This is a genomic window from Microvirga ossetica (genome assembly GCF_002741015.1).
Classification (GTDB): domain Bacteria; phylum Pseudomonadota; class Alphaproteobacteria; order Rhizobiales; family Beijerinckiaceae; genus Microvirga; species Microvirga ossetica.
Genome location: NZ_CP016620.1, coordinates 169,573 through 225,163, shown reverse-complemented (window position 1 = coordinate 225,163; position 55,591 = coordinate 169,573). Strand labels below are relative to the sequence as shown.

53 protein-coding genes and 8 pseudogenes (1 of these 61 cut by a window edge) are annotated in these 55,591 nt (G+C 62.1%); 30 read left to right on the top strand and 31 right to left on the bottom strand.

The window, feature by feature from the left end; all coding sequences use genetic code 11:
- Nucleotides 1–697, bottom strand: partial view of a helix-turn-helix domain-containing protein gene (locus tag BB934_RS44060; RefSeq protein WP_099515860.1) — the 5' portion only. It extends 191 nt beyond the left edge of the window; 697 of the gene's 888 nt are visible here — the first part of the coding sequence; it begins with the start codon at nt 695–697; the stop codon falls past the left edge of the window.
- Between the two features lie 145 nt (nt 698–842).
- Between BB934_RS44060 and melA the strand changes: the two genes are divergently transcribed.
- The 3 genes and pseudogenes from melA (at nt 843) to BB934_RS44045 (ending at nt 3,862) form a co-directional block, all read left to right on the top strand.
- Entirely contained in the window at nt 843–2,336 is a 1,494-nt protein-coding gene (gene melA, locus BB934_RS44055) for an alpha-glucosidase/alpha-galactosidase (RefSeq protein WP_099515859.1), read from the top strand.
- 166 nt (nt 2,337–2,502) lie between these two features.
- Nucleotides 2,503–3,107, top strand: a pseudogene (locus tag BB934_RS44050) (IS6 family transposase); the annotation flags it as partial.
- 55 nt (nt 3,108–3,162) lie between these two features.
- Nucleotides 3,163–3,862 (top strand): annotated as a pseudogene (locus BB934_RS44045) (IS6 family transposase).
- A gap of 1,657 nt (nt 3,863–5,519) precedes the next feature.
- On the opposite strand, the gene BB934_RS44030 reads toward BB934_RS44045, so the two are convergent.
- From BB934_RS44030 to BB934_RS44020, 3 genes are all read right to left on the bottom strand, one after another.
- The gene (locus BB934_RS44030) at nt 5,520–5,765 is read right to left on the bottom strand and encodes a DUF6894 family protein (protein ID WP_099515856.1); all 246 of its coding nucleotides are present in this window, start codon (nt 5,763–5,765) and stop codon (nt 5,520–5,522) included.
- Nucleotides 5,766–6,123: 358 nt separating this feature from the next.
- On the bottom strand, nt 6,124–6,342 hold the full coding sequence (locus BB934_RS44025; protein ID WP_157934705.1) for a hypothetical protein: 219 nt from the start codon (nt 6,340–6,342) through the stop codon (nt 6,124–6,126).
- A 70-nt stretch (nt 6,343–6,412) separates the two neighbouring features.
- Nucleotides 6,413–6,670: a hypothetical protein gene (locus BB934_RS44020; protein ID WP_099515854.1), complete on the bottom strand. Its 258-nt coding sequence runs from the start codon at nt 6,668–6,670 to the stop codon at nt 6,413–6,415.
- Between the two features lie 148 nt (nt 6,671–6,818).
- Between BB934_RS44020 and BB934_RS44015 the strand changes: the two genes are divergently transcribed.
- A complete protein-coding gene (locus tag BB934_RS44015) occupies nt 6,819–7,001 on the top strand; it encodes a hypothetical protein (protein WP_099515853.1) in 183 nt (60 codons plus the stop codon).
- 600 nt (nt 7,002–7,601) lie between these two features.
- Here the strand turns inward: BB934_RS44015 and BB934_RS44010 are convergent.
- The 3 genes and pseudogenes from BB934_RS44010 to BB934_RS44000 all read right to left on the bottom strand — a co-directional run bounded on the left by BB934_RS44010 (nt 7,602) and on the right by BB934_RS44000 (nt 11,151).
- Nucleotides 7,602–8,773: pseudogene (locus BB934_RS44010) on the bottom strand (YihY/virulence factor BrkB family protein).
- Between the two features lie 392 nt (nt 8,774–9,165).
- A complete protein-coding gene (locus BB934_RS44005; protein WP_099515852.1) occupies nt 9,166–10,848 on the bottom strand; it encodes a sensor histidine kinase in 1,683 nt (560 codons plus the stop codon).
- Nucleotides 10,849–10,971: 123 nt separating this feature from the next.
- Nucleotides 10,972–11,151, bottom strand: a complete 180-nt coding sequence (locus BB934_RS44000) for a hypothetical protein (protein ID WP_099515851.1) — start codon at nt 11,149–11,151, stop codon at nt 10,972–10,974.
- A gap of 315 nt (nt 11,152–11,466) precedes the next feature.
- Here BB934_RS44000 and BB934_RS43995 point away from each other — a divergent pair, with 315 nt between their 5' ends.
- The 4 genes from BB934_RS43995 to BB934_RS50025 all read left to right on the top strand — a co-directional run bounded on the left by BB934_RS43995 (nt 11,467) and on the right by BB934_RS50025 (nt 14,435).
- Nucleotides 11,467–11,694, top strand: coding sequence for a hypothetical protein (locus tag BB934_RS43995; protein WP_173909493.1), 228 nt, complete (start codon nt 11,467–11,469; stop codon nt 11,692–11,694).
- Between the two features lie 22 nt (nt 11,695–11,716).
- A complete protein-coding gene (locus BB934_RS43990) occupies nt 11,717–12,709 on the top strand; it encodes a magnesium transporter CorA family protein (protein ID WP_099515850.1) in 993 nt (330 codons plus the stop codon).
- A gap of 36 nt (nt 12,710–12,745) precedes the next feature.
- Nucleotides 12,746–13,540, top strand: a complete 795-nt coding sequence (locus tag BB934_RS43985) for a DUF1194 domain-containing protein (RefSeq protein ID WP_173909580.1) — start codon at nt 12,746–12,748, stop codon at nt 13,538–13,540.
- A 241-nt stretch (nt 13,541–13,781) separates the two neighbouring features.
- Nucleotides 13,782–14,435 (top strand): 6-carboxytetrahydropterin synthase, encoded by a 654-nt coding sequence (locus BB934_RS50025; RefSeq protein ID WP_237050896.1) that lies wholly within the window; start codon nt 13,782–13,784, stop codon nt 14,433–14,435.
- Between the two features lie 58 nt (nt 14,436–14,493).
- On the opposite strand, the gene BB934_RS43975 is transcribed toward BB934_RS50025, so the two are convergent.
- The 3 genes from BB934_RS43975 to BB934_RS43965 are packed head-to-tail and all read right to left on the bottom strand — an operon-like array spanning nt 14,494 to nt 15,886.
- Nucleotides 14,494–14,943, bottom strand: a complete 450-nt coding sequence (locus BB934_RS43975; RefSeq protein ID WP_099516135.1) for a PACE efflux transporter — start codon at nt 14,941–14,943, stop codon at nt 14,494–14,496.
- Between the two features lie 54 nt (nt 14,944–14,997).
- The gene (gene folE / locus BB934_RS43970) at nt 14,998–15,672 is read right to left on the bottom strand and encodes a GTP cyclohydrolase I (protein ID WP_099515849.1); all 675 of its coding nucleotides are present in this window, start codon (nt 15,670–15,672) and stop codon (nt 14,998–15,000) included.
- A gap of 28 nt (nt 15,673–15,700) precedes the next feature.
- Nucleotides 15,701–15,886, bottom strand: a complete 186-nt coding sequence (locus tag BB934_RS43965; protein ID WP_099515848.1) for a hypothetical protein — start codon at nt 15,884–15,886, stop codon at nt 15,701–15,703.
- A 456-nt stretch (nt 15,887–16,342) separates the two neighbouring features.
- On the opposite strand from BB934_RS43965, the gene BB934_RS43960 reads away from it, so the two are divergent.
- Complete coding sequence (locus BB934_RS43960) at nt 16,343–16,816, top strand: DUF6894 family protein (protein WP_157934704.1); 474 nt, start codon at nt 16,343–16,345, stop codon at nt 16,814–16,816.
- A gap of 507 nt (nt 16,817–17,323) precedes the next feature.
- Here the strand turns inward: BB934_RS43960 and BB934_RS43950 are convergent.
- Entirely contained in the window at nt 17,324–17,575 is a 252-nt protein-coding gene (locus tag BB934_RS43950) for a hypothetical protein (RefSeq protein WP_099515845.1), read from the bottom strand.
- Nucleotides 17,576–17,641: 66 nt separating this feature from the next.
- On the opposite strand from BB934_RS43950, the gene BB934_RS48190 reads away from it, so the two are divergent.
- The 3 genes and pseudogenes from BB934_RS48190 to BB934_RS43935 all read left to right on the top strand — a co-directional run bounded on the left by BB934_RS48190 (nt 17,642) and on the right by BB934_RS43935 (nt 20,655).
- Nucleotides 17,642–17,818, top strand: a complete 177-nt coding sequence (locus BB934_RS48190) for a hypothetical protein (RefSeq protein ID WP_157934703.1) — start codon at nt 17,642–17,644, stop codon at nt 17,816–17,818.
- Nucleotides 17,819–17,934: 116 nt separating this feature from the next.
- On the top strand, nt 17,935–18,990 hold the full coding sequence (locus tag BB934_RS43945; RefSeq protein WP_237050895.1) for an AraC family transcriptional regulator: 1,056 nt from the start codon (nt 17,935–17,937) through the stop codon (nt 18,988–18,990).
- A gap of 1,170 nt (nt 18,991–20,160) precedes the next feature.
- A pseudogene (locus BB934_RS43935) lies at nt 20,161–20,655 on the top strand (YciE/YciF ferroxidase family protein).
- Nucleotides 20,656–20,720: 65 nt separating this feature from the next.
- On the opposite strand, the gene BB934_RS43930 reads toward BB934_RS43935, so the two are convergent.
- From BB934_RS43930 to BB934_RS43910, 4 genes are all read right to left on the bottom strand, one after another.
- Nucleotides 20,721–20,996 (bottom strand): response regulator, encoded by a 276-nt coding sequence (locus BB934_RS43930; RefSeq protein ID WP_099515843.1) that lies wholly within the window; start codon nt 20,994–20,996, stop codon nt 20,721–20,723.
- Between the two features lie 107 nt (nt 20,997–21,103).
- On the bottom strand, nt 21,104–22,069 hold the full coding sequence (locus BB934_RS43925; RefSeq protein ID WP_099515842.1) for a YsnF/AvaK domain-containing protein: 966 nt from the start codon (nt 22,067–22,069) through the stop codon (nt 21,104–21,106).
- Nucleotides 22,066–22,560 (bottom strand): DUF2382 domain-containing protein, encoded by a 495-nt coding sequence (locus tag BB934_RS43920; protein WP_099515841.1) that lies wholly within the window; start codon nt 22,558–22,560, stop codon nt 22,066–22,068. The genes BB934_RS43925 and BB934_RS43920 overlap by 4 nt, the downstream gene beginning before the upstream one ends.
- A 747-nt stretch (nt 22,561–23,307) precedes the next feature.
- Nucleotides 23,308–24,009: an IS6 family transposase gene (locus tag BB934_RS43910; RefSeq protein WP_099515839.1), complete on the bottom strand. Its 702-nt coding sequence runs from the start codon at nt 24,007–24,009 to the stop codon at nt 23,308–23,310.
- A gap of 13 nt (nt 24,010–24,022) precedes the next feature.
- On the opposite strand from BB934_RS43910, the pseudogene BB934_RS43905 reads away from it, so the two are divergent.
- A pseudogene (locus BB934_RS43905) lies at nt 24,023–24,649 on the top strand (transposase); the annotation flags it as partial.
- Nucleotides 24,650–24,755: 106 nt separating this feature from the next.
- Here the strand turns inward: BB934_RS43905 and BB934_RS51390 are convergent.
- Nucleotides 24,756–24,956, bottom strand: a complete 201-nt coding sequence (locus BB934_RS51390) for a DUF2188 domain-containing protein (RefSeq protein ID WP_418294850.1) — start codon at nt 24,954–24,956, stop codon at nt 24,756–24,758.
- Nucleotides 24,957–26,127: 1,171 nt separating this feature from the next.
- Between BB934_RS51390 and BB934_RS48185 the strand changes: the two genes are divergently transcribed.
- From BB934_RS48185 to BB934_RS43885, 3 genes are all read left to right on the top strand, one after another.
- On the top strand, nt 26,128–26,373 hold the full coding sequence (locus tag BB934_RS48185) for a hypothetical protein (protein ID WP_157934702.1): 246 nt from the start codon (nt 26,128–26,130) through the stop codon (nt 26,371–26,373).
- A 718-nt stretch (nt 26,374–27,091) separates the two neighbouring features.
- Complete coding sequence (locus BB934_RS43890; protein WP_157934701.1) at nt 27,092–27,244, top strand: hypothetical protein; 153 nt, start codon at nt 27,092–27,094, stop codon at nt 27,242–27,244.
- Between the two features lie 292 nt (nt 27,245–27,536).
- Nucleotides 27,537–27,788, top strand: a complete 252-nt coding sequence (locus BB934_RS43885) for a DUF6894 family protein (protein ID WP_099515836.1) — start codon at nt 27,537–27,539, stop codon at nt 27,786–27,788.
- Nucleotides 27,789–28,399: 611 nt separating this feature from the next.
- On the opposite strand, the gene BB934_RS43875 is transcribed toward BB934_RS43885, so the two are convergent.
- Nucleotides 28,400–29,035, bottom strand: coding sequence for an SGNH/GDSL hydrolase family protein (locus BB934_RS43875; RefSeq protein WP_099515835.1), 636 nt, complete (start codon nt 29,033–29,035; stop codon nt 28,400–28,402).
- 703 nt (nt 29,036–29,738) lie between these two features.
- Between BB934_RS43875 and BB934_RS43870 the strand changes: the two genes are divergently transcribed.
- The 4 genes from BB934_RS43870 to BB934_RS43855 all read left to right on the top strand — a co-directional run bounded on the left by BB934_RS43870 (nt 29,739) and on the right by BB934_RS43855 (nt 33,284).
- The gene (locus BB934_RS43870; protein ID WP_099515834.1) at nt 29,739–29,930 is read left to right on the top strand and encodes a type II toxin-antitoxin system ParD family antitoxin; all 192 of its coding nucleotides are present in this window, start codon (nt 29,739–29,741) and stop codon (nt 29,928–29,930) included.
- Nucleotides 29,931–29,985: 55 nt separating this feature from the next.
- Nucleotides 29,986–32,277, top strand: coding sequence for a PAS domain S-box protein (locus tag BB934_RS43865; RefSeq protein WP_162299286.1), 2,292 nt, complete (start codon nt 29,986–29,988; stop codon nt 32,275–32,277).
- Nucleotides 32,278–32,528: 251 nt separating this feature from the next.
- Nucleotides 32,529–32,753: a hypothetical protein gene (locus BB934_RS43860; protein ID WP_099515832.1), complete on the top strand. Its 225-nt coding sequence runs from the start codon at nt 32,529–32,531 to the stop codon at nt 32,751–32,753.
- 249 nt (nt 32,754–33,002) lie between these two features.
- Nucleotides 33,003–33,284, top strand: coding sequence for a hypothetical protein (locus tag BB934_RS43855; protein WP_099515831.1), 282 nt, complete (start codon nt 33,003–33,005; stop codon nt 33,282–33,284).
- Nucleotides 33,285–33,356: 72 nt separating this feature from the next.
- Here the strand turns inward: BB934_RS43855 and BB934_RS50015 are convergent, their stop codons facing one another.
- The 3 genes from BB934_RS50015 to BB934_RS43845 all read right to left on the bottom strand — a co-directional run bounded on the left by BB934_RS50015 (nt 33,357) and on the right by BB934_RS43845 (nt 35,069).
- Nucleotides 33,357–33,641 (bottom strand): glutamine amidotransferase-related protein, encoded by a 285-nt coding sequence (locus BB934_RS50015; RefSeq protein ID WP_237050893.1) that lies wholly within the window; start codon nt 33,639–33,641, stop codon nt 33,357–33,359.
- A 26-nt stretch (nt 33,642–33,667) separates the two neighbouring features.
- Nucleotides 33,668–34,075, bottom strand: coding sequence for a type 1 glutamine amidotransferase family protein (locus tag BB934_RS50010; protein ID WP_237050891.1), 408 nt, complete (start codon nt 34,073–34,075; stop codon nt 33,668–33,670).
- 145 nt (nt 34,076–34,220) lie between these two features.
- Nucleotides 34,221–35,069, bottom strand: coding sequence for an SDR family oxidoreductase (locus tag BB934_RS43845; protein ID WP_237050889.1), 849 nt, complete (start codon nt 35,067–35,069; stop codon nt 34,221–34,223).
- Nucleotides 35,070–35,375: 306 nt separating this feature from the next.
- Between BB934_RS43845 and BB934_RS48180 the strand changes: the two genes are divergently transcribed.
- On the top strand, nt 35,376–35,531 hold the full coding sequence (locus tag BB934_RS48180) for a hypothetical protein (RefSeq protein ID WP_157934700.1): 156 nt from the start codon (nt 35,376–35,378) through the stop codon (nt 35,529–35,531).
- 650 nt (nt 35,532–36,181) lie between these two features.
- Here BB934_RS48180 and BB934_RS51385 read toward each other — a convergent pair.
- The 3 genes from BB934_RS51385 to BB934_RS43835 all read right to left on the bottom strand — a co-directional run bounded on the left by BB934_RS51385 (nt 36,182) and on the right by BB934_RS43835 (nt 37,520).
- Nucleotides 36,182–36,406, bottom strand: a complete 225-nt coding sequence (locus tag BB934_RS51385) for a NepR family anti-sigma factor (protein WP_157934699.1) — start codon at nt 36,404–36,406, stop codon at nt 36,182–36,184.
- 43 nt (nt 36,407–36,449) lie between these two features.
- Nucleotides 36,450–36,962 (bottom strand): L,D-transpeptidase, encoded by a 513-nt coding sequence (locus tag BB934_RS43840; protein WP_335645692.1) that lies wholly within the window; start codon nt 36,960–36,962, stop codon nt 36,450–36,452.
- 234 nt (nt 36,963–37,196) lie between these two features.
- Nucleotides 37,197–37,520 (bottom strand): hypothetical protein, encoded by a 324-nt coding sequence (locus BB934_RS43835; RefSeq protein ID WP_099515829.1) that lies wholly within the window; start codon nt 37,518–37,520, stop codon nt 37,197–37,199.
- Nucleotides 37,521–38,229: 709 nt separating this feature from the next.
- Between BB934_RS43835 and BB934_RS43830 the strand changes: the two genes are divergently transcribed.
- A complete protein-coding gene (locus tag BB934_RS43830) occupies nt 38,230–38,676 on the top strand; it encodes a DUF6789 family protein (protein ID WP_099515828.1) in 447 nt (148 codons plus the stop codon).
- Between the two features lie 371 nt (nt 38,677–39,047).
- Here BB934_RS43830 and BB934_RS43825 read toward each other — a convergent pair whose 3' ends face one another.
- Nucleotides 39,048–39,500, bottom strand: a complete 453-nt coding sequence (locus tag BB934_RS43825; protein WP_099515827.1) for a DUF2382 domain-containing protein — start codon at nt 39,498–39,500, stop codon at nt 39,048–39,050.
- A gap of 123 nt (nt 39,501–39,623) precedes the next feature.
- Here BB934_RS43825 and BB934_RS43820 point away from each other — a divergent pair, with 123 nt between their 5' ends.
- The 6 genes from BB934_RS43820 (at nt 39,624) to BB934_RS43790 (ending at nt 45,088) form a co-directional block, all read left to right on the top strand.
- Nucleotides 39,624–40,229, top strand: a complete 606-nt coding sequence (locus BB934_RS43820; protein ID WP_099515826.1) for a YidB family protein — start codon at nt 39,624–39,626, stop codon at nt 40,227–40,229.
- Nucleotides 40,230–40,282: 53 nt separating this feature from the next.
- A complete protein-coding gene (locus BB934_RS43815; protein WP_099516131.1) occupies nt 40,283–41,851 on the top strand; it encodes a helix-turn-helix transcriptional regulator in 1,569 nt (522 codons plus the stop codon).
- A 90-nt stretch (nt 41,852–41,941) separates the two neighbouring features.
- The gene (locus BB934_RS43810) at nt 41,942–42,127 is read left to right on the top strand and encodes a CsbD family protein (RefSeq protein WP_099515825.1); all 186 of its coding nucleotides are present in this window, start codon (nt 41,942–41,944) and stop codon (nt 42,125–42,127) included.
- 83 nt (nt 42,128–42,210) lie between these two features.
- Nucleotides 42,211–43,251 (top strand): PhnA-like protein, encoded by a 1,041-nt coding sequence (locus BB934_RS43805; RefSeq protein ID WP_418294846.1) that lies wholly within the window; start codon nt 42,211–42,213, stop codon nt 43,249–43,251.
- A 25-nt stretch (nt 43,252–43,276) separates the two neighbouring features.
- A complete protein-coding gene (locus BB934_RS43800) occupies nt 43,277–44,170 on the top strand; it encodes a YsnF/AvaK domain-containing protein (RefSeq protein ID WP_099515824.1) in 894 nt (297 codons plus the stop codon).
- Between the two features lie 510 nt (nt 44,171–44,680).
- Nucleotides 44,681–45,088, top strand: coding sequence for a response regulator (locus BB934_RS43790; protein ID WP_099515823.1), 408 nt, complete (start codon nt 44,681–44,683; stop codon nt 45,086–45,088).
- Between the two features lie 218 nt (nt 45,089–45,306).
- Here BB934_RS43790 and BB934_RS43785 read toward each other — a convergent pair whose 3' ends face one another.
- Complete coding sequence (locus BB934_RS43785) at nt 45,307–45,675, bottom strand: response regulator (protein ID WP_099515822.1); 369 nt, start codon at nt 45,673–45,675, stop codon at nt 45,307–45,309.
- 958 nt (nt 45,676–46,633) lie between these two features.
- Nucleotides 46,634–47,014 (bottom strand): annotated as a pseudogene (locus BB934_RS43780) (IS110 family transposase); the annotation flags it as partial.
- Nucleotides 47,015–47,200: 186 nt separating this feature from the next.
- Between BB934_RS43780 and BB934_RS51535 the strand changes: the two are divergent.
- Together BB934_RS51535 and BB934_RS43775 are read left to right on the top strand one after the other, a co-directional pair.
- Nucleotides 47,201–47,332 (top strand): glycine zipper domain-containing protein, encoded by a 132-nt coding sequence (locus tag BB934_RS51535; protein WP_472436453.1) that lies wholly within the window; start codon nt 47,201–47,203, stop codon nt 47,330–47,332.
- 422 nt (nt 47,333–47,754) lie between these two features.
- Nucleotides 47,755–47,976, top strand: a pseudogene (locus BB934_RS43775) (SDR family oxidoreductase); the annotation flags it as partial.
- Between the two features lie 155 nt (nt 47,977–48,131).
- Here BB934_RS43775 and BB934_RS43770 read toward each other — a convergent pair.
- From BB934_RS43770 to glgX, 5 genes and pseudogenes are all read right to left on the bottom strand, one after another.
- Nucleotides 48,132–49,076 carry a YsnF/AvaK domain-containing protein gene (locus BB934_RS43770; RefSeq protein ID WP_099515821.1) on the bottom strand — a complete coding sequence of 315 codons (945 nt, stop codon included), beginning with the start codon at nt 49,074–49,076 and terminating at the stop codon, nt 48,132–48,134.
- Between the two features lie 298 nt (nt 49,077–49,374).
- Entirely contained in the window at nt 49,375–49,701 is a 327-nt protein-coding gene (locus tag BB934_RS43765; protein ID WP_099515131.1) for a hypothetical protein, read from the bottom strand.
- A gap of 120 nt (nt 49,702–49,821) precedes the next feature.
- Nucleotides 49,822–51,590 (bottom strand): annotated as a pseudogene (locus tag BB934_RS43760) (SLC13 family permease).
- A 147-nt stretch (nt 51,591–51,737) separates the two neighbouring features.
- Nucleotides 51,738–53,432 (bottom strand): alpha-glucan family phosphorylase, encoded by a 1,695-nt coding sequence (gene glgP / locus BB934_RS43755; RefSeq protein WP_099516130.1) that lies wholly within the window; start codon nt 53,430–53,432, stop codon nt 51,738–51,740.
- A gap of 50 nt (nt 53,433–53,482) precedes the next feature.
- The gene (gene glgX, locus BB934_RS43750; protein WP_157934697.1) at nt 53,483–55,537 is read right to left on the bottom strand and encodes a glycogen debranching protein GlgX; all 2,055 of its coding nucleotides are present in this window, start codon (nt 55,535–55,537) and stop codon (nt 53,483–53,485) included.
- Nucleotides 55,538–55,591: the final 54 nt, after the last annotated feature.

Sequence of the window (55,591 nt, the reverse complement as noted above, 5' to 3'; positions counted from 1 at the left end):
CCGGCGTGCTTCCGAAAAGAGTGGCGAAGACCCGGGTGAAATGCGCTCGGCTCAAGCCAGTCATCCGGGCCAGGACCGGAACGCTCAAATCTTTGTCCAGGTGGTCGCGGATAAAGGCGGCAGCGGCTGCGATGGCGGAACGCCCCGGGTCATCGGCCGGTTCGAGCCGCGTTCCGAGGATATCGTCATAAAGCACCATCATCGCTGTATAGGCGACGGCCGACGCGCGCCCTGCCGTCTCACCGTCACCCTGGATCAGCGCCAGGCAACACTGGGCCAATTGTGTGACCGCTTTCTCCGTCAAGTGCAGAACGGGTCCGGCGACGGATATGATGGACTGGTTGATGCGGACTGCCTCTTGTCCATACATGACAATCCAGAAGAACTCCCACCGATCACCCGGCTCCAGCCAATAGCGATGGCTGTGGGGAATGGTCACGAGCATCGTCGTTCCGGGATCGAGACAATAGTGGCGCCCGTCATGGATCAGGTTCCCACACCCACTTAATGTGTGCTGAACGACCGTGAAGGGCGTGTCGCCACGCTGTCGGCCATCCCAATTGTAGGAGGGAGATTCGACGAGATCGTAGCCGGCGCTCGCCGGCATCGTGTGCAGCGGGTGCCGTCCGCGTGGGAGCGATACGTTCCGCATCCGCGGCCCCCCGGCTCGGAGCGGCGATAGCACAAAATCACCCATCTCAGCACAAAAACTCTCTAGTCCTCTCCTCATCTCTGGGCATACTAGCCTGAAATCCGCCTGTCGGACGAGCGGAATATACCGTTGCCGGCCCAACGCGCGGCGGAATCAATAAAGCGCGGAGCGGGGATTGAGTGAGGAAACTGTGTCACAGAAATTAAAGATTGCGATCATTGGCGCCGGCAGCGTTGGCTTCACTAAGAAGCTCTGCATGGACATCCTGTGCGTGCCGGAATTGCAGGATATTGAGATCGCGCTCACCGACGTCAACCAGCACAATCTCGACATGGTGTGCCAGATCATCGACCGTCTCGTTGAGGTGAACAAACTGCCGACGCGGATCACCTCCACGATTGATCGTCGGAAGGCTTTCGAGGGCGCGCGCTACATCTTGAATTGCGTCCGCGTCGGAGGGCTCGAGGCGTTCTCGACCGACATTCAGATTCCGCTCAAATACGGCGTCGACCAATGTGTCGGAGACACGATCTGCGCTGGCGGCATCATGTATGGTCAGCGCACGATTCCGGCGCTTCTGGATTTCTGCCAGGACATTCGCGAGGTCAGCGAACCCGGCGCCAAGATGCTGAACTATGCCAATCCTATGGCGATGAACACGTGGGCCACTATCGATCATGGCAAGGTCGACACGATCGGTCTGTGTCACGGCGTGCAGAACGGGTGGCGTCAGATTGCCAATGCACTCGGGGCAAGCCATCCGACCGAGGTGGATTTCATCTGCACGGGCATCAATCACCAGACTTGGTATATCGACATCCGCTTCCGCGGGCGTAGGATCAGCTGCGATGAACTGGTAGCGGCCTTCGAGCGGCATGCCGAGTATTCGCAGCAGGAAAAAGTCCGCATCGACGTCCTGAAGCGCTTCGGCTTCTACTCGACTGAGTCGAACGGCCACCTCTCCGAATACCTTCCCTGGTATCGCAAGCGCCCTGAAGAAATCCGTCGCTGGATCGACATGTCCGATTGGATCCATGGCGAGACGGGAGGATATCTGCGCTATTCCACCGAAAGCCGGAACTGGTTCGAGACCGACTTTCCGCAATTCCTCGCGGAAGCCGGCAAACTCATCGACGTGTCGAAGCGGACCGACGAGCATGCGAGCCACATCATCGAGGCGCTGGAGACGGGCCGGACTTACCGAGGCCACTTTAACGTCAAGAACCGTGGCCTCATCACCAACCTGCCCGAGGATGCCATCGTCGAGTCGACCGGCTTCGTGGACCGTTTCGGCCTTAACATGGTAGCTGGCCTCACGCTCTCGGACGCCTGTGCGGCGACCTGCCTTGCCTCAATCAATGTGCAGCGCATGTCTGTCAAGGCCGCAGTCACTGGCGACGTGGAAATGCTCAAGCTCGCTATGCTGCACGACCCGCTTGTCGGAGCCATCTGCTCCCCCGATGAGGTTTGGCAAATGGTCGACGAGATGCTTGTTACTCAGTCTCAGTGGCTGCCGCAATATACCCATGCGATCCCAGCCGCCAAGGACCGGCTAGCACGCTCGAGGTTGAAAACGCGCGCATGGTCCGGGGCGGCTCGTCGAGATATCCGTTCCGTCGATGAGGTTAGAAGTAACACGGCCCAGAAGAAAGAGGCTGGATTGGGTCGGCGCCCTGGCGCGTAGTGATGAAGGTGACGAGGGCACGACAGCACTCCTTAAGCTCCAACTCAGAATAGGCGGCCGGTTGGGACCCACCGCTGGATTCCTGCCCGTTGATGCAGCTCCATCACAATCTACATGGCACCGTCAGGTTAACGCGGCGATGACCACATGGAGTCATACGTGAGGGATGAAATCGCCTCGTGATCCTCGCTATGCCCGTCATCGCTTTCCGGCCGAGGTGATCAGCCATGCCGTGTGGCTGTACTTCCGGTTCCCTTTGAGCCTGCGGATGGTCGAGGAGATGCTGGCGGCCCGCTGCATCGAGGTCAGTCATGAGACGGTCCGGCAGTGGGCGATGAAGTTCGGCGAGAGCTTTGCCAAGCAGATCCGCAGGCGTCTTCCGGCACCGGGAGACAAATGGCACTTAGACGAGGTTGCCATCAGCATTGCGGGCCGGAAGCACTGGCTCTGGCGCGCCGTGGGTCAGCACGGGGTTGTGCTCGACATCTTGGTTCAGAGCCGGCGCAATGCCAAAGCAGCCAAGCGTCTGCTGCGCAAGCTACTCAAGAAGCAGGGCACGGCACCGCGCTTGATGATCACGGACAAACTCGCCAGCTATGCTGCCGCAAAGAGGACGGTGATGCCCAGCGTGGAGCATCGGCAGCATAAGGCTTGAACAATCGCGCGGAAAACAGCCATCAGCCGACCCGACGACGTGAGCGCATCATGAAGCGGTTCAAATCAGCCGGGCAGGCTCAACGTTTTCTCTCGGTTCATGACCAAGTTGGGCACTGTTGCATTAACCTCGGCAGTGTAATCCGGAGCGGCCGTTCGAGGAGCCGTCCTGTTGTCCCTGTTCAAGCGCCGCCGCTTTCCAGTCGAAATCATCCTGCTGTGCGTGCGCTGGTACTGCAAGTACGGGATCAGCTATCGCGATCTCGCCGAGATGATGTCCGAACGTGGTGTCGCCGTTGACCCCAGCACCATCTTTCGATGGGTTCAGCGCTATGCGCCCGAGATCGAGAAACGGATCCGATCCTATCGGGGTCCTCGCTCAGGCTCGTGGAGAGTGGACGAGACCTACGTCCGCGTAGGAGGCAACTGGAAATACCTGTTTCGCGCGGTCGACAAGCACGGTCAGTTGATCGCCTCCATGCTGTCCGATCGCCGTAATGCCAACGCCGCTTATCGTTTCCTGCGTAAGGCCATCAAGGCGATGAGTCACTACCCACCATCCTCCATCACGACGGATAAGCTGGCGTCGTATCCCAGGGCAATCCTGCGCCTGCAGAACGAAGGTTTCCTGTCGAAGGATCTCGAACACCGCACCTCGAAATATTTGAATAACATCCTTGAGGCGGATCCCGGCGCGCTCAAGCGCATGATCCGGCTGACACGCGGCTTCCAGACGATGAAAACCGCCGCCGCGACCCTGACGGGGTTTTGAAATCATGCGCATGATCCGCCGCGGTCATTGCATCCAGCGAAAATGTCGAGCGACAGGCGAAATCCGGCTCGTCCATCAGCTCTTCGGTCTTGCTGCCTGAGCGGCCCGTTAAACTGGGTCCGTTATGCCGTTTTCAAGTTACTGCAACGGTGCCGCACGACGTTACAGAACAAGCGTCTGGACAAGTCCGTGAATTGTATAATCGAGGCGAACGCTACGTCCAACAAGCAGGAGAGCAGTATCCGGATGCCGAGCGGTACATTCGCGCCGGCGAGCGAGCCGTGACCCAGCGGCTGACAGCGAACCCGTTGCTCGCGCTGTTCATGGCAGGCGTTGCCGGATATGCGCTGGCGTGGCTGATCCATGGCAACAAGCGAGATCGGAAACCTGATGTGCCAGATTATGCCAGAACCCATCGCGGGTACGCTTCGCACCGTGAACGGCAACCTGCGTAGAAACGACGAACGAGTGAAGCAAGAGTCAACGTCTACCGAGCAGCGCTGAAGCCTCACCCATCGACAAGAGCGTTAGAAATTCAGGCGCGGGAAATGGTGGTGCGATCAGCTCCTCCTAGAGGGACGGGCTATGGGACCACTTCGCGAAAAACCCTCAATTATCGACGGCTCATCAAAAGCCGGATTAAGCCGCGACCGGGATTCGGCGGGTGGTCGCCTCCCCAATGCTCCGCGCACTCTCGCGCCGAGGTTCGGCCATCGGCTCGTGGTCTGCATGTGGCGGAACGACCGCAACGCGGTCCCGATCCTTGGCACGATAGGCAGGGGTACAGTTCCTTGCTGGCGCAATGGACCTTTGCGAGCTCGTTCCCGTTCAAGCCTCGCGGCCTGACTCTTATGGGGTCGCAGACGCCCTGGCCGGAGTGGAAGTGGTGTTCGGCTCCAGGCCGGGGCGTTTTATTTGAGAGCTAATCCGAATGCTGAGGGCAGCACTTCTGAGATTGTTTGACTGACCTTCTGAGACGTTGTGAACCAGCAAGAGCAGCGTATCCTCTAAGGCGTGGCTCTTCTTTGTTTTGCAAACGCAAGTCCACTGGCGCCCTGGTGGTGGAGCCGGAAGACCATGGCCAGGGCGTCCAACCAAACACCAATTGTTGACCTGGTCGCGTCAGAGTTCTTGCATCGGGCGCGTTGCGTATCGGCCCGTCGAAATGCGGGTCGCTCTCTCCCGCAGGGGCGCCCTGGCTGAGGCCCAAGACAGTACTCGGCCGGGGCGTTTTCTTTCCGTGTCGGCGGCGTCTTCATCCCTCTCCGCCACATCGAGAGCATCGACGAGCCTTTGCAGCTCGTCGGACAGCGGGGCCATGACGGTGTCCCGATAATGGTTGCCCAGCATCTGCCCAATGAAAGTGGCCAGCGACCTCGGCAGCTGCGGACTGTCCTTTGAACCCAGCCTCTGAAAGTGCTCGTCATCGGTCGACACCGTGGCACTCTCCTGGGGTGGCTCTGTCTCACCAGATACCAGAAAGCCTCCTCACCCGCGGGGATTGGGGAGATGAGGAGGCTCTGTTCCGGAACACCAGTGAGCATTGATGTCCGACGAGTGAAATCCTTGGCAGGCCGTTGGTTTCAGCTTGGCCGAACAAAAGACCGTCTTGCTCAACCTGCTGCTCCGAAAGAGCTTGGGCACTTCCCGAACCCTTACCCGACAAGCGGCTTTAAACGGTCCCGGTCCTGGTTTGCCCCGCGGACCGTCACTCAAGCGCCGCCTGCGAGAGGCGCTTTCTTTTTGACGGGAAGAGCCTAATCGTCGAACGTCCCCTCTGCGACAACCAGCGAAAGTGCGGCTCTCAGAACGGTCTGCCCTGCTTCGTCTCGGACATTCACGACGAAGGTTCGATAGTTGCCGTCAACGAGAGCATCCTTGGCCATGTCCGGCAGGGTCTTCTGTGCCTCCTGCTTGGCCGCATCGAGATCGGGCAGCTCATGACCGGTCTCGTCCGGTTGGAGACTTTCACCATCGAAGGTGTCGAAGAAAAAGCGGGGCATTGGCACTCCCAAGCTGGCGATCTGTGATTACCAACTGGCGAATGCGCTCGTTGTTCAGCCTCAGCCGCTTTCAGCGAGTTAACCCCCGTGCGCTGCTGGGATTATACTCTTGATTTCCAATTCATTCACACAAGCGGTTTAAAGTCAGGTTCGAATAACGCTTTGATTGGATAGGGGTCATGTCAACCGAACGAAAAACCCAGTGGACTCATCGGCTCGAGCACCTGCATGCTCTGAGAGCTCGCTTTACGGCAGCCCGCCGGTATGATCGGGCCTACGAGACCTACCTGACCATTCAGCACGCATATGACCTCTGGGCGGGTGAGATTTTTCATGCGCGTCGGTAGCTCTTTGGGGCTCATCGCCTCGCCCGGCGCCGTCTGGCTTGCTCTTGGGCGTTGAGTTCCTCTATCAGGGGCTTGAGGCGCTCGGGAAACTCCTCCTCGAGCAGGTCCGTGTAGAGCTTTCGAAGAAAATGACCGACGATCTGGCTCGTGTAATCGGGCGAAACGGATAGGTTATTCGAGAGCCGAAGCTCCTCAATCTGCTCGTCATTCACCGGCACAGCAAACTCCATCGCCTGCCGCATCCCTTGTGTTGGGGCGTCAACAGTCTCGCCCAGGATCGGTTTCAGCGTAACCGCAGGATCAATTGGGCTGTCCGATGCCTTCAGCGGGGCGAACAGAAGGATTGCCAAGCCAACGCCTCAATTCCTGAAAGCTCGTGAACTCGTGCTCGAGTTCGGTAAAGGGATCAGGTCTCCGGGCCAGCCGCTCCTCGGGCAGGAGTTCGGCGATCCAGATCGGTGAGATCTTCGTCCCCCCGCGCACCACGGCGCCGATGATCTTCCCCTCGAGGAGGAGATCATAGGAGCCGGGCGCAAGTTGAATCAGGGTGTAGGTCATGCCCCTGATTTACCCAAAAGTCGGGCCTCGATCCATATGTACAGACTTGGCTGGTGCCGGTCGACGCCGGGCAGGATCATGAGTTCGAACCAATCAGCCATCATTCCCAGAGGTCAATTCGTCCGACCTCGTACTGCTTGAGCGTATCATGATCGACAAGGTTGGCGGTAAAGGCTCGATTGGAGCGAACGTCACGGCGTTCTTCGAGGCTGGCCACGTTGCCAGTACGATCGGACATTGTTCAGACTTGAACTCCAACGAGCTTCGCTTTTTGGAACGTCGCCATCATCGCCGAGCAGCTGAGACCCATGCCGGAGATCCGGATCGTTGAACCTTCGCCGCATGACGAGACGACCCTGGTCCGGCTCCGAGCCCATCAATGCCGCTTCATCGTTTTGGATGACGGCCCGGAGGCACTCTTCTTCGGAGGCAGACCATCGAGGGCTCGAGCTGGTGCCTTTGGCATCGGCGGCTGGTCTATGCGCGGCGCCTGTTCAAGGCGCAAAGAAGCAATAGGCACGTGGCAGTCTGCAGATTCTTATTGGCTATAAGAGGCGTTTGGCGTGCTGCCCTCGACCAGACGCGCAAAGGCGGGCCAAGTGGTGCCGGTCGCATCGAGGATCTTCTGGATCGTCTCGACGCTGGGCCAGCGCTGCCGGCCGCGCATCGACCCGCTTGGACCGATTGAATACCATCCCCGAAACAGGATGACAAAAGATGACGCATCCCGTCCGGGACAGCGAACCTATCGGTAACATTCAACGTGAGGCAATGCGGGGTCAATTCTTCGGTTCGCTTGACATCATCGACCATCCAGGGTTGCGAGCGCGAACGGTCCGACCATCGTCTCCCAGCCCGGAGCGAGGAAATGGTTCGCCAGGGTGAGATTGCTGGTGTCGCTGATGATGCGCGGTATTGTTAGGTCCGATCGTCATGCCTTCGCGGCGCCGACGGTGTCGGCCATGGTCGCACCACGCTGCCCCATCGGGCGATCCGGTCCGACCGTCGTGTCCCTGGCGGTCTGGTGCTCCATCTCGGCGTTGATCTCTGCACCCACCAGGACCACGATGCCGGAAATCCAGATCCAGGTCATGAAGCCGATCACAGCGCCGAGCGAGCCATAGGTCTCGTTGTAGCTGCCGAAGTTCGCCACGTACCACGAGAACAGCATCGAAACGACGAGCCACAGCACGGCGGCCACGAGGCCGCCCGGCGTCACCCACTTCCATTCGGCCTTGTCGCGGCTCGGGCCGTAGCGGTAGAGGGCCGATAGGCCCAGCACGACGCAGGCCAGGAGGATCGGCCAGCGCGCCAGAGAGAGCAGCCATTCGGTGCCGCTGCCCAGTCCGACAAAGGCGAGGATGACCGGCAGCACGACGATCCCGGCGAGCGCCAGGAGGATGAAGCCGATGGCGCCGAGGGTGAACGCCAGCGACTCGAGGTTCAGCTTGAGGAAGCTGCGCTTCTCCTCCTCGTCGTAGACGATGTTGAGCGCGTCGATCATCGCCTTCATGCCGGCATTGCGCTCCACAGCGACAGGACCAGGCCGATGAGGAAGCTGAGTCCCAGCTTCCCCCCGCCCGCCGTGGCGATGCGGGTGACTTGCTCCCGGACGATGTCCATCGCCCCGCTTGGCAGCACGCCCGAGAGGGCATCGAGGTGGCCCTGGATCGTCGCGGGATCGGCGAACAGGCCGTAGATCGACACGAGGGCCGCGATCGCCGGGAACATGGCGAGCAGGGCATAGTAGGTGACGCCCGCCGCAACGGCCATGATCCGGTCCTGCCCGAACTCCTCGTAGGTCCGCCACAGGATGTCCTTCCAGCCGAGCGCCGGGATTTCCGTCGGCGTGCCGGCTTCGCGCCCCCGCCCCTTCTCATCGACTGCTTGGGGTGGTGCATGCCGGCCATCGCCACGATCCTGACCCGTTGGACCCGCGCCGCCCTGGCCGCTCCCGCGTCCGACCGCCGGCCCCGGACGTCCGGGGCCGGCTATGACGTGACGCGCCAGCGCCCATCCGGCCACGATGGCCAGCATGGTGACCGTCGCGGGGAGGGTTTGGCGCCCCTTCGGATCCTGAGGCGGGGGAGCGGCAGCGGTCATGACGGAAGCGCGAACTCCGGAACGCGGGAAATGGGCCCAGGCTTGGCCATTGATGGTACAACCGGGACCGCAGACCCAGGGTTCCCCCGATCGGACCGGCTGCCCAGGACCTTGAGCCGGACCGGAACCAATCCGCACCGAACAACCTGATCGACCAATCCAATCGAGCGATCGAGGGGTCGCGGGCCGAAATCGCCCGCTCGCGTGCACTGAGCCGATCCGAAGCTGATCTCGCAAATCGGCGAAGGGAGCGAGGCCTCGCGGGCGCAAAAGCACATCGCGTAAAGGACGCTTCCTGCCAAGCCAGGGAAAGCCCAGGGGCACTCGGCTGCCCTACGGGTTCACGGGGCGGAACCAAACCCCCATGGGCGCCATGGCCGCCAGGTCGGGCTTCAGGCCGCGGCGGTCTGGAGCGTGCACACCACCCCGGTCGCGGCGAACTCGAGCGTCACGGCGCCGTCGAGGTCATGGGCCAGGGCGCGCTCGAGGAGCCGCGATCCGAAGCCCCTGCGCTTGGGCGGCCGTACGGACGGGCCACCGATCTCCTCCCACCGCACATGCAGCCTCGGGTGGCCGTCCGGGCCGTCCGCAAGGCCCCACCTGATCCGGACCGATCCCGTTCCGTTGGAAAGGGAGCCGTACTTCACCGCGTTCGTCGCCAGCTCCTGGAACGCCATGGACAGGGCCAGCGCGGCCCTCGGGGACAGCCGGACCGACGGCCCCTCGAACCGGAGACGCTTCCCGCCCGAATCGCCGAACGGCTCGAGGGCCTGGGCGACGATCTCGCCCATGTCCGCCCCGTCCCAGCTCTCGCGGGTGAGCACGTCGTGGACGCGGGACAGGGCCAGCAGCCGGCTCTCCAGCGCCTCGTGGGCCTGACCGACCGTGGCCGAGTTGCGCAAGGTCTGCGAGGCGATGGACTGCACGGTGGCGAGCGTGTTCTTCACGCGGTGGTTCAACTCGTTGAGGAGAAGCCGACGGTGCTCCTCGGCGGCGTCCCGCGCGGCCTGACCCCGGTCGAGCTCGTCCATCAGGCCGTCGATCGCCGCGCCGACCGCCTCCAGCTCCCCCGCGCCGCCGGCCATCCCCGTGCGGGCCGTCCGCTCCCCGCCGCGCCATGCCTGGATCGTCCGCATCAGCCGCGCCACGGGTGCGCGGACGAACCTGCGGCCGAGGCCCCAGGCGGCCAGGAGGGCCACCACGCTGCCGATCAGGGCCAGCGCCGCTCCCCGGCGCATGGCCTGGTCGATCGGGGCGAAGGCCTCGTCCCGCGAGAGGCCGGCGCTGATGTACAGGCCCGTCGGGTTCGCGGTGGCCGGGATGTAGCCGATGACGCGTTGCGTCCCGTCCTGGCTCGTGACCTCCCGCGTTCCCGGCGCCGGCCCACTGACGAGGGACTGAAACGGCTCGGGGATGCGGGTGCCGATGAACCGCTCCGGGAACGGCTCGCGCGCGATGATCATGCCGGTCCGGTCGGCGATCGTGAGGGCATTACCACCGGCAAGGTCGCGCTCGCGCAGCCGCCCGCCAAGCCATTCGAGGTCGAGGCCAGCCGCCAGCACGCCGACGATGGAGCCGTCATCTGCCTTGATCGCCGTTGCCAGGGTCAGGCCGCGCTGGGCTGAGATCCGGCTCTTCGTGTACTCGCCGACCACGAACCCTCCGGTCTCGAGCGCCTGCCGGAAGTAAGGACGGTCGTCGAGCCGCGCCGCGGCGCCCGGCGCGCTACGGCACTGCACGCTGCCGCCACGATCGATCACGGTGATCGCGGCGAGCTGCGGGGACTGCCGTCGGATGTCGGCCAAGTAGAGGCCGCAGGGCTCGGCGTCGAACGAGCGCACCACCGGCACCCGCGCGATGGCGCGCAGCAGCCCTTCGGCGCCGCTGACGATGCCCTGCATCTCGAGCGAGGCCGACTGCCCGAACCGGAGGGCGAGCGCATGGATCTCGGCCTCGCGGCTGCGGCGCAGGGAGACCTCGTTGTAGCCGAGGATCGCCAGCGCCGGGGCCAGCGCCACCGCGGTCAGGATGAAGATGCGCAGCCGCAATGACAGCCTTGGACGCGTGATCGTCACTGCCGGTTCTCTCCCCTGCCTCGATGGGCTCCGAAGTTCGTGTATCCTGCGGCAAGCCGTGCGTACAGGGCCGGCGGGGGTGCGGGCGGGAAACTGGATCGGCCGTGCGGATGCAGCCGAAGGTCAGCGGCGGTTCCGTCGGATCAGGATGACGGCGGCACTGACCAGAAGCGCTGCGAAGATGGCGATCCCGACTGTCTCGAGCATGGTCTCGACCCTTGCCGTACCGGGAGGCCTTGCCTCCAGGGCAGCCTCCCCGGTTTCGGGGATGGCGGCAGGTGGACCAAAGGCCGGCGCTTCCATGGCGGCGTCCCTCCCTTCCCGCTTCACCTGCGTGATGTCGGACCCTGTCCCGGGCGGGCGTGGACCTTGCCAACGCCAGGGCACGGCCATTGTTCGGGCGGCGTGGACCGGACTTGACCTTGTCCGGGAAACGAGGCATTCCCGAGGGGCCGATCCCGCCTCGGCGGGCACGCGATCCACAGGAACCCTGAACGAAATGCCAAGCGACAGTCCCAGTCGATTGACCACGCCGTTGCCGGCCCGCGCGGACGCCTGATCGCTTGATCGGCTCACCCGCGACCGGCCCGCGACGGCTGGTCGGAACCGAGGTGAGCCATGACCCTCCTGAACCTGTTCTCCTCCCGTGCCCGTGTGGGCAACGGGGACGCCCGATCCGAGGACCGCAGCATCATGCTGATGGTGGTCCTGCTGCTCGGGCTCGTCTTCGCGCCCGTCATCGGCCTGCACGTCGCGGCCGTTGCCTTCGGCCCGCCCGCCGCGGCATCCTCGCCTGACCACCTCGCGCACCAGACCCCGCCGCCGGTGAAGCCCACGCGCGGCTGATCCTTCACGCTGGAACTGACCGATGATGAACTTCCATGGCCTGCGCCAGGGCCGTCTCGTGCGCCTGGCGCAGGACAGCACGACGCTTCCTGCCCCATCCGACGTGCTCTGGATCGACCTCTTGGATCCCACGCACGAGGAGGAGAAGGCCGTCGAGGCGTTGCTCGGGCTTCAGGTGCCGACCCGGCAGGAGATGGCGGAGATCGAGGAGTCGGCCCGCCTGTACGAAGAGCACGGCGCCCTCGTCATGACGGCCGTGATCATCAACGGCGTGGCCGAGGGCCGGCCCGCCCGCACCCAGGTCACCTTCGTGCTGACCCGAACTCACCTGGTGTCGGTGCGCTACGCCGACCCGGTACCCTTCCGCACATTCCTGGCCAAGGGCCAGCGGCAGCCGGAAGCCCACAGCACCAGCGACAGCCTGCTGGCCTCGCTGCTGGAGAGCATCGTCGAGCGCGCCGCCGACGTGCTCGAGATGGTGGCGGCCGACCTGAACGAGGTCTCGACCCGGCTCTTCGTTGAGGACCACAGTCCGAAGCGGAGCAAGGCCAAACGGGTCGAGGACGAACTCCAGGTGCTGATCAAGCGCCTGGGGCGCAAGAACATGACGGTCGCGATCCTGCGCGAGAGCCTGCTGTCGCTGTCACGGCTGATTCCGTATGTCCGGCAAGGGGCGGAGGAGTGGCTGAGCAACGGCAGCCCGGCCCGCCTGAAGCAGGTCGAGCGCGACCTGCGTTCGCTCTCGGCCTACGAGGGGCAGTTGTCGTCCGAGATCGTGTACCTGCACGAGGCGACGCTCGGGCTGATCAACCTCGACCAGAACCGCATCATCAAGGTGTTCTCGATCGCCGCGGTGCTGTTCCTGCCGCCGACCCTGGTGGGCACGATCTACGGCATGAACTTCGAGGCCATGCCGGAGTTGCGGTGGGACTACGGCTATGCCGTTGCCTTGGTGCTCATGGTCCTCTCGGCGGTGGTGCCCTATCGTTGGTTCAAGTGGAGGGGCTGGCTCTAGCCCTCACCCCTCCGGCCGGTCGCCAGGAGGGTTGCCATGCTGTCTCCCGTGCGCGCGTTGGTGCTTGCCGTCCTCGTCTGGACGGCCGCCCTGACCTCTATGGTCCCTGCTCGGGCACAGACAGAGGTCGATCTTGCCCTCGTGCTGGCTGTGGACATCTCGAACTCCATGGACCCGGAGGAGCAGGAGCTTCAACGACAAGGTTTTGTCGAGGCGTTCCGGTCACCTTTGGTCCATAAGGCTATCGGGAGCGGCATGCTGGGGCGCATCGCCGTGGTCTACCTCGAGTGGGCAGGCCCCGCGATCCAACATGTGACAGTCCCATGGACGGAGATGGGAAGCCCGGAGGACGCTTTCAGCTTTGCCAATAGGCTTGCGCAGGCGCCCATCAGGCGAGGTCCCCGGACCTCCATTTCAGGGGCGATCGACGCCAGTATGAGACTCTTGCGCGAGAGCAATATCGAGGCGGTGCGGCGCGTGATCGACGTCTCGGGTGACGGCGTCAACAATCTCGGCCGATCCGTCATCCAGGCGCGGGACGAAGCATTGGCCCAGGGCGTCGTGATCAACGGCCTTCCTCTGCTTCTCAAGCGACCAACAGACGCCTGGGAGTCCGATAATCTTGATGAGTACTATCGCGACTGCGTCATTGGTGGGCTTGGCGCGTTCATGATCCCGGTCAGAGAGCGCCAGCAGTTCGCCGAGGCGATCAAGACCAAGATCATTCGCGAGATCGCTGGCGCGGCTCCCAAGGCTCGGGTTGTGCCGACCCAGGTGCAACCCGAGCGCAGGAGCAGCTGCGAGATGGGGGTCAACCCGTGGGCGAACTGACGCCAATCGAAAGGCGCTGACAGGTGCTGGCGGGCGCCCTTGCGCCGCTCGGATCGCCTCATGTGGACGTTAGATACCATGTGATGCAAAGCAGGATCAGGGATCGATCCGGCATTCGGTAGCAAGGGCCACCACTGTCGAGGGAATTGAGACCGAACTGCCGTTCAACGGCGGCAGTGGTCGAGATGAACATGACGACGTGCCGCTCCTAAACGGAGCGCCACCAAAGGATCTGGATCAGATGCGCACGTTCGATCATGAAGGAGGAGATGCCATAACCATCCCGCCTTTGGCAAGGAGTTCTCGGCCAAGCCATACGCCACCTGGGGCGATGTCCGAGTATGCCCTTTATGGAATGCAGTGGGCGGATGAAGAGTTTCCCTTACTTGGCTTGGTCGAGCCGGCCATGATAGGACATTTTGGTTCGACAGGCCGCAGATCGCCGGCGCTGGTTGAGCAGGCTGTCGAACCGACGAACAGAAAACAGATCCTTGGGGCAAGATTGATGAAGACGTATTGCGAGTTCACGTTCGATGCAGCGCATTCGGTGGCTCCCTATTCCGGGCTGCACGGACATACCTTCATCGTGAAGCTGACCTTCGGCGGAGCCGTCGATGAGGTTTATGGCTGGCCGGTCAACCTCTACGATGTCGAAAACTACATCAAGGAAATCAAGGGCGAGCATGGATCGGGCCTGGATCACGGGAACCTCGATCTCAACCCCGCGATCGGCGTCGCCTCGCTCGAGAACGTCACCAAATACGTCTGGAAGCTGGTGAAGGAGCGCTTCCCGGGGCTGGAGGAGGTCGAGCTCAAGCGCGGCATGGCCGGCTCGCAGGAAGGCTGCATCTACCGCGGTGAGGAAGCGGCCCGGGCCGGCAGCCTCGCGGCTTAGCGCATCAGACGCGAAGATGGCGTGACCTCTGTCGCGCCATCTCAGACAGGACGGTCGTTCAGAGAGCAACCTGGCCTGACTGCGACGGCTCGTGCCAGGCCGGCAGGGGAAAGATACGGTCGTAGGCCCAGTTGAACAGGAACGCGTAGACCATGTAGGCCCCGGCAAAGGCAACATCCATGCCTAAGGCGTGCAGAAGGCCGACCTCAAGATACCACGCGATGACAGGCATGAGCAGGGCCAGCAGCGCCAGTTCGAACACAACGGCATGGAACACCCGCAGCGAAACGCTTTTCTGAGTTCCGCCCGTCACGCGCTGCAGTGCTGCGTCAAAAGCCAGATTGTAGATGTAGGTCCAAACTGTTGCGATGATCGCGCAGGCCACGCCCACCACACCCACATCCGCCACCGGCAAGCCGAAGGCCCACCCACCAAGCGGGGAAATCAGGGCCAGGCCCCCGAGCTCAAAGCTGATGGCGTGCCGGAGGCGATCCCAGGACGAGCGCATGATCAAAAAGCCTCAAAGGAGAATGTCGGACTGTCCCGCTCGGGTGCAGGAGGCCTAGGCTGATCCTGCCCGGTCGAGAGCAGTGCACTCCTGCAGGAACTCGCTCTTGAGGGCAGCATCGCTAGCCATCTCGCCCCAATAGTAGGTGTTGACCATGCGGCTGCGATGGCTGGCGCGCACGCCACGCTGGGTCTTGCACATGTGCACCGCGCTGATGCGCACCGCCAGGCCGCGGGGTGAGGTCATGTCCATGATGTACTGGCCGATCTGCTTGACCAGCTCCTCCTGGATCTGCAGGCGGGCGGCAAAGTACTCGACGATGCGATCATACTTGGACAGGCCGATAATTTTGCCATCAGCAGAGGGCAGGATGCCGATGTAAGCGGCGCCATAGATCGGCATCATATGATGCGCACACATGGAGCGCAGCTCGATCGGACCGGTGACGATGAGCTGATCATAGGCCTGGGCGTTGTCGAACTCGGTGATCTTCGGCGGGGCAGAATAGCGGCCTTCCAGGATTTCCTCGACGTACATCTTGGCCACGCGCTGAGGCGTCTCCTGGGTGTTGTGGTCGTTCCGGTGATCGATGCGCAGGATGTCGAAGAGCTCCTCCACCTTCCGGGCGGCGGCGGCGATCATGATGTCACGCTCACCTGCCGTCAGCGGCTGCTCAAGCGCCTCGTTGCACAGACGTGCAAGGTTCAGATCACGCGGATAGAAGTTCATTATGCCCCCCTGCGCAGTTGTTCTGCGATTAGTTTGAATAGTTGATGAGTTGAGTAGCCAGTAAGGCGAGCGACAGCCCGGCCAGGATCACGACCAGGATCAGGGTGATCCGCGTTAGCTTTTCGTGCCGCGCCAACCGGAGGTCGATGGCTTCCAAGCTCCGCTGCTTCGCCTGCTCGTGCTTAGCCTTCTCAGAATGATCGTAAGCTCTCATTCATGCCCCCTAGGGAAGGTTTTTATATACCAGCCTCTACCAGCCTTCCGCACACATGGGAAGATCGTCCGCAGAGGCGCGGCAAATTGCGCGTAAGACGCTTTATGGAGCCGGATAGGACTGCAATTCTGTGCATTCGGAAGGCGATTTTCCGGATGCTCACTCTGCTTCTGAAAACATCTGGTCTAACCCGGTCTGACGGGAGCCTCAGCCAGTCGGCGGTAACTTGAAGATTCTTTCAAGGGATGACGCAGGAGGTTTGTCTTAATCAAGCAAATCATTGGCCGGTGACAGCAAGGTGGGTGGATGCTTTCCTCGCTAAAAGCCGTTCCGTCGGTCCGTAGGGGCAATAACGGTGCCGAGCCCGCCCGCCTGAAAGCAGCCGTCAAAGAGCGCCAGCGGGCGGGATGCCGTTTCGATGACCCATTCATTTGCTCTTGCCGGTTCATGTCGCCGATGCCGCGCTTCCATTTCGACCTCTTCCTGGGTCCAGATTTCAACCGCGACGAGGTTGGTTATGAGATCGACAGCCTCCGCGCCGCCGAGGTCGAGGCCGTGCGCACCGCGGCGGATCTGACGCGCGACCGATTGCTCAAGATGCAAAGTGCGACCCCTGACGGCATTCGGATTGAGGTGACCGATGAGCATCGGCAGCCGGTCCTCACCGTGACGGTCTCAATCGCGGTCGAACGGGCCGGGCCAATGCCTCCGACATGTCAAGGTCGAGCATGTCTCAGGATCGACTCTCCAGAAGCTGCCGAGTATCGCCGGCAGGCACAGGCGCTCCGGACCATCGTCGAGAAGATCGCGATCGACGAGGCACGCGAACAACTGCTTGAGACCGCCGAGCATCTTGAGGAGCTCGCGGCCGAAGCGGAGGGCAACGCTTACGCCGACGGCTCCAGGTCGCAGCCTCGATCAGACGCGTAATTCTACCGGCCCACCCTCCGCGAGCCTGTCGGCGGCCGCGTCAGGCCGACCGAGGTGCACGAATGAGCCGTTCGTCATCCACGGGACGATCGGATCCGATGCCTGCGGCGCTCGCTGCGAGCGGCAAGTCGCGCGATGCGGCGAACTTGCGGTGGAACGGACCGAGCTCCTTGCTCCATGGCGCGACGCCCGTCGGCCGACCTGCCGTCAAAATCGCGTGATGTTCGCCGCTTTCGGATTCGAATTCCTCGCAGGGCTTCTCTTGCATTCCCCACGGATTTCAGCACCGGCCCGATCATCCATTCCATGCACGAACAGGTTCTTGCCGTCCGAGTGGAGGCTTCGCCGAGGATGCGTCGGGATTCATGCTTACTCGAGAGTCCTTTAAGGCGGCACCCGGAACAGCTTCCGGCATGTGACGGAGAAGCGGCAGGGCTTGGATGTCCGAGTTGGCTGATGCTGGGTTGAAACGCTCGTTGCGACCTGATGGGCTGGGACAGATGCTCGTTACCAGCGACGGTTCGCTCGGGATGACTTCCGGCTCCGATTTCGCAGTTCAGCGGCGGCCGCAAACAGCACCGCGCCGCCGGCGGCGAACATCGCCAGGTCCGTTGCGATGGGAACGAAGGGATCCACGTCGTCGAAGCGGCCCGCGCACATGTCACGGGCTTCAAGCACTATCGCCAGCGTCATGCCGGTGAGGGCTCCGCAGAACGCAGAGATGATCGGATCCCATTGCTTGCCTGATTCAGGTTTCACGGCCTTGTCCCATCCTCCCGAGCGGCTCGACGGCCCCCATCATTCGACCCTGGGAGAGCTCAACGGATGCCCGCAGTTTCGGTCCTGGTGACAGTCCCTGGCCTCGCAGACGAAGTCGACGGCGGCCTCCCGTTCGTCCTCCTCGAATTCAAATTGACGCGAGGATCTCCGGTGCTGCGGGCGGGTTGGGTCATGGCGCGGGAGGACGCTCCTGCCGACCTACTGCCGATCGCCCGCGGCTGAAGACGCACGGTGGTATCCGAGACGTTCTGTCCAAGTCTTGCTATCCTCGGCCAATGGCTTGCCGGATCCCGTCACCGGCCAGGGACCTGGGAGTTCGCTGCGGAGAGGAGGGCCTGATGCAGGGAGTGTCCCTGGCGATGCCGCCCAGTGCGACCGGCGCCATTGCCCGTCTGGCCGCAGCCCGTGTCACCGAACGAGGTCTCGATCTCGCCGCCCTCCTGCGCAAGGCCGGCCTGACGGCATCCCAGATCCAGGACCGGCAGGCCCGCGTGGCTGTTGCAGCCCAAATTACCTTCCTGAACCTGGCGGCTGAGGCGCTGCGCGACGATCTGCTCGGTTTTCACCTCGCCCAAGCCTTCGAGCCACGCGAGATCGGCCTGCCCTACTTCGTACTCGCCTCCTCGGCGACGCTTGGGGATGCCATGGCTCGCGCCGAACGCTACAGCACCATCACCAATGAAGGAATCCGGCTGTTGTGCCAGGCGGGGAGCGATTTCCGCATTCGCTACTGCTATGTCGGCGTGTCGCGGCATACGGACCGTCATCAGCTCGAATTCTGGGCGACGGCGTTTGTCCGGATCTGTCGCACCCTGACGGACACCGACCTGCGGCCCGTTCGGGTCAGCCTCGCCCATCCGCGCTGCGGCGCATCGGGCCAGCTCGGGGCCTTCTTCGGCTGCGAGGTGACCTTTGCCTCCGAGCATGATGAGATCACCTTCGCCCCCGGGACCCCGCAGCTTCGGCTCGCCGAGGCCGAGCGCTATCTCAATGAGGTGCTCATCCAATACTGCGAGGAGGCCTTGTCCCGGCGGGCCAAGCCGGCAATCCCGGTCCGCGCCAACGTGGAGAACGCCATCGCTCCGCTCCTGCCGCACGGACGGGCCCGCGCGGGCGAGGTGGCGCGGGCGCTCGGCATGAGCGAACGCACGCTGGCGCGGCGCCTGGCGGCGGAGAACCTGACCTTTTTTGGAATTCAGGAGGACATGCGCCAGGATCTGGCGCGTCATTACCTGGCCGATGTCAGCCTCCCGGTTTCCCGCATCGCCTGGCTGCTGGGTTTCCAGGAGGTCAGCGCCTTCACCCATGCGTTCAAGCGGTGGACGGGGCAAACACCAACGCAGATGCGCTCCCGGATTGCGGCGCAGGCAACGTCCGGAAACGTGGACTTCTAAGAGCGCTCAAGGAGAGGTGGAGGCCGTCCAGTCGAGGATCTGCCAGCTCCCGGTGGCAGAAAGTGAATCTCAAGGGCGCGCAAATGCCCGTCCGGCCCTCGCACCGAGGTCGAGGCGATGTAGTCACCGGCCTTGATGTCGGCGAGGCTGCGCTTTACGAGGCCGGTGACCGTGAAATTCGCAGCCATGGCGACGAGCACCTCCTGCCCTGCCTGGGTCCTGACGACCAGGCTCTACCCCTCGATCCGATCAACCGTGCCGCGGATGTGGGTCGGGCCCCCTCTGCTGTCTGGTCGAGTGCCGGGAGAACGGCGACAGGGGCGAACAGTCCCGTCAAGGATGATCTCATGGATGCCCTCCGCATGCAGCGAGCCTTGGCCCGGTTGCCGGATTCCTACAGGAACGCTGCGAGTGCGTGCGCGTCAACGCCCAAAACGGATCGCAGGCATTCGTGATCGCGCGGTGATGGCGCGCCCTGGCTTCCTGCCGGGAGCTCTCACAGAACGCGGATGGGGAACTTCGACGCCACTACGGGCCTGTGCCCGCCGCCACGCTGAACGACCTGCCATCGTGGCGAATAAAGGCGTCGCTGGCGAGAGGGAGCCGCGCCACCTCCTGCGACTGCACGAGGTATGAGCTGGCTGCCAAAAGCAGACATCGCATAGATGGCTGTTCTGTGGAACGAACGGCTTGAGCCATGGCTAGAAGCTTCACAGAAAAACCCCAATTATCTACCAGAACGAGGTACTCCTTTATAGGTAAGTGAGGTGTACGTGGCCTACGACAACCATGACAGACCGGTTCCGCCGTGGTTCCCCTACTTCTTCGCGTGCTTTATCGCCGTTGTTGCGGTTGGACTTTTCGTCCTCCGATAGATTGGCCGCGAAACAGACCTCTTCAGCGCGATTTGTCGAGGATCAGCACGTCAACCAAGGCATCTAACGGCGCTCGGCACTTGTGGCGGTAAAGCCATTCTATGCCAAAGCCAGGTCATGACGGCGATGGATGCCCGCAACCGACGCTATGACCGCAAACTTGTAAAACCGGCCTCGGTGAGTGTCCCGCGGACTTGGCGCGACAAGATTTGAACGGCGCTCGTTGCTCTACAAAACCCCGGCTTGGTGAATTGCCGACTGCCAGGGCTGGTTAATTGCGCCAGGAGAATTGCTCATGCCCACCAAACAGAAGACGCTCGACGACCTCTTCCTTCATACCCTGAAGGACATCTACTATGCCGAGAAGCAGATCCCCACGGCCCTGCCGAAGATGGCCAAGGGGGCGGAGTCGAACGAGCTCAAGGCCGCCTTCCAGACCCATCGCGAGCAGACGCAAGGCCAGATCGAGCGGCTCGAGCAGATCTTCGAACTGCTCGGTAAGCCTGCACGTGGCGTGCCCTGTGAGGCGATCAAGGGGATCATCGACGAGGGCACCGAGATCATGGAGGACTTCGCCGACAGTCCCGCCCTCGAGGCCGGCATCCTGTCCGCGGCGCAGGCCGTCGAGCATTACGAGATCACCCACTACGGCACGCTCAAGACCTGAGCCCAGGAGCTTGGGCTGAGCGAGGCCGTGACGCTGCTCGACCAGACCCTCCAGGAGGAGAAGGAGACGGATGCGCTCCTGTCCCGACTGGCCGAGGCGCGGGTCAACACGAAAGCTGCATGACAGCGCTGGCCGACAGTGGCAGTTGACGTGGGCCCGGGTCATTGGATCCGGGTCACTCGACACCCTCACCCCCTGAACGCGTTTGCTAGGCTCGTCAGGTTTGTGGCCAGCTCCCTCTGCCCGAAGGGCTTCGTCAGCCGTGGCAGGCCAAGTGGAACGCCCTCGTCCTCGGCATAGCCCGAGATGATCAGAACCGGCAGCTCGGGCCGCCTTTCCATCAGGAGGCGAGCAAGGTCTGTGCTCGGCATGACGGGCATGAGGTAACTGGTGACGACCACGTCGGGCAACAGGCCGCTCTCGATCACCGCTAGGACCTCTTTGGTCGATGAGGTCTCGACCACGGCGTAGGGAAGCTCAGATCAGACCGGTGTCATTCGGCGGCTGGCTGCTTGCACCGGACGGAACTGGACCCGGAGCGATGCCGCCCCGGGTCCATGGATGTAGATAGTCAGGTCCTATCAGTGGCTTTGGTGCGTGGGACCCGGTTGCCGCGATCATCCTCGACGTCGACCTCGGTGCTGCGGACCGTGTCGGAAACCGTCTCGGTGCGCTGTGCGCTCTCCTTGCGTACAACCAGCTCTTCTTTGATCCGCGCCTCCTTCGAGGCCACAGCCTCCTCCGCACGCTCCTCAGCTTCGATGGTCCGCTCTTGGAAGGCCTGATCGGCATCGCTCAAGGCCCGATCCACTGGGCGTCGCTCGACCGCGACGCGCTCCTCGCGCAGGGTCACCTGCTCTTCGACGGGGGTTTCGACCACATATGACCGGATCCGCACCCGTCCGTGGCTGACATCGCGCTTGCCGACCCGGAGCTTTTCCTCAACGACCGGGATCACCTCTTCGTCACCCGAGGCCGCTCGACGCGTCGTATCAGAGCTACCAGCTCTCGAGCTGGTCGCAGCCAATGGTACTGAGCTCGTCGGATCGGAAAGGTCTGTAATACCTGACGTTGTCTCGGCCTCGCCTGTGGTCAGGTTGGCCGTCGAACCGGACAGGACATCGGCAGATGTCGCGCCCGCCCAACCCTCCGAGCGCCAGGACTCGGCACGTTCATCGATGTCGATGGTACCTTCGTCGTCCAGGATGTCGATCACGGCCTCATACTGGCTATCGCTGGCATCGACCGAAAGCAGATAGCCACCGCGTTGGAGACCTTCCGCATAGGTGCTGCGGTCGTCGTCGGGCAGAAGCCAATCGCCCAGAGAATCCCAGAAGCCACGGGGCTCTGCGTGGGCGGATGTGCCGGAGGCATCCGTTAGATCGCGCTCGTCGCCCGGCATGAAACGGATGCTGTCCCGGGACACTCCGGCCTCAACCAGACTCTCGATCGCATCCTCAGCCTCACCGCGGCTGTCGAAGAAGGCCGTCACCAGACGCCGGGACGACGAGAGGTTTGGGTTTGTGCTGGAAGTCATCGGTCAGTTTCCTCTGTGTTGATGGTTGAACCATCCAGAGCAACACGCTCCACGATGGCTCGTTGCTTGCGTCGCTTGATCGGCACCTCGACCGCCTCGGTCTCGACCCGTCGCCGGATATGCAGCTCCTCCTTGAGAACGAGCTGCTTTGTGACGACAAGCACCTCCTCAAGCACCGGCACGATTGTCAGATCGCCCTCGGTCCGGATCTCGGGGGCCATGTCGACCACCTTGTCGATCGGCACGCGGGTGACCTCGACGGATTCGCTCTGCAGGTTGGCTTTGGTGAGCTCTTCAAGGGTCTCGGTAACGGTCCGCACCCTGACCTTGCCTGTTACGATCCCGCGCTTTTCGACCGTGGCTGTCTCCTCAGCTAGGGGCAGGATTTCCTCGGCCTCGATCCAAGTGTCGCTCCTGTCAGCCTCCTCCAGCACCACGGTTCTATCGGAGCCTGGATGCTGTCCATTTTGTGGTGTGGTCGGGTTGGCCATAGCTGCTACTCGGCTGAGCCGGGATAACGGGCTGCGCTGTCGTCCGTTCCGAGGCGACAAGGCACCCGGCATTCCAGCCGTGCAATGGAACCGCACAGGGAGCACGGCGTTACAAGCGATTGTCAGAAGGTTTAAGTTCATGAGAAAATTTGCTTTTCTAGCTGTAGTGACATTCGGCTCGAGTCTCTTTCTTGCGGCACCTTCTTTCGCTCAGCCACAGCTTCAATTCGGCATCGGCCCTGATGGTCGCCCTCAGGTTGGCGTTCGTGATCCTCAGCAGGAGGAGCGTGAGCGTCGTGAGCGGTGGCAGCAGCGTCGAGAGGCGGAACGCGCATATGAGGCAGGAAGGCGCGATGCTCGGCGCGATGAACGCCGTTACGGTGCCAGCGAAGAGCGCTGCCGTAACGTCACCATTGAAGAAGCGGACCGTTGGGGCCGCACTGAGGTTCGACGGGTTCGCCGCTGCGATTGATGAGAAACTGAAACCTTACGTTCAAAGCAATCGGCTGCTACGCGGGTGCTTTCCCTGCTGTACTCTGCTAAGCCACCTGAGTCTTGTCGAACGAAGGAAAGGTCACCTCAATGCTGCATGGCCCGGGCTTCCTCAGGTTTCTGGATTGTGAGGCAATCACGGTAGCCTGAGAATTTGTGGACCCTCTTGTTCGTCTGAGTAATGGCTTCTGAAGTATTATTCGGGTGATGTCACGGTAAACTGAGGCGACCGCGATAAGCCCTGCTTTGTTGAATTCAGGCGAGCACGCCGGCCGCGGCTTTCCATGCCGCCATGGCTTGTAGACGGTGAAGGTGGGTGGCGAGGGCAGACTGGTGTGGGCGAAGCGGAACGAACAAGTTCCTGACAGCAGAAAAGACCGAGGTGAACCGCTGCAGGCCTCCGACAGACCGAAAGCCCTGCATCATTCTCTCCCGCTTCCTCAGCGGGAGATCCGAATTCTCAGACCTGTTGTTCAAGCCTTTGTGGGACCGGTGCTCAACACTTGGCATGACTTGGCGTCTGGCTGCTCCGTAGGAAGGCAGCTTGTCGGTGATGATGCGTTTGGGCGCCATGCCTTGCTTCTTCATCAGCCGGGTTAGCAGGCGCTTGGCGGCCTTGGTGTCGCGTCGGCTCTGGACGATCTCATCGAGTACGTAACCGTCCTCGTCGACAGCGCGCCACAGCCAATGTTTCTTGCCAGCGATTGTGATGACTACCTCGTCCAGGTGCCAAATGTCAGTCGGGCGTGGCGGCTTGCGGCGAAGGCGCCGGGCATAAGCCGGTCCGAACTTCTTACCCCAGCGCCGGATCGTCTCGTAGGAGACAACGATGCCGCGCTCGAGCAGCATCTCCTCGACGAGCCGAAGGCTCAGAGGAAATCGGAAGTACAACCAGACCGCATGGGCGATGATCTGGGGTGGGAATCGATGGCGCTTGTAGCTGATGGGCTTGGTCATGCCACAGCTCTTAGGGCAGAAGCCTCTGACCAAAGGTTACCGTGACATCACCGGCGAGACCACGGCCGCCTGGCGCGCAGTGCTCGACGATCTTGTCGCACGCCAGTTGCGCCGGCCAGCCTTTGTCATCGTGGATGGCGCGCCAAGCCTGGAGCAGGCCCTCGCGGCGGTGTGGGAGGGCGTTCCCCTTCAGCGCTGCACGGTGCACAAGCACCGCAATCTGCTCGCTCATGCGCCCAAGCGCCTCTACGACGAGATCACGGCTGACTATACCGACATGATTTATGCCGCCACAGTCGAGGAGATTGAGGAGCGCCGCCAAGCCTTCCTCCGCAAGTGGCGGCTGCGTCATCGAGCGGTGGCGGACAGCCTGGAGGAAGCGGGCGAGGCGCTGTTTGCCTTCACGAAGCTGCCGCCCTCGCAGTGGAAGTCGGCCCGCACCACGAACGCCATTGAGCGGCTGCACGAGGAGTTCAAGCGGCGGATCAAGACCCAGACGGTGCTGCCCTCGGATGCCACCGCCGCCATGCTGTTCTGGGCCCTGCTCGCGTCCGGTCAGATCACCATGCGCAAGGTTGACGGCTGGAAGACACTCTCACCAGCATCAGCCACAAAGGAGACGATTGACCTCGTCGCTTGACCCAATACGATGTTCATGCCGGAGATCGCGCCACTCGAATTTCTACACAACTCGCGACGGCACCGTCATCCATGTCAACGAACTCTCACAAAAGGCGTCAGGCGTTTTAGGGGTCTGTCCTTCGAGTGGTTGAAGTCGTCTTCACCCCTCCCGCCGTGACGACGACAACCGCCTCAAACCCCTCCTGCTGACGATCTGAGGCCAAGGCAAAAGCGGCTGAGAGTGCTTGTTCCTCAGTGGCGTGAACTGAGATGGCCCGCCCCTCGTGCGAGACCGACCAAACATCATCCCCTGTCCGCGTGACCACAACCCGTTCCACGCTTGTGGCTCCTTTGGAGACCACCGCCGAGCCTACCTATCTGCCGCTGTTTCGCAATAAACTCAAAGGGATAAGGTGCATTTTAGAATCGCTCTCAAAAGGATAGCACAGCAAACCCTCCAGGTTAAGCTGAGGGCCCTTCAAGGGCTTCGTCCGTCATTAATACGGATTTGAGTAACGAGGGCACGTGACTTTGAATTGTTTGCCTAGAGCGCGAGGAATGCCTCTCAGAGAACCCTGGACATTTGATTCAAACGTCCACGCCCTCGCGTCGAAGCCGAGGGCAAACGATTCATGCTTTCACCAAGCCCGCTCCGGAGAGCTCTGGCAGGCATCTGATGTCTCGAGCGTGGAAAGTTGCCCGGGAGCCTAGAAGGGCCGTGAGCGGCCTTCTAATGAGGTTTTGGCCTGCTGGCCCCAAACCGCTGGGAAGGGAACCAGCCTATCGTTGTCGTTCTCAGCGACTGGTTTAGGTGCGCCCATGGTGGCCATTGGGAGCAAGCTCATCGAGAACATTCTCGCTGTTTAGTAAGACAGGACAGATTTCATGACTCAATCCCTTCGAAGGCAGGGCCGAGACTATCCACCTATCCAACAGGAATGATGTGACCAAGCGCACAGAGACCTCACGTGACGTGGAACGCTCGCCGTGCTCTCTAGCGGAGTTCGTCAAATTCATCCTGGAGGGAGTCGAACTGCCCCTCTACCCCCTCGAAGGAGTTGCACTCCGGGGCGATGAAAAGGCGCCTGTCCTCGCTACGCATGGGCGCAGGAGGGCAATCTCCGCGTCGGCCGGGTGTCTGAGCTTCCGGGTCTGAGTTCCAGTTCCCGAACTCTGAGGAGATGCCTGGATGTGTCTCCTTCGACCTGGTCAGGTTTTAGGGTGTAACCGTATCGAGGCGCCAGCATCGGATCCCTCGGTTGGAAATGTCCGGTGTGGTAAAATGGGCTGAATGACGAGGAGGCAGGTATGCGGTCGAACCGCCATCAACCTTGTCTCATGGCGTCGCCCAGCCAGCGGGCGAGCTTGGCCACAAGCTCTCGACCTCTCGGTCTCGGTACGGTGGTCATGTCCGCCTTTTTTCTTCTGTCAGCCCCAGCCGGAGGCCAGACACGCAACCCGCAACAAGCTGCCTTAGACGACTTTGTGGCGGCCAGAATGCTGGGCACCAAGTGCCCGTCCTGGCAGATTGACCTGGTTGAGGCGCGCACGCGGTTTGCCCAACTCAACCTCCGGCCCGCCGATTGGCAGGAGGGCGGGCGCCACGCCGGCTTCTTCGACGAACGCTTATCCTACTATGGCAGCCTTCTGTCCCGCATGTCCGAGACACGGGCCTGTGCGGCGGCAGAAGAGGCTTTCGGACCTGATGGACGCGTCCGGAAAGGCTGGATGAAGCAGCAATGAAAAGCGAAGCCGCATCCCCACCCTCATCAGCGGATGGCGGGGTGTGGTGGAGTGGTGCCTGTGGACTAGGCGGCCATCCTCTCGTGCGAGACCGTTACCTGGAACAAGTAAAGGCCATTGAACCGCACCCCAGTACAAGCGGCTCTGTCGTTGAAGCCCGGTGGCGGTGGATCGGAAGGGCGGAGCGCTTGCTCAAAAACCCATTCCTCGGGGCCAAGGAAGCTCGGTACCGGATGGTCCTCTGGCACGGCACAGAGGAGTTCAGGGCGCGGCCGGTTCCGGAACAGATTGTAGGTGCGATCGCGTTCGTATGGTCTGGCGTGAGCCAAGTGCTGAATGGACGTCAAGATGTCCCTCCCACGGCTGCGTGTTTTGATTGTGGGTGCGCGGCGTCTTTGGGGCAAGGCCTACACCACGTAAATGTAATTTTGCACCATCCCTAAGGAGCATTCGGGAGCGGGCCGCATGTCGAGGAAAGGAGTACTCGCATCCCACCCGCGTCAGCATGGGTCGGGTGTGATATACTCTAGTAGCCGGAGACTTTTCGCGTGAGAAGAGCCTGAAGCCTTGGAGGGTTATGCCATGGCACACCGCGAGCAGCACAGTAATCGGGAGGCCAAAAAGCCACCTTTGTCTTGTGGCCGTCGATGGTGCGCAGATTGCGCCCGCTCCTCGGCGCCGTGTTCGTGACGCAACCCACCGTGAAGAGCGCGAAATCATGCTGCTCATCATCAAGGAGCATCTGGGAAATCTCATGCATTCCACGAGCCGCATTCTAGCATTGGTGAAGGAGCTGGAGGAGAGCCGTGGCGTCTCCCCGCCAGACTTCACGCTGCATCCGCTGCCGGACCTGCCCCGGGGCACGGCCTGATGCATCTACCTCATCCGCGCTGCGACAGCACGACAGCAGCACAGCACGGACTTTCACCATAACGACCAAACAGGCTAACTTTTCCCGCCGCTCCGTCCTAAACGGCCATTTCACAGACCTTAATGCGTTTCCTGTCCCCAAAATGGCAGTCGCTTCCGAAGACGATGATAGTGCCCTTGTGGCGATGGAGCCGGAGCAGTGGAGAAGCATGGGCATGCCGGCGCGATGTTCTGAAGGAGTTTGAACACTTTGCTGCCAGTCGAGTTTGGCATGATAAGCATGGACGTTTCTCATGCCAGCACGCTACTATTTCCATCTCACCAATGGCGAAGAGGTAATACGTGATGAGGATGGCATCGAAGCGCCTGACGCTCGCACGGCTCTCATCCATGCCTTTGAGGCGATTGCGGAACTCAGACAAGATGACACCGCCGCCTCGAGCGAATGGCAGGGATGGAGGCTCGACATCATTGATGGCTCAGGCAAGCTGATCCACAGCCTCCCGCTGGACGGTCCTGCACCGGATCCAAGGTCTCATCATTAGGCAGAAAGGACAGGCTTTCACGTTGGGCTATGAAGAGGCTCTACAAACCTGTCGAAGTCTGATGGAGAGGATCATCTCAGCATCTAGCTTGTTTGTTGAACCTGCTTCGTTCTAAACGGCTCCTGCTGAAGGGAGCGGCTAAGCTACGTTGCCTAAGTGCTGAGAGTGACCGTGTTGCACGGATCGGTTGGTAAACGCACCTCGACCAACCCATGTCTTCAATTCAGACAATGCGGACGGGCTTCGGGCGTCCAAGCTCAAGCATGCGGCTCAATGCATTGATGGCGATCTCAGTCGTACGACGCCGATCCGTCCGTGAGCGCAAGGCGTTTCCGATCACTCGTTTCAGACGGCTGATGACGGCCTCCACAAGGCGCGGCGAATGTCCCTTGAGCGCTTCTGCCAGCCCATACGGCCATGCTCCGCGATGTTTTGGAGATGTTGGTCGCGCTGGGTCGGAGTGCTTTCCGCCATGTTGCTCGGCACCGACGTTGATCTGGGTGGAGTGACCCAGATCCAGCATCGCCGCCAATGGGTGCCTAAATAACGTCCGGAGCTCGCCTGTCAGAAACAGTAGAGCTTACAAGACCATCCGACCTCTTGAGTTCCGCTCACTCTGCAAACACCTGCGACCGCGGAAAGATCGTATTCCCTACCGCCACCTGCGCGATCACGGCGGCGATCTTCTCGCCACCCTTGGCTGAGGGCTCGATGGGATTGGCATAGTCGTCGGGTTCGTCGCAAATGAGCCGGAGATCGATGAGAGGGAGACAGCGGGCGAAGGCCTCGCGGGTGATGACGTCGTTAAGGATTGCGAGGCCTGTCAGGACGAGGCGCTGCTCCTGCGGGTCGGGGAAGCAGGCATTGTAGATGGTACAGAGCGCGACCGGCAGCCGCGGCGCCGTGACGGCATCCACCATCACCCGATAGGAGTCAGCGAAATCCTCGCGCACGGCAGAGAGCTTTTCCATCACTTCGGCCACCGAACGAGCTCCCTGTCTCAGGACGCCCATGTTGAGCAAGCCGTCATTGCCGCCGGCGCTCACGACGAGATGGCTCGCATCCGCAGGGATGTGTTTCAGCTGGCGCTCCACATCGCGGGTGACCGCCCCATCAACCGCGCAGAGGGTCGCTCGCCAGTCGCGGGGCAGCCTGGCCCTGACCTGCGCCACTACATCGGGCTCGCCGCGCCGGACATAGGTCCCGTTGTCGAAGATGCTGTCGCCGAGAAGAACAATATGGCTCATCGCCGTTAGCCTCATACCCCAGATGGGAAGAATGGCCGGAAGTGCTTGAGCCAGGATGCGAGCCACCTTCCGCAGATAGCCTTGGCGGCCTGTTCCTGGTGCGGACTCAACCAGATCCAGAGCCTGTTGCTATCAACATAGGCCACGTGGCCGGCCTCGATAAGCTCAACGAAGTCGATAGGGTGGTCGAGAGCGGAGCGCCGGTCACGCGTCCTGCTGCCACCGAATTCTGCTTCTCCGAGCGATTTAGGGTCGCAGGGCAGCAGCGCAAGCGCGAAGGTGCTTCTGCGCGGTTGGCGCTCCCGATGCTCAGGTGTACCCGCAGTTTCTCAAGGGAGGTCGCGAGGCTTGAGCATATCGTTGAGATGAGTGGGCCGCTGCATCAAAGTGCCGGTCAGATGCGGGGGCGAGGTGCACCCGGCGATGAAGGGCGGCCCGGAATGCGGCACCGAATCGATGGAGCAAGCTGCACGTCGGGACCCCTGAGATGAAGGCGGTTCTCGCACCGTGACGGTTGGCACGGAATTCGGTGGAGCACCCCGGGTGCGAGAACGCCATCCACAGAGGCGCTCTTATCCGGACTCCTCCTCGGGTGGGACTTGGATGGCCGCTATTATCGAGCTGGACCTGGGGAGTAATGCCGGAGCGGGTTTTCAGTGACAGTGATTGACACGGGCGCCGCCTGACTTAGTTCTCCTGCACCATGCCGCTCCGCAAATCCCGCAACGTCTCGCTGACGCTCGAACTGAAGGCTCTCGTCGACCAGAAGGTCGCATCCGGACGGTATCGCAGCGCCAGTGAGGTTGTCCGCGCCGCCCTGCGCCTCCTTGATGACCGTGAGCGCCGTGTCGACCGCCAGACGACGCGGGTCGCTGATGCATCCAACTCACGCTGAGACCGCGTCTCCTCTGCCGCCCTTCCTTGCTAACGGGGGCGCCATGAGCGCCCGCATGCAAACTTATGATTGGTCGACCTCACCGCTCGGTCCTCCCGCGGCATGGCCGCGGTCCCTTCGCACGGTGGTGAGCCTGGTGCTGACCTCGAAGTTTCCGATGTTCATGGCCTGGGGACCAGAACTCGCGTTCCTGTACAATGATGCTTACAGCTCCGTCCTGGGCGCCAAGCACCCGCATGCGCTCGGCCGTCCCTTGCGGGAGGTTTGGGCCGAGATCTGGACCGACCTCGAACCTCTCGTGATGAAAGCCCTGGCCGGTGAGGCCACGGATCATGAGAACATGCATCTCGTCATGGAACGTCGGGGCTTCCTGGAAGATACCTGGTACACCTTCTCCTACTCACCTATTTACGATGAGAGCGGCGCTGTTACCGGCATATTCTGCGCCTGCTCTGAGACGAGCGACAAGGTGCAGGCGGACCAGCGGGCGCACTTCCATATCGAGCTCAGCGAACGCCTGCATGGTCTGTCGGAATCCCGAGCTATCGTCCTGGCGGCTGCGACGGTGCTGGGCAGCCATCTCGGGGTCGCCCGCGCTGGGTACGGCGAAATTGATCGCGCAGAGCAGGTCGTCGCGGTCGAGCAGGACTGGACCCGGGACAGCGCTGTCGCGAGCCTCGCGGGTGAGGCTCGCATCCTGGATGCCTTCGGTCCGGCCGTGATCGCCGATCTTCGCGCCGGACACACCCTCGTTGTCGCGGACAACCTCAACGACCCGCGTTCCCTGGACGAAGCTTACGCTGCAACCTGGGCCAGCATCGGCTGCCGCTCCCTGATCGTAGCCCCGCTGATCAGGAACGGACAATTCCGAGCCATTCTCTATGTCCACGAGGCAACGCCGCGCCATTGGAGCAGCACGGAGGTGAGGCTGGTCGAGCGGGTTGCCCAGCGCACCTGGGATGCGGTGGAACGGGCGCGCGTCGAAAAGGAGTTGCGCGACAGCGAAGCACTCAAAAGCGCGATTGTGGAGTCCGCCCTCGACTGCATCGTCACTGTGACGGCGGCCAGCCGGGTCATCGAGTGGAACCCGGCCGCTGAGCGGACCTTCGGCTATGCCCGGGATGCCGCCCTTGGCCAAGACCTCGCCACATTGATCATCCCACCCCACCTGCGCGAACAGCACCGCCTCGGCATGGCCCGGTATCTGGCCACGGGTGACGGACCGGTCCTCGGTAAGCGTATCGAGCTGGAGGCCCAGCGTCATGACGGCTCGCGGTTTCCGATTGAGTTGACCATCAACGCCATCCACATCGCGGGCCAACCCCACTTTACCGCCTACCTGCGTGACCTGACCGTCCGCAAGCAGGCTGAGGCAGTCCTGCGCGAGAACGAACAGCGCCTGCGCGCCACCTACGAGCATGCCTTTGTCGGCATCGGTGAGGTCGATAGAAGCGGCTGCTTCCTGCGCGTGAACGAGCAGCTCTGCACCATCACCGGCTTCAGTCGGGAGGAACTGCTCGGTCAGACCTTCTGGACCTTGACCCACTTGGATGACCGCCAGGCTGATCTGGCGCAGTTTTCTCGGCAGATGCTGGGCAAACTGGAGACCTACGCGCTTGAGAAGCGCTACATCCACAAGGACGGCCATATCGTGTGGGTGGAGGTAGCCGCCTCCAGGGTTGATGATGCCCGCGGCCAGCCACTCTATGGCATTCGCGTCGTCCGAGACATCAGCGACCGCAAGAGAGCCGAGGAGCATCAGCAACTGCTAATCCACGAGCTGAACCATCGGGTCCAGAACACCTTGGCGACCGTGCAGTCCATCGCCTCCCAAACCTTGCGGGCGGCTTCCACACCGGACGCCGCCAAGGAAGCACTCGAGAGCCGTCTGTTGGGTCTGTCACGGGCGCACAATGTCCTGACGCGAGAAAGCTGGGAGGGTGCGTGGCTGCGGGATGTGATCGAGGAGGTACTCGAACCCTACCGCATCATGGGTCAAGCCCGTGTTGAGATCAGAGGACCGGGGATCCAGGTCTCGCCGCGGTTCGCACTTGCGCTTTCCATGGCCCTGCATGAGTTGGCAACGAATGCCACCAAGTACGGGGCATTGTCGAACGACACAGGACGAGTTCGGTTGACGTGGTCGGGGGACCGAACCTCAAGCCCACCGCGTCTGCTCTTGCGATGGGAGGAGAATGGCGGCCCTCCGGTCAGTCATCCGTCGCGCAAAGGATTCGGGTCACGCCTGATCGAGCGCAGCCTGGCTCAGGACTTGGATGCCACAGTCAGGATCGAGTACGCGGCCACAGGTCTCCTCTGCATGGTCGAGGCTCCTTTGCCATCGTGACGCGGTATCACAGGCGAGCATTCCAGTTGTGCCAAAGAACCCGTGGCTGCCCTGTCGAGCACAACGGCATCTGCTGACGCTGAAGTGGTCCGAAACTGGGATCATGAAGCCTGCACCGCCTCGCATTGGATAGGCCTCTGGGGTTCTCGGAGTGGGTGGGACGAGAGTGGCGGACCAGATCCTGCCTACCACCATCCCGACATACTCGGCCTTCAAGATCTCTTCCCTGCTCACGGAAAGGGAGAACCTCAATGGCAACAGAGCGCTTCACAGAGGACGAGATCACGGCCAGAGCCCGGCAGCTCGCCAATGAGCAGGGACCGGGCTGGGACACGGTTGCCGCAAACGAGCGGGTTGGCAAGGATACTGCCGAGCTCAGATACTGGCGTGAGCGCGCGCTGCAAGAGCTTGAGGCCGAGCAACCGAGCGTCCTGGAGGTGGAAGCCACTACGCCCAAGACAGTGGGACTGGACTAGCATGTCGTTCGTGTGAACGCCATCTGTGCTCAAGGATCCAAAGACGACGAAGCCGCCCGGAGACGCCGGTCAAGCAGCTTTCGACAAATTCTTGCGACAAGCGTCTGGCTGGCAGTGGTTGTTGGTGTCGAACGCGATCGAGGACGGACCACGGGTGCCTGTCCTTAGACCACCAAGCATGAGCAACGCTCACTGATACATCCATGAGGCTCTTGCCTCGCTGTTCATGAGTGCCTGTGGAGGAAATCAATGCCTGTTCTCAAGCGTGAGTTAGCCTTCGGTCCGGCCTATCCGTCGGATAACATCAGGGAATGGTGGCATCTCATCCTTGACACAGATACTCCGGGGCTTTGGGTGGAATACACCTGGCAGCATCAGATCACCCATTCCGACATGGATGTGACCCAAGGCATAGAACGCTTCGGCATCAACGATTTTCTATCCTTGGCCGAGGGGAAGGCTGCTCACCCGATGCTCCTAGCTGCCTTGAAAGAGATGTTCAGGAATGTCGACCCGCATGGCGAGAGCTGACGATTCAGGGCCATCCGCCCTCTCCTCCAGCCTGGCACAGAGCAGTGCTGCATTAATGCACCGTCGATCGTGTCATTGGACTCGCAAAGAAGCATACTCCTCAAGAGCCTCAGGGCTAATCGCATATCCCTCGCTCACCAGTGCATCATTTTGACGCCGCAGGGCTCCAGCGACTTCGTACAGATCAAGTTCCGGATGATACTGCACACTCCAGAACACGCCTGGACCATGTCGGATCTCAACAGCCTGAACTTCCGTGACTTTATTGAAGGCTAACAGGGTTCCTCCTTCCGGCAGCTTCTCGACCTCATCGGAGTGGAAAGCAGGCGCATCGAACGAGGCTGGCCTGCCTGCCATGAGCGGGTGATTGTGTCCGGCATCGGTCAGCGTAATCCGGCGTGCGAAGCCTGCTTCTCGGCCTTTGCGGCAGGGGCGCACTGCGCAGCCGCAACCGCGACCTGCAAACCGGCACAGGATCCGAATGAGGGTACGCCGGCTTTGAACACGGCTCGCATCAAATCGACTTCGCGCCGCGTTTCGGGCGTGTCCTGGTAGAGATGAAGCGGCGAGCCGGTCACGAATACCGCATCATAGCCCTCAAGCTCTGCTTGATCAGGCAGTGTGGCACCTCTGCCCGCAGGCGTCACCCGATGGCAAACAGCTCGGGGTGCAAGAAGGCGCAAGGTGTCGGTGTACGTTTCGCCGGAGCTGCGTCCCACGCTCTCACGACGGGTTTCTCGGGCCTGCGGCGGTTCACTTTCCGCAACAAGAAATTGCAACTGTTCTGGCAACGGGAGCTTTCCGGAAGGAGGAGTTGAAACGGCAGGGAGGACGAATCAGCCCCTGGCCATCCTCTGGTTCCAGCCCGTTCTGAATTCGTTGTAGGAAGCCTGGCGGCGAGACCACATACGGTCGACATGATCGTGGCACCGGCTGCTAAAGGAGTGGGGTTCCACCGGTCACGGCGTAGATGCCGCCGGTCATGTAACTGCCCTCGTCAGAGGCGAGCAGGACATAGATGCCTGCCAATTCACCGGGTTGGCCAGCACGGCCCAGCCGCGTGTCCTTCCCGAAGTTCTTCACCTTCTCGTCAGGCATGGTGAACGGTATGAGCGGCGTCCAGATCGGGCCCGGAGCCACTGCGTTCACCCGGATGCCCTTGCTGCCTAGCATCTGGGCCAAGCCCGCCGTGAAGTTCGAGACCGCCCCCTTGGTCGAGGCGTAGGCCAGGAGCATGGGGCTGGGCTTGTCGGACTGGATCGAGGTCGTGTTGATGATGGACGAGCCAGGACGCATGTGGCGAACGGCAGCCTTGGCGAGGTGGAACATCGCCTCGATGTTGGTGCGGAACGTATAGCTCCACTCCTCGTCCGGGATGTCCTCTATGGTCTCGTATGTCCGCTGAAAGGCCGCATTGTTCACAAGGATGTCAATGCGACCGAACTCGCTGACAGCCCGGTCTATGATGGCGCGGCAATGAGCGGCCTCCGCGATGTCGCCTGGCACCAGCACGCAACGACGCCCAGCCGCCTCGACGTGACGGGCCGTCTCGCGGGCGTCTTCGTCCTCCTGCTCGTTGAGATAGCTGATCAGGATGTCGGCGCCTTCGCGGGCATAGGCGATGGCAACTGCACGACCAATGCCACTGTCGCCTCCAGTGATCACCGCCACCCGATCGGTGAGTCTTTGACTCCCCCGATAGCTGTTCTCGCCGTGGTCGGCCTGAGGGGTCATCTCGGCTTCCGTGCGGGGGGGTGCGATATGCTCTTGTTCGGATTGGCTCATCTCAGGCTCCTGCTGCTCGGGCGAACCGTTCAATCGTCAGACAGCCCGGATGTTCCCGCAAAGGAACGCGACTTTCCGGTGAACCCGTCGGGGTGAATGGTGCCTAGTGTGACAGAGACCGATGGAACAAGCAGGATGGCTGCTTGTTGAGATCCGCTTGGGCATGCGTAGGTCGTGCCCGCTCACGGCAATCCGCATTCAGACCTGGCTGGTGCCGGTCGACGCCGGGCAGGATCATGAGTTCGAACCAATCAGCCATCATTCCCAGAGGTCAATTCGTCCGACCTCGTACTACTTGAGCGTATCATGATCGACAAGGTTGGCGGTAAAGGCTCGATTGGAGCGAACGTCACGGCGTTCTTCGAGGCTGGCCACGTTGCCAGTACGATCAGACATTGTTCCGAATTGAAATCCAATAAGCCTTCGCTTTTTGGAACGTCGCCATCATCGCCGAGCAGCTGAGACCCATGCCGGAGATCCGGATCGTTGAACCTTCGCCGCATGACGAGACGACCCTGGTCCGGCTCCGAGCCCATCAATGCCGCTTCATCGTTTTGGATGACGGCCCGGAGGCACTCTTCTTCGGAGGCAGATCATCGTGGGCTCGAGTTGGTGCCTTTGGCATCGGCGGCTGGTCTATGCGCGGCGCCTGTTCAAGGCGCAGAGAAGCAACAGGCACGTAGCCTTATGAAAATCCTTATCGGACATGAGCCTTCTGGATGCAGCGTTTCCTACTGCGTATGACCTCACTTGGAATGTGGGCAGCCAGAGGTGTGAAGCTTCGACGAAGTTGAACCTCCGTCCTTTTCCTCGACGGCAGAGCAGCCTTCCGCAGTTTCCGCAGCAGCAATGTCGTCCGGTATTGGGTCTGGATGGCGAGCGCGTCCTCTGCGATACGCAAGAAGGCCTCGTGCTGCGCTTCGTGGTGTTACTTTGGGCCGGGAACATGGTTCAAGAGATAACACTCAAGGGCCTTGTCTCGGTCCTCTTGCTCGCGGCTGCTCAGACGGGGATACTTACCTCGACTTCCTGGATGGCCTGCCATTTTGGACGCAATCTTTCTTCCGGACCGGAATCATCACGCACTGCTGCCGGGCGCCAAGCCTTCTCATTCACCATGGGCCATGGAGTGGGCAGGCGTCGTCCCCTGCCCTATGCTTCCGCAACATCCTGTTGAGCTCCGCCTTCTCGATCTTTTGGAGCAGAGCCTCGATATCGTCTGGCAAGGGCTGCTGGAGCGTAACTGCATAAAGTCGCTTGAGATCCCGACCGATGCAAAGCAGAAGATCCCGGTCTGAGAGACGAGGGTAACGCCAGGGTTCTGTCTCTTCGCTCATCTGATCTTTTCCCCGTACTATGCGCGCCACGGATGCGGTGCTGTCACGACAAGACGACGACTTCGGTCCCCTCAATGGCGCGCTCGTAGAGGTGGATCACATCCTGGTTGACCATGCGGATGCAGCCCGACGACACGTTGGTGCCGATGGTCTCAGGCTCGGTCGTACCGTGGATGCGATAACCTGTGTCGCCGTGATCGGTGAAGAGATACATCGCTCTTGCCCCCAGCGGGCTTGTCGGCCCTCCTGGAACGCCCTGTCCGCGCGATGTCGCCACAAGCTTCTGGCGGATCTCCGGATCACGGGCAACCATCTCCTTCGGCGGCACCCAATCCGGCCAGCTGCGGCGCATGTTGATTTTCGCGGTTCCCGACCAGCCGAACCCCTCCCGACCCACGCCGATGCCATAACGGGTTGCCCGTCCTGGGGCTTCGACAAAGTAGAGGTGACGCGAAGCTGGATCGACGACCACGGTCCCAGGCTCCTCCGACCCAAGGTATTCCACCTCCTGTCGCAGGTAAGCAGGATCGATTTGGCCGTAGTCAAACGCCTTCACCGGTGCGGGCTCACTTGGATCGCTGGCGTAAGCAACCCTGTAGTTCGGCTTGCTGATTGTCTGGCCACTGAACCTTCGGCCGGACGCTGATGGTTCAAGCAAGCCAGCGAGCGATGATCTGTCAGACGAGCAGCTGGCAAAGGCTGCCGCCGTAGTGATAAGACCAGTCGAAACGAACAGGCGACGCGACATCGTAGACATGACTGTACTCCGGCAGAACGGAACTGGCGCGACTTATTGCTCAGTGAAGAAGGTCAGAACGACCTTGCCTTTTTCGCTGACAAGGCAGACGAAGCGGTTCGGCTTGTCGCTCTTCTCACGCTGAAGATAGGCGTCCCCCATGATGACCATCTTGATCGGCGTGTCGCCGACCTTGGTGTCGGCTTTCGAGATAGCCAGGGAGTCCATGTCGAGAGTGATCTGATCGAGCGATGGCGAACGTTCCTTGATCGCGACCAGACCCGAAAGGCGGCAGGCTTCGACCTCAGCCGGCACCTGGGCGATGGCCGAAGCAGACAAGACGAGACAGCCGGCAAGAACAGCAAGTGTGTACCGCATGATGAATCCTCGTTGTGAGCTTTGAACCGCTTAAAGCCAGTGCAGCGGCACTTTGACAAATCTTGTGCCAGGGGCTCGTTCCTCCCGGTGGCTGCGAGAAGCGGCAAAGGCAGGCTCTTGTTGCAGGTATGGTTTCCCCTTCCTTAACGAAGCGGATCACCTAGCGGCCGCAAGGCTGTCAAGCTCTGGACGAAGCGACTGGGAAAAGGCCGCTTCCCTTGCCAAAAAGAGTTCACGACTAAGTCGAGTACTCGACGGACAGGGGTGACGTTTTCTGACACAATGTCGTCCTGCACCTGTGAGTTGGAAAGAGGGCAGCGTCGAGACTGCCCCGGCTGCAGGACGGGGACACCGATGAAGCAACCTTTGATTCGCTCTAAGGAAGTTGATGCCTCTGCGGCATAGATCGGAGCTGGTTCACGCGAACGAGCGTGGCAGTTCTCAATTTTCCTAACCCATAGGGCGGGCTCAAAGCTTCTGAGCTGGGAAGCGCCAAGCTGAACTCGGGCAGGCACAAGGCCACGTCAGTCTCCAGCGCGCGGTCGACCGACAACTTAAGGTCCGCCCGTCCTGATCGTGCATGAACATGAAAGGGGCCGGCCGTCTACGTCGCCCTGCTGCCTTATGCTCAGGTGAACCGCGTGTGTGACGGGAAACATCCCGGCCCTTCGGCTGTTGAACCGCGGTGAACGGCCCATGTGGAGGCTCCATGATCAACATCGGCAAGGGCATCATCGCAGGGCTCGTCGCCGCAGCGGTGGTCTCAGCCACCGTTTTCCTCGGCAGCTTGATTGGCGTCCTCCCGGCGCCCGATCCGGTCCGCGTCGCAAGCGGGATCATGCTCTCGCCGCCCGGGCTCGGTTGGGTGGTGCATTTCGCCGTGGGCACATTCCTGTGGGGGCCAGTTTTTGCGGTGGTGAGCCCGGTCCTGCCCTCGCCCTTCTGGTTCAAGGGCGTGACATTCGGCATGCTCGCTTGGCTCCTGATGCTCTTCGTGACGTGGGCCGCCGATCCGATTGCTCTCCCCCAGCCCAGCCTCGAACCCGTCCTGCTCCATCTTCTCTTCGGAGCCGTGCTCGGGTCCCTTTATGGGACATTGCTGGACAGGAGAGAGCGTCAAGTCTCAACCAGAGGCGCAACACTGACCGGCCGGTGAGATCGTCCCGGCCCAGAGCGGGTTTGTCGCACCACGCGAGTTCCACGGCAACATCGTGCGTCCCGAATGTCGACAACCAAACGCTACTGGGAGACCGGGATCCCTCAAACACAACATGCTCCGATTGTATCTCATCTCGGGACAGGTGGCGCAAGGATTCCCACAGCCTGGCGCTCGCCTCGGGGAAAGGCAGCGGGCCCGTGCCTCCGGCGGGTCGCAGGCCGCGCTCGCCATCTCCCACAGTAAGGCGGATGCAGCCTTGCGTGATGCCAGCAGCCGCGAGGCGGCCGATGGCCTCCTCTGCATCGGTGCGGCGGTGGAAGAAGCCGTCACGAGTATTCGGCTTGAAGAACGCGTCATCGTTCTGGAGCTCATGAAGTTGTATGTCCGTCAGGCTCTGGCGCATCGGGAACAAGCCGCTCCACGATGGCGCGCTGCTTGCGCAGGGTAACCGGCACCTCGACGGCCTCTGACTTGACACGGCGTCGGATGTGCAGCTCCTCCTCGAGCACTGGCACGATGGTCACATCGCCCTCGGTTCTGATCTCGGGTGCAATCTCGACGACCTTGTCGACGGGCACACGGGTCACTTCCACAGTCTCCTGCAGCACTTCCGCATGCGCGAGCTCCTCGATGGTGTCGGTAATCCGCACGCGCACGCGTCCAGTGACGGCCTGCCGCGTGCTGACGGTGGCGGTCTCCTCGACGAGCGGAATGACCTCCTCGGATACAGTGCAGACCCCGCTTCTGGACGCATCGTCCAAACCGGGCACAGGTTCATCATCGTCCGGTGGCGCGCTCGAGGCATGGGCTGGGTCGGCCATGGCTGCTCTCTGTTAGGCGAGGACCAACGGGTGCCCGCCACGCGAGTTCCTGTCCTTCGGCGGTCGGGCAACTATCCTCGGCTCCGGCCGTTGGCTTCCTCGTCAACACCGACGGAGTAAACGATGGGACTGCTTGATTCAATTCTGGGCAACATGATGGGAGCCGGAGGCGCCTCGGCACAGGGACGCTACGGGGCGACCTCGCCGATCGTCAAGGCGCTGATGATGCTCCTGGCGGCCAAGGCCTTCCAGCAGCATCGGTCCGGGCAGCAGGGTGGCGGCATGGGCGGCGGGCTCGGGGACATCCTGGGTGGTCAGGGAGGCCTTGGCGGCATGCTCGGAGGCCGGAATGGAGGTCTCGGCGGTGAGATGCCTGGTGGTCTTGACGGCGCGCTCCCTGGAGGGCTGGGTGGCTTGCTGGGTGCGCTGCTCGGCGGAGGCGGCGGCTCTGGGGGTGGACTGGGTGGCCTGCTTGATCAGTTCCGTCAGAACGGCTATGGCGATCACGTGGATTCGTGGGTCAACACAGGCCAGAACCAGCGTCTCGGACCGGACGACCTGTCCCAGGCGCTCGGGCCCGACACGCTCGACGAGCTGGAGCAAAAGACCGGAATGCCGCGTCAGCAACTCTTGTCGGAGCTCTCAGAGGAACTGCCTGATGCGGTTGACCAGTTTACGCCCGACGGTCGCCTGCCGACAGATCAGGAAGTCTCCTCCCGCTGGGTTTGATCGGTAAGGCACGCTGGGCTGTCGCGCATACGGTCGGTCCAGCTTACAAACAGATGGACAACACCGTGGACAATCAGGCTCCTGACCGATCGCAGCTGGAACAGATCATCGCCGGCCTGACCGAAGGCGTGATCCTGGTCGAACCGGACCAGACCATCACCTACGCCAATCAGGCAGCGCTGGAGATGCATGGCGTCACGAGTCTCGATGCGCTCGGCCGGACTGTCGACGAGTATCAGGGCAACTTCGTTCTGCACTACCGCAACAACCGGCCGCTCTATCCCGACCGCTATCCCATCGAACGAGTCATCGCGGGCGAGGTCTTCGACGATGTTGTGGTCGTGGTGGCCCACAAGGACAACCCTGATCGGGACTGGGCACACCGCATCCGCAGCCTCGTCATCACCGATCAACACGGCGATCCAGACTGTCTTGTGCTTATCGTCCATGACGTCAGCGGGCAAGTGGAGGCCGAGAACCGCTTCGAGCGCACCTTCGGGGCCAACCCTGCCCCAGCCGTCATCTGTCGCCTCACGGACCTGCGCTTCATCAAGGTCAACGAGGGCTTCCTGCAACTCACCGGATATAAGCGCGAGGACGTGCTCGGCCACACCGTCTACGAGATCGATGTGCTCGAACGCGCCGAGCGCAGGGAGCTTGCGCTCGAGCGGTTGCGCTCAGGCGCGACCATCTCGCAGATGGAAGCGTGCCTCACTGTTCCGAGTGACCCAGGAGGACGCCAGGTGGTGGTGGCGGGCCAGCCGATCGAGGTCGGTGACGAACCTTGCATGCTGTTCACTTTCGCTGACTTGGAGCCGCGGCGGAAGGCCGAGACGGCGCTGCGTCATTCCGAGGAGCGGTTCGCCAAGGCGTTTCGCTTGGCCCCCGTGCCCACCACTATTGCCTCGGCCGACGATCAACGGCTGATCGAGGTCAACGAGGCTTTCAGCAAGGTGCTGGGCTACGAGGCGCAGGACGTGGTCGGCCGTCCGGCCCATGACCTCGGCCTCTGGGCCGACGATGCGGAACGGCAGCGCTTTGAGACGGAACTCCGCCGGAAAGGCACCGTCAGGGACTTCGAGGCCCGCTTGCGGGTGAAGGGCGGTGATGACATCGAGTGCCTCATCTCGGCCGACACCATCACCCTGAGCGATCGGGCGTGCATCCTGTGCTGCTTCCAGGACATCACCGCGCGTCGGCGCTCGGAGGAGGACCTCGTCAAAGCGATCGAGGCGGTGATGGCGGACGCGTCCTGGTTCAGCCGTGGCGTGGTCGAGAAGCTTGCTGCCCTTCGCCATCCGCCCCGGCCGGGTCAGTCGCCGGCCCAGGCCGCCGCCAGCATGGCCGACCTGACGGCGCGGGAGCGCGAGGTACTGGCCCTCGTCTGCCAGGGCAAGAGCGATGCCGAGATTGCAACCGAGCTCAAGCTCGCCCGCAACACGGTGCGCAATCACGTCGCCTCGCTGTACCAGAAAATCGGGGTCAACCGGCGCAGCGCTCTGATCGTCTGGGCGCGGGAACGCGGCATCGGCAGCGATGGTGTCGCGGCAAAGCTGCCGCGCGGGCGAAAAACGGGTTCAAGAGAACCAAGCCAACTAGTCAGAAATAACCAGCCGAAATAATTCTGAACCTTAATGATCTTAAGGGGTTAGCGGTCGTGGCAGCACGGCCGCGTGCCGGGCTGCGCTTGTACCTGCAATCCGGAGGATATCATGGACAAGGACCGCATCAAAGGTGCCGCGAAAGAGGCCAAGGGCGCCGTCAAGGAGTCTATCGGCAAGGTCACGGGTGACACGAAGACCGAAGCCGAAGGCGCCGTCGAGAAAAAGGCCGGCCGGGCACAGAACGCCGTCGGCGGCGCAAAGGACAGCGTGCGCGACACCCTCAAGTCCCGCTGACGAACCGCACGTGGCATCCCCGCAGGCACCTCAGTCTGGAGCATCCGTCGGGGTGCCTGCGTGCCCCACTGAAGGACTCATACATGACCGACATCCATCATCCCGACACGCCGCGCAACCGCGGCGACACCGATGCTCCGCACATGAGCCCGGTCACCCCGGCTGAGGACGCCCGCACCATCATGCTGAACAAGGTGTCCTGGGGTGCAGTGCTCGCAGGCGTCGTCGTAGCCCTCGTGACACAACTCATCCTCAACTTGCTTGGCATCGGCTTCGGCGCCGCGACTCTCGATCCCGCGGCCGGAGCCGGCGAAAATCCGTCGGCCGCCAGCTTCTCGATCGGCGCTGGTATCTGGTTTGCCCTCGCCGGCATCCTCGCCTCGCTCGCCGGCGGCTATGCGGCAGGCCGGCTGGCCGGCAAGCCCAAGGAGTCGACGGCCGGCTGGCACGGCCTGACCGCTTGGGCGCTGACCACCCTCGTGATCTTCTACCTCCTGACCACCACGGTCGGCGGTATTCTCGGCGGTGCCTACCGCACCGTGACAAGCGCCCTCGGCAACGTCACGCAGGCGGTCGGCTCGACGGCTCAGACGGCGGCGCAAGTGGCAGCGCCCAACCTGACGGGCCTCACCGATCCGTTCTCCGCCATCGAGCAGTCAGTTCGGGGCGCCACCGGCGGCAATGATCCAGCGGCCTTGCGTGATGCGGCTGTGGCCGCTGTGCGGGCAGCCTTGACCGGCAACCAGCAGCAGGCCGCGGACGCCCGCAACCGCGCGACGGATGCGCTTGCTCGGGCACAGAACATCCCGGTGGAGCAGGCCCGCACGCAGGTGCAGCAGTACGAGCAGCAATACCGCCAGAGTGTCGACCAGGCCAGGCAGCAGGCCACGCAGGCGGCGGACGCGGCGGCCTCGGCTGTGTCGCGTGGTGCGTTGTTCGGAGCGCTCGGCTTGATCCTCGGCGCCCTCGCGGCTTGGTTTGGCGGGCGCATGGGCGCCGTCGAGCCGACGATCACGGCCCGTATGGGTTTAGGCCCCGCGAGCACGAACACCATCGTCAACCGAACTGCTGCACAGCCGACGAAGACCGGCCCTCCAACCGACAGCCGCACTCCACGCTCCTAACAGTCCAAACCCCTGGAGATCGACCATGACGCAGCAGACGATCATCGCCCATTTCGACAGCCGCTCCGATGCCCAGCAGGCGGTGGAGGCTCTCACCGAGGCAGGGATCAGCCGATCGGCGATCCGCTTGGTTCCTGAAACAGAGACCGGCTACCAACGCACGGACCAGCGCTCATCCTACGACCGCACGAAGGACGAGGGTGGCTTCTGGGCCTCTCTCAGCGACTTCTTCCTGCCGGACGAGGATCGCTACTCTTATGCCGAGGGGATGAGCCGCGGCGGCGCAACCCTCGCGGTCAATACGGACGAGGCGCAGGTCGAACGTGTGGCGGATCTCCTGGAGCGCAATGGTGCCGTTGATATGGATGAGCGTCAGAACACCTGGCGCAGCGAGGGCTGGACCGGCTACACGGCAGGCTCGACCGGTTCCGTGAGCACCGACACGCAGACAATCGCATCCGCAGCTGCAGCCGACGTGAGGGCCAATACCCGTGCAGGCACTGACGATACCGAGGTGATCCCGATTGCCGAGGAGCAATTGCGGGTTGGCAAGCGTCAGGTGAACCAAGGACGCGTGCGCGTCCGTTCCTACGTCGTTGAGACGCCTGTTAGCGAACAGGTCAACCTGCGCGAGGAGCATGTTCATGTCGAACGGCGGCCCGTCGACCAAGCCCTGACAGACGACGAGAACCTGTTCCAGGAACGCACGATCGAAGCCGAAGAGCGTGCCGAGGAAGCGGTTGTTTCGAAGGAAACGCGCGTGAAGGAGGAACTGGTCATCCGCAAGGACGTCGGGGAGCGCACCGAGACGGTGTCTGACACTGTGCGCCGCACCGAAGTCGATGTCGAGGACGAGCGTGGCGTACCGAATGCCCGGGCAGGCACGATTAGCTCCACCGACGATCGCGGACGCGGCTGAGCCGAAGGGGCGGCCCAGCCCACTGGGCCGGGCCGCCTAACTGACTGTCTTAGGAAGGGATGCGACGATCCGGCTGGTCGGAGGCACTCTCAATGGTTCGGGCATGAGACGGGCATTATTCGATCGACCAGGAACGCAGGGCAGCTGCGCTCCCGGGAACGCGAAACTCGATTGCAGCTACAACCTGTTCCGCAACTTACGATGCGCAAGTCTGGTCTGCGCCGTGCCATTGGACCGTCCCGTGCCAGGCTTTCTGTCGGGGCATGAATGGCTCTTTGCAGGTCTGCTCGATCCAAGTGACCCTCTGCCCTCTGGCTTTCGCGTGAACGCAGCTTCCCAGGCCGTCAGGCGTCATGGATTCCATTTGTTCCATATGGCCGCGGAACCAGATACCGGCCGTCGGAGCTGTGCATCCGATAGCGAGATCAGAGCCCATGTGCGGGCCATCCTGATGAAGCTCAGGAGTTCTGGAGCGAGCCTTACCACTCTGCTGTCCATTGCGATGTTTTCATGAACGAGAAAGTACTCGAGCGACCCTGCTGCCTCATTGTCGAAGATCAGACCTTGAGCGCCACATCGATCGAGACGTTCCTTGAGCGAGCGGGCATTGCCGTGCAGGCTGTGGGCTCCGTTGGCCACGCGCGCGCGTGGCTGGAAACCAATACTCCTGACATTGCCATTGTCGCTTTCTCTCTCGATGACCGATCTGCCAGGGAGCTTGCGAAGGAACTCGACGGACGCGGCATTCCGTTCGTGATCTATTCCGGATACCGTCTGACCCAGGGCGTCCCAACCGAGCTTCCGAAAGTGCTGTGCCTCAAGAAGCCCATAAGCCATGATGACCTGCTGAAGATCGTGCTCAAGATTCTCATCGCACTGCCTGGGCAGGTGCCATCTGCTCCTGCTCTCAACTCCTGAGGATCACTGCGATTGACTGGTGCCATCGCTGCCGATTTCCAGCAGCCCGCTCAGGTCTGGACGGCGCACGCGCAGCGCTTGACGTGGTAGCACACCCTGCGCATTCTGTTCAGCTTGGCAAGCCTGCGCTCGGTCGGACTCGCGCTGTTCGTCAGCAGCCGCAAGTATGCAGCAGAGTGCTGAGCGTGTGGGGTATTCCAGCAATCGGTAAGGCCCAATCATGAGCCACGCTTCAGGGCCGACTTGATCGCGCCAGCAAGATCGGCAGTCTGAAAGGGCTTCGGCAATGCAGGGACGGCCTGGAACTCCTGGTCGATTTCGGAGGTCCGATAACCGGTCGCGAAGATGAATGGAATATCCCTGGCTTGCAGAATCCGCGCCACCGGTTCACTTTGCTGACCCTGTAGCCTGACATCGAGGATGGCAAGCTCGACATCGATCTCCCGCGCCAAGGCAATCGCGTCGTCAAGGCGAGAGGCGGTGGCGGCCACCTTGAAGGATAGGTCTTCCAGCATCTCGGTGATCAGTTCGATGATCGCCGGCTCATCCTCGACGAGGAGGACCCGCTGTGGCGAGCCACTGGCCATAATCGCTCAACCTTGCTTACCTGTGACGCGGAATTCACCAATCCATTCGCAGTGACGTATGCCATTGATAACTCTCCCGGACCCTGGTGCGTTCTCGCGATTTCGACCTGACGCCCTCACCATTGTGCGATGAGGCGATCAGGGATCTCATAGCAGCGCTTAAACGCGCAATCGGTTGCAACCGTCGTCCCTGATGTGCTCTGACAGTCAAATCCTGCTTGGACCAATAGCCTGAAACAAGATAAGCCGGCTTCCAGGGGTGACGCTCCGTTGAGAAGCTGGGGGACGAAGCTCGCCATCCGCTTGCACAGGCCAAGTCAGCTTGACCCATAGCTCAGTAAGCACACGGGCAGCAGGTCGCGTTTGGTGCAAAGACGGGCATGGCCATGTCCCTGGGCTCTCCTTCCAGTGAGGCTTCCGGTTCCACCGCGCCATTGCCTACACAGGCCCAACCCCTCCAACGTGTTTGGTATCCATTCAGGAACAGGGATCTACAGTGACGCACATCTGCGTCGATACACGGTCGACACACGTAGGACGGCAGCTTCACGGCTGATAGAGTGGGCCTCGAGTCCGGACCTCCTGAACGTTGCTGAAAGCGCGGCTGCTGAGGGAGCGGCAGAGATGCTGCCGGTCCCAAGGTGCGACGGATCAAGCCCCGGAGGGCATTTCATGAACCATAGGCATCCCAGCATCCCCTTGGCGGTCCTAAGTGCTACAGCAGTGGTGTTCCTCTTGGGGCTGTTCACTCTGACAGTGCTGGCGCTCAGATGATGACAGAGGCGAGAAACTCGCCTGCGTAATTCTGATAAGCGCCTTGAGGTAGCCGTCGCCGCTGACCAACAGGATCATCGATCCGTTGCCCAGAAGCGGCTGCCGTCCCGGCGCAGGTGCCAGCGCTCGTCGGCCGCCTTACCGGCCTCCCGCGCGGTTTCCATCTCCCGGTGCGGCACGCGGTCAGGAGGGCGCGGATTTCCTGCGCCGCCAGGGTTTTGCAATGCACCGGTCGGTACCAGCCCATCCGCACCATCTGAGCAATACCACGGGCGTCCTTGCGATCCGTTTTGACTGGTATGGCCGAGAGTGCCGCCTTCACATGCCGGGTCTCCAGCAGCACGACATCAAAGCCGGCGCGGACAAGACCAGCGTAGAGCCATTGGGAGAGCGGCCCGGCCTCCAGGCCGATCGTGACCGGCGCTGGCTCCAACTGCTGAAAGAACTGCACCGGAGCCTCAGGCTCGCTGGGCACCTTAAGCTCGCGGCGGATGTTACCCGCGGCATCCACCACACAGACGCTGCTCAGTTTCAATGAGACGTCGATTCCAGCATACTGCTCCATCGCTGTCCCTCATGATGCTTGGGGCCGATCACCTCGGACCCCATTCCAACACCATCACTTTGAGGGACAGCCACCCCGCTACGCTACTTCGCGAGCGGCAGGCCCATTACGGCATCTAGTCTCTGGCCACATGCTACCAGAGATGGCCGCCAATCTATCTTCATATCCCTTCTGAGGGATCGAAGCATGGCTCTGGGAATTGCGATCGGTGTGGGTGTACGGGCGGCCTTAGGCGCGGCTCTGGATCATATTGCTATCGGCATTGCCATTGGCATCGCTGTCGGCGCTGCCGTTGGGAATTTCGCTAAGCGCTGGTAGTCCGTCCCGCGACGGCAGCAGCCATGTCGAGACTGACCCAGTAATCAACAAAACGGCGATCTCCATCCCTCCGATTTGGGGATCAAAGTCAACACCGTAGTCAATGCCTTCGACGAAGCTGTACTGGCTGATGCGGTCCTTGATCCACGACAGAGGCCCTTGCTCACTTCCAGGAAGTGGTGCTGGACACGGGCGTTTACCGTTGCCATTGGGGCCAAGATGCGCCCTATGACGCCGTACAGGCCTATGCCCAGCAGGCTAAATCGCCCCACCGGATCATCGCTGAGGCGGTGCGCATCCATGTTATGGAGGCTAGGAGCGAGGCCAACTCAGGCAGCGGCGCGAGGAAGCATCCCGGACAGCCTGGTAAGTCCTGTTGGAGTTACCCTGACCTGCGTCGTCATCGATTGCTCGCCGAGTAAGGCATTCGGGCGAGTTGCGTCGCCCCTGGCCCTGTCTGGACCCCATTGATTCCGTCGACGATGCCGAGCGAGAAGGTTGAGCATTTCGGCGAGCAGGTGCCAATGAAGCGTCCGGCCCAGCCAGCCGAGCTGGCGCCGGTCTACGTCCTGCTGGCCTCCGACGAGGCAAGCTATGTCTCGGGTGCGACGATTGCGGTCACCGGCGGCAAGCCAATCCTATAGGACCCGTCGGGCTTGCCATGAGCCACCGATTTCTTGGAGTTCTTCGCCACGATTGCGCCGGCGGATGTTTCCCAAGCTTGTTTGGAGCTGCTCACGGAGAAGGCCCGGGCATTGTCGGCCCGAGCCTTCAGATTCAGCACTTATGCCAGCCAGGGTTAGATTCGGTCGGTAGTTTTGGTGCCAGGGATCCGAATGCCGCGCTCATCCTCGACATCGACCTCGGTGCTGCGAACCGTGTCGGAAATGGTCTCTGTGCGCTGTTCGGTCTCCTTCCGCACCACAAGCTCTTCCTTAACCCGCGCTTCCTTCGAAACCACGGCCTCCTCCGCCCGCTCCTCGGCTTCGATAGTCCGCTCCTGGAAGGCCGGATCGGCATCGCTCAAGGCCCGATCCACTGGACGGCGCTCGACCGCAACGCGCTCCTCGCGCAGGGTCACCTGCTCTTCGACGGGTGTTTCGACCACATAAGAGCGAATCCGAACGTGCCCGTGACTGACATCACGCATGCCGATCCGCAGCGTCTCTTCCACGACTGGAAGGACTTGCTCGCCGCGATCCGACAGACCGGCTTCGGCACCGGCCAAGCCCGTTTTACCGGGGCTGGCGACCGCCTCGGCATCGCGGTCTTCCGCGCGGACGTTGGCGAAAACCGGTGAGACGGAGGTGGCGGAGCCCACCCCCGTTGACGTGCCCACCCAGCCTGCCCAACCCTCCGCGCGCCAACTCTCAGCCCGCTCGTCAATGTCGATGGCGTCCTCGCTGTCCAGGATCGCCATCACGCGGGCATAGTGTTCATCGCCGGTAGTGACCGAGATCAGGTACCCTCCCCGGCTCAGGCCCTCCGCATAGACATGCCGGTCCTCGTCGGGCAGGAGCCAATCCCCGAGAGAGCCCCAGAAGCCGCGCGGCTCTGGGCGGGAGGATGCACCGGCATCATCAGAGGCATCGCTCGCGTCGCCCGGCATCAAGCAAATGCGGTCGTGGGGAACGCCCGCATTGACCAAACGCCCGATGGCGTTCTCGGCATCGCTGCGACGGTCGAAGAGAGCTGTCACCATCCGTCGAGCGGATGAAGAGGTTATGCCCGTAGCGGAAGTCATGGGTCTGCCTCTGCTGTGTGGTCCTCTGTCCAAATGCATGCGCGCGAGGCTCGCCCCTTGCTCCAGTGGCCCCGCTGCCGATCCCTCGCGCGCAGCAGCACCGACAGCGCTGGTGCCTCGGCGCAGTCGGGCCTGGCCATGCGGAACCGCCACCTCGTCAAGCCGGTCTTCCAGCATGGCTGGGAGAACTCTACACCCCTCATCGTGGCCACATAGCGGCAAAGGTGATCCACAATGGGGAGTCGTCCGCCAGTGGGCTGTCGGGTTGTCAGAGCAAGCCCCCTGATCGAGGTCTTGCCTACTGCTCGGTGAAGAAGGTCAGCAGGACCTTGCCCTTCTCGCCGATCAGGCAGACGAAGCGGTTCGGCTTGTCGGTGTTCTCGCGCTGCAGATAGGCGTCGCCCATGATCACCATTTTCACGGGGGTGTCTTCGACCTTGGTGTTCGCCTTCGAGATCGCCAGGCCATCGATGTCAAAGGTCAGGTCCTTGATCGCCGGCGACCGCTCCTTCAGCGCCACCAGGCCGGCCAGCCGGCAGGACTCCACCTCCTCCGGCACTTGGGCCTGAGCCGGAACGGTCATGATCGTGGTAGCGAGGAACGCTGACAGGGTGATGGACCGCATGAACCGCTCTCCTCTGAATCTCTCGCCCCCTGCGCGAGGTCTTGTCCCATTATAGCCGATGACTCGATGGCAAAACCATGCCCGCCTCTCCGAACACCAAGTATCAGCGCAGGCGGCCCGTCAGGCCAGCGGCCACACGAGCAGGATGAGCGGCGCGCCGAGCACCAGGACGAGGATCGACAGCGGCAGCCCCAGCCGCCAGTAATCACCGAAACGGTAACCGCCCGGCCCCATCACCAGCGTGTTGCACTGGTGCCCGATGGGGGTGAGGAAATCGCAGGCCGCGCCGATGGCCACCGCCATCAGGAATGCATCGGGCCGATAGCCCAGCTGCTGGGCGAAACTTACCGCGATGGGAGCCATCACCAGAACGGTGGCGGCATTGTTGAGGAACGGCGTGACCGCCATCGCGGCAATCATCATGAGCGCAAGCGCACCGTAGGACGGTAAGGTCCCGGCCAGGTCCGACAGCGCCCTGGCGACCAGATCAGCTCCACCCGTGGTGCGGATCGCCTCACTCACCGGGATGAGAGCCCCGAGCATCACCAGAATCGGCCAATCGATGGCCGCGTACGCCTCACGCAGGGAGAGCGCTCCCAACAGGATCATCATCACCGCAGCCGTAAAGAATGCGATGGCAACGGGCAGTGCGCCCACAGCCGTAAGCCCCATCGCCCCGCCCAGGACGGTTATCGGAATGAGACCCTGGCGCACATTGCCCAGGCGGATCGCCCGTTCGGCCAGTGGCAGACAGCCGAGCTCCCGCAGCTTTTCTGGCAGGTGGGTAAGATCACCCTTCAGCACCAGGACATCACCGGGGTGGAGGATGATGTCCCGCAGACGCTCGGTGAAATGCTGGCCGCTGCGACTGACGGCGAGCAGATTGATGGTGAAGCGCTCATGCAGGGTCATGCGCTTGGCCGTCTGGCCGCTCAGGATGGAGGTCGGCCCGACCACCGCCTCGATGCCTCTGATCTCGTTGGCCGCCCCCTTGGCGTGGGTCGGGCGATCCGCGCCCTCGAGCTTCAGATGGGCGCCCGCCACGGCCCGCTCGAGCGCTTCAGGGTCGCCCTCCAAGAGGAGGATGTCGTCTGCCCGAAGAACGGCATCCGGCAACGGCATCATGCGCTCGGTTTTGTGCCGAACGATGCCCGTCACCGTGATCTCGTTGTCGCATAACCGCGTCAGGTCGCTGACGGTCCGGCCGACGACGGCTGAACCCGCTGTGACGCGCGCCTCGGTCATGTAATCGGGGATGACCAGCGCCTCGTTGAGGGCGCCGCCGGCCTTGCGTCCGCCTGGCAGCAGACGATACCCGAAAGCCAGGAACACAACACCCGCCGCCGCGAGGCCGAGGCCGACCGGGGCGAAGTCGAACATGCCGAAGGGCTGCCCCGTCAATTGCTCGCGCAGGCGCGAGACGATGATGTTGGGCGAGGTGCCGACCAGGGTGATCAGCCCGCCGAGCAGGGAGCCAAAGGCCATCGGCATCAGAAAGCACGAGGGGAGGCCCTGGAGCGGCGGGCGACCTGGAGCGCGACCGGGATCAGCATCGCGAGCGCGCCGATGTTTTTGACGAAGGCGGATAGGATGGTCACCGCCGTGACGAGAAGCACGATCTGCCCTTGCACGGAAGTCACATGCGGCGAGACCTTCGTCAGGGCCGCTTCCATCACGCCGGAGCGTGCCACCGCCGCGCTGACGATCAGGGCGCTGGCCACGATGTCGTCGCTGAAACCGGTAAAGGCTTGGCCGTAGGGCACGATGCCGGTGAACACCGCCGCCAGCAGGGCCAGGACGGCAACCAGATCGTAGCGTAGCCGGCCCCAGATGAAGAGGACCATGGTCGCGGCGAGGACGGTGAAGGCAAGGGCCTGATCGAGAGCCATCGGACCACCATAGGCCAACGTCCCAAAGGCTAACGCACAGCGATGATGGCACCCATTATCGCAACGATCCAGAACATCCTTGTGGGGCTCAGGCAACGCGAATTCTTGTGGACTGGCCTCTGTGACCTTCTGCCAGCCTTTCAGGGTCTAGCGAAGATACGCTTCGGATGCGTAGCGTCGCATCATGTGCTGGGTATTGAACCGTGATCCGATCCTGCTGATTGCTTGCTTCATCATCCAGGTCCAACGAGATCGATCCTGATGATAGAGCGGAAGAACAATATGCTCCAGCTTGTTGTAGAGAGCCTGTGAATCCGCGCCGTGCGCGGACTCGCCGTGATAATGGTCGATTGCCCATCCGGTGATCCCCTCTTCGCAGGCCTCAACCCACCAGCCGTCAAGGGTGCTGAGATTCAGCACGCCGTTGAGCGCCGCCTTCATGCCACTGGTCCCAGAGGCTTCGTAGGGTGGAAGCGGCGTGTTCAGCCAGACATCACTCCCGGCAACCAGCTTGGCGGCCAGCTCCATCTCGTATCCGGGCAGGAAAACAACAGGGCTTTCCGCCCGGCGGGAGTGCGCGAGGATCTGCTGGATCGATGCCTTGCCGCCGTCATCACGCGGGTGAGCCTTGCCGGCAAGCACAACCTGAAACGGCAGGCGGCGGTGGATCGCCTCAAGCCGCTCCGTGTCGGCAAACAAAAGCTCGGGACGCTTGTAGCCCGTCATTCGCCGCGCAAAGCCAATAATCGGCAGCGAGGGATCCAGGGCGCGACCTGTCCTGGACCGGATCTCCTCAACAAGCTCGCGTTTGGCTTGTTCGTGCGCCGTCCAGACGGCTGCATCACTCTGCTGGTCGGCCCGCGTCAGCTCGTCAGGCTCATACCGCCACTCCGGGAAGATGCCATCGAACAACTCCGCCATTGCCGGATGCACCCAACGACCGGGGTGAACACCGTTTGTGATCGAGCGGATCCGGTAACCAGGATACAACTGTCGGGCTGTTTCCGCGTGCCGGCGAGCAACGCCGTTGATATAGCCGCTGAGCTTCAAGGCAAGATGCGTCATATTGAGCTTGTCGGAGCCGGCCAGAAGCTTCAGCTGATCAAGCTCAATGAAGTCGCCGAGGACCCGCATAGCGTCGTCATAGTTGAACCGGTCGTGCCCCGCCTCGACCGGGGTGTGGGTGGTAAACACGCACTGGCGGCGCACCGCGTCCGCATTGTACCGCATGAGCTCCTCCGTGCCCTCATAGCGGCCGCGGCGATGCTGACGCAGCAACGAGACGGCAAGAAGAGCGGCATGCCCCTCGTTCATATGGTACGTCTCGATAGCGAACCCGAGTGCGCGCAGGATGCTTTCACCACCGACCCCCAGCACAACCTCCTGCTTCAAACGATCAATCTCGTTCCCGCCATAAAGCCGGTCCGTGATGCTGCGATCCTCGGGCGCATTTGGCTCAACATCGGTGTCGAGGAGGATGACAGGGACCCGGTTGTCGCGCGGGGAGTTCAGTTCGTAAAGCCAGGGCCGCACCCAAACCGAGCGTCCTTCGATGGTGATGGCGGTCATGGCTCCGAGCGGTGTGGCCCATCGGCTCAGGTCCCAGGGGTCGGGGTGATCGATCTGCCAGCCATCCTCGTTAATTTCCTGGCGCAGATAGCCCTGGCGGCTTGCCAGGGTGACGAACACCATCGGAAGCTCAAGATCGGCCGCGGAGCGCGCCACATCTCCGGCCAGGATGCCAAGCCCGCCTGCATAGGTGTGGATCTCTGGCCGAAGCCCGATCTCCATCGAAAAGTAGGCGATCCGCGTGCGTGGGAGATAGGCTTGGATCGTGGGCATCAGCACCTCCAGACTGCTCTTGATCAATAGGCTTGTCGCTCCGGGGACGCCTATCCGACGACCAGAATGACGGTTGACCGCGGGGAGACGATGACCAATCCGGGGGCGGGAAGCACTGCTTCCTCGCCCGGTTCAGCGATGTCCTCCGGCGACGGCTTGGATGTATCGACGGCCACGCGCCATGGAGCGGCTGTCCCTGGGAGCGCGAAGCGGCTGGGCCCAGAGGTGGCGTTAAACAACAGACAGAGCGTCGCGTCCGCGGCTCCGTGCCCGCTCTCTCCAATGACGCAGCCAATTCGGTTCTCTCGTCCGTCCCACTCAGGATCCCTCCCCTCGCTCCCGAACCAGCTGATCTCCCGGTCGGTGTAAAACCCTCCGGCTCCCAGAACACGGTGCGCCTTGCGGAACGCAATGAGGCGGCTCACAAACCGGACTAAGCCTGCATTGCGTTCCGTGAGGCTCCAATCGTACCAGGAGATCTCGTTGTCCTGGCAATAGGCATTGTTGTTGCCGGAATGGCTGCGGCGGAACTCGTCCCCGCCAAGGAGCATTGGGACGCCCCGCGAGACGAAAAGCGTAACCAGCATGTTCTTGATCTGCCGCAGCCGCACCGTCTCGACCAATGGATCGTCGCTCCGGCCTTCGACCCCGTTGTTCTCGCTGAAGTTCTCGGTGCTGCCGTCGCGATTATCCTCGCCATTGGCCTGATTATGCTTGTGCGCATAGCTGACGAGATCGTTGAGCGTAAAGCCATCATGGCACGTCACGAAGTTGACGCTGTTCAACGGCGTCTTGCCTGTGCTCTGGTACAGATCGGCACTGCCACCGAGGCGTGTCGCGAAGGCGCCGGCCATGCCTGCATCACCGCGCCAGAAGCGGCGCACATCGTCGCGATAGCGGGAATTCCACTCTGCCCACCGCTGGCCCGGGAAGGATCCAACCTGAAAGGCCCCACCCGCATCCCAGGGCTCTGCAATCAGCTTCACGTCACGCAGGACCGGATCTTCAGCAATCTGCTCGAGCAGGGGAGGCTTGTGGAGCAGGGCTCCATCCTGGTCGCGTGTTAGGACGGACGCGAGGTCGAAGCGGAACCCATCGATGTGGAAGTGAACGACCCAATAACGCAGGCAGTCGATGATCAGGGTGCGAACGATCGGGTGGTTGCAGTTCAGCGTGTTGCCGCAACCCGTGACATCAACGTAGCGCTTCGTGTCGGGCGTGAGAAGGTAGTAGGTTGAGGGGTCGAGGTCGCGAAGGCTGATGGTCGGGCCGGTTTCGTCGCCCTCGGGCGTGTGGTTGAACACAACATCGAGGATGACCTCGATCCCGGCCCTGTGGAGCTCCCGGACCATGGTCTTGAACTCGATGATGGCGGCACGCGGGTCTTCGTTGCTGGCATAACCAGCCTTGGGCGCGAAGAAGGCGACGGGATTATAGCCCCAGTAGTTCCGCAGTACGGGGCCCCATCCGACACCCGGTCGCCAGCGCTCATAGTCGCGGAACTCCTGGATTGGCAGGAGTTCGACAGCGGTGATGCCAAGGTCCCGCAGGTAGGGAATCTTCTCCACAAGGCCGAGGTACTGACCGGGATGACGGACTCCCGATGCCGGATCGTTCGTGAGGCCGCGGACGTGGGTTTCGTAAATGATCAGATCGCTCCAGGCCTGATGCGGCCGGCGAATGCCCTGCCAGTCGAACGCATGGTCGACGACAAGGTTGATGGCAAAAGGTCTCGCCGGACCAGGGTTATGATCGTATTCATGCAGGTTCAAGATCGCCGCCGCGTAGGGGTCGAGAAGGAACTGGCCAAGGCCAAGGTCGCGCGGCTCGGTCGAATCTGACGGCCTCTTGACCCGAATGGCATACCCCTTGCCGTGCAGTTGGCCCTTGAGACCAATGTGCCAGACATCACCGGTGCGGTGCTGTTCTGGACTGAGCTCGATAACGTGGGTCGGTTCGGGGTCGTCCCGGTCGAACAGCAGCAGACTGACCCCTGTGGCATGCCGGCAGAGGATCGAGAAATTAAACTTGCCGCCAGCTTCATGCATCCCAAGCAGCAGGGGATGGCCAGCTTCAAGCTTGATCGCAGGTACGGACTCATCCATCGCAGGCTCCCGGCTTTGCACGGCAATACGCTGGGAATGTGGTGCGAGCGCTAG

Bases quoted from the DNA above. Each gene is read 5' to 3' on its own strand.
- BB934_RS43920 (WP_099515841.1), bottom strand. From the start codon at position 22,560: ATGGCCAACCCGACCACACCACAAAATGGACAGCATCCAGGCTCCGAT.
- BB934_RS43800 (WP_099515824.1), top strand. From the start codon at position 43,277: ATGACGCAGCAGACGATCATCGCCCATTTCGACAGCCGCTCCGATGCC.
- BB934_RS44000 (WP_099515851.1), bottom strand. From the start codon at position 11,151: ATGGAAGCGCCGGCCTTTGGTCCACCTGCCGCCATCCCCGAAACCGGG.
- BB934_RS43810 (WP_099515825.1), top strand. From the start codon at position 41,942: ATGGACAAGGACCGCATCAAAGGTGCCGCGAAAGAGGCCAAGGGCGCC.
- BB934_RS43815 (WP_099516131.1), top strand. From the start codon at position 40,283: ATGGACAACACCGTGGACAATCAGGCTCCTGACCGATCGCAGCTGGAA.
- BB934_RS44020 (WP_099515854.1), bottom strand. From the start codon at position 6,670: ATGACCTACACCCTGATTCAACTTGCGCCCGGCTCCTATGATCTCCTC.
- BB934_RS43990 (WP_099515850.1), top strand. From the start codon at position 11,717: ATGATGAACTTCCATGGCCTGCGCCAGGGCCGTCTCGTGCGCCTGGCG.
- BB934_RS43855 (WP_099515831.1), top strand. From the start codon at position 33,003: ATGCCTGTTCTCAAGCGTGAGTTAGCCTTCGGTCCGGCCTATCCGTCG.
- BB934_RS43765 (WP_099515131.1), bottom strand. From the start codon at position 49,701: ATGCGGTCCATCACCCTGTCAGCGTTCCTCGCTACCACGATCATGACC.
- BB934_RS43925 (WP_099515842.1), bottom strand. From the start codon at position 22,069: ATGACTTCCAGCACAAACCCAAACCTCTCGTCGTCCCGGCGTCTGGTG.
- BB934_RS43965 (WP_099515848.1), bottom strand. From the start codon at position 15,886: ATGAGAGCTTACGATCATTCTGAGAAGGCTAAGCACGAGCAGGCGAAG.
- BB934_RS44015 (WP_099515853.1), top strand. From the start codon at position 6,819: ATGATCGACAAGGTTGGCGGTAAAGGCTCGATTGGAGCGAACGTCACG.
- BB934_RS51535 (WP_472436453.1), top strand. From the start codon at position 47,201: ATGGCTCTGGGAATTGCGATCGGTGTGGGTGTACGGGCGGCCTTAGGC.
- BB934_RS44025 (WP_157934705.1), bottom strand. From the start codon at position 6,342: ATGGAGTTTGCTGTGCCGGTGAATGACGAGCAGATTGAGGAGCTTCGG.
- BB934_RS50015 (WP_237050893.1), bottom strand. From the start codon at position 33,641: ATGGCAGGCAGGCCAGCCTCGTTCGATGCGCCTGCTTTCCACTCCGAT.
- glgX (WP_157934697.1), bottom strand. From the start codon at position 55,537: ATGGATGAGTCCGTACCTGCGATCAAGCTTGAAGCTGGCCATCCCCTG.
- BB934_RS43875 (WP_099515835.1), bottom strand. From the start codon at position 29,035: ATGAGCCATATTGTTCTTCTCGGCGACAGCATCTTCGACAACGGGACC.
- BB934_RS51385 (WP_157934699.1), bottom strand. From the start codon at position 36,406: ATGAGCGAAGAGACAGAACCCTGGCGTTACCCTCGTCTCTCAGACCGG.
- BB934_RS43870 (WP_099515834.1), top strand. From the start codon at position 29,739: ATGCCGCTCCGCAAATCCCGCAACGTCTCGCTGACGCTCGAACTGAAG.
- BB934_RS43910 (WP_099515839.1), bottom strand. From the start codon at position 24,009: ATGACCAAGCCCATCAGCTACAAGCGCCATCGATTCCCACCCCAGATC.
- BB934_RS43985 (WP_173909580.1), top strand. From the start codon at position 12,746: ATGCTGTCTCCCGTGCGCGCGTTGGTGCTTGCCGTCCTCGTCTGGACG.
- BB934_RS43835 (WP_099515829.1), bottom strand. From the start codon at position 37,520: ATGCGGTACACACTTGCTGTTCTTGCCGGCTGTCTCGTCTTGTCTGCT.
- BB934_RS43860 (WP_099515832.1), top strand. From the start codon at position 32,529: ATGGCAACAGAGCGCTTCACAGAGGACGAGATCACGGCCAGAGCCCGG.
- BB934_RS43785 (WP_099515822.1), bottom strand. From the start codon at position 45,675: ATGGCCAGTGGCTCGCCACAGCGGGTCCTCCTCGTCGAGGATGAGCCG.
- BB934_RS48180 (WP_157934700.1), top strand. From the start codon at position 35,376: ATGATCGACAAGGTTGGCGGTAAAGGCTCGATTGGAGCGAACGTCACG.
- BB934_RS43945 (WP_237050895.1), top strand. From the start codon at position 17,935: ATGCAGGGAGTGTCCCTGGCGATGCCGCCCAGTGCGACCGGCGCCATT.
- BB934_RS43845 (WP_237050889.1), bottom strand. From the start codon at position 35,069: ATGAGCCAATCCGAACAAGAGCATATCGCACCCCCCCGCACGGAAGCC.
- BB934_RS43890 (WP_157934701.1), top strand. From the start codon at position 27,092: ATGCTGCTCATCATCAAGGAGCATCTGGGAAATCTCATGCATTCCACG.
- glgP (WP_099516130.1), bottom strand. From the start codon at position 53,432: ATGCCCACGATCCAAGCCTATCTCCCACGCACGCGGATCGCCTACTTT.
- BB934_RS43770 (WP_099515821.1), bottom strand. From the start codon at position 49,076: ATGACTTCCGCTACGGGCATAACCTCTTCATCCGCTCGACGGATGGTG.
- BB934_RS50025 (WP_237050896.1), top strand. From the start codon at position 13,782: ATGCGCACGTTCGATCATGAAGGAGGAGATGCCATAACCATCCCGCCT.
- BB934_RS43805 (WP_418294846.1), top strand. From the start codon at position 42,211: ATGACCGACATCCATCATCCCGACACGCCGCGCAACCGCGGCGACACC.
- BB934_RS43825 (WP_099515827.1), bottom strand. From the start codon at position 39,500: ATGGCCGACCCAGCCCATGCCTCGAGCGCGCCACCGGACGATGATGAA.
- BB934_RS43830 (WP_099515828.1), top strand. From the start codon at position 38,230: ATGATCAACATCGGCAAGGGCATCATCGCAGGGCTCGTCGCCGCAGCG.
- BB934_RS48185 (WP_157934702.1), top strand. From the start codon at position 26,128: ATGCTGGGCACCAAGTGCCCGTCCTGGCAGATTGACCTGGTTGAGGCG.
- BB934_RS43885 (WP_099515836.1), top strand. From the start codon at position 27,537: ATGCCAGCACGCTACTATTTCCATCTCACCAATGGCGAAGAGGTAATA.
- folE (WP_099515849.1), bottom strand. From the start codon at position 15,672: ATGAACTTCTATCCGCGTGATCTGAACCTTGCACGTCTGTGCAACGAG.
- BB934_RS43975 (WP_099516135.1), bottom strand. From the start codon at position 14,943: ATGCGCTCGTCCTGGGATCGCCTCCGGCACGCCATCAGCTTTGAGCTC.
- BB934_RS43790 (WP_099515823.1), top strand. From the start codon at position 44,681: ATGAACGAGAAAGTACTCGAGCGACCCTGCTGCCTCATTGTCGAAGAT.
- BB934_RS48190 (WP_157934703.1), top strand. From the start codon at position 17,642: ATGCCCGCAGTTTCGGTCCTGGTGACAGTCCCTGGCCTCGCAGACGAA.
- BB934_RS43820 (WP_099515826.1), top strand. From the start codon at position 39,624: ATGGGACTGCTTGATTCAATTCTGGGCAACATGATGGGAGCCGGAGGC.
- BB934_RS43995 (WP_173909493.1), top strand. From the start codon at position 11,467: ATGACCCTCCTGAACCTGTTCTCCTCCCGTGCCCGTGTGGGCAACGGG.
- BB934_RS43960 (WP_157934704.1), top strand. From the start codon at position 16,343: ATGCCGCGCTTCCATTTCGACCTCTTCCTGGGTCCAGATTTCAACCGC.
- BB934_RS43865 (WP_162299286.1), top strand. From the start codon at position 29,986: ATGCAAACTTATGATTGGTCGACCTCACCGCTCGGTCCTCCCGCGGCA.
- BB934_RS44030 (WP_099515856.1), bottom strand. From the start codon at position 5,765: ATGCCCCGCTTTTTCTTCGACACCTTCGATGGTGAAAGTCTCCAACCG.